This is a genomic window from Nitrincola sp. (genome assembly GCF_048264025.1).
Classification (GTDB): domain Bacteria; phylum Pseudomonadota; class Gammaproteobacteria; order Pseudomonadales; family Balneatricaceae; genus Nitrincola.
On the sequence record NZ_JBLXDN010000014.1, the window covers coordinates 57672 to 108124 of the forward strand.

The window sequence follows — 50453 nt, forward strand, 5'->3', positions numbered from 1 at the left end:
GCTTGGGTGCTTAAATGGAAGCACTGGTTGGATAGCACATTTATCAGGGAATTTAATGAATAAGCCTGCCGATATTTCGATTATTGTGCCTATCCTGAATGAGTCAGAGACGATTGGGCGTGAGCTGCCACGGCTACAGCAGTTGAGTCAGCAAGGCTGTGAATTGATCTTTGTCGATGGTGGCAGTCGGGATGATTCAGTAGCACAGCTAAGTGCCACAGGAATGCGTGTAGTGCACTCAGCCCCTGGGCGGGCCAAACAAATGAATCTGGGAGCCGGTCTGGCGACTACCGAGCGGTTGTTATTCTTACATGTCGATACCCGTCTGCCGGATCAGGCTCCGGCCCTGATCTGTACCGCGTTGAGCAAAGATCAGAGCGGTCAATGGGGACGATTTGATGTCAGCATTGAAGGTCAGCACCCAATGCTCAAGTGTGTGAGCTGGATGATGAATCTACGCTCCCGGCTGACCGGAATGGCTACCGGGGATCAGGCAGTGTTTATCCGCCGTGACCTGTTTAATCGGGTAGGTGGTTTTCCACAGCAACCCTTAATGGAAGACATTGAGATCAGTCGGCGCTTGAAGCAACAGGCTCGTCCTGTCTGTCTCAAAGCCAAGGTGCAGACGTCCGGGCGGCGCTGGGAACAGCAGGGCGTTTGGCGCACAATACTGCTGATGTGGCGGCTACGCTTTGCCTACTGGCGCGGTGTGCCCGCCGAGCAACTGGCCAGGTTATATCGATGAACACACGTATCGTGATTTTTGCCAAAGCCCCACGGCCAGGTCAGGTCAAAACCCGTTTGATTCCAGCGCTGGGGGCTGAAGGCGCCGCCCGGCTAGCGGGTTATCTGCTCAACTCGACTGTTAAAGAAGCCTTACAAAGTCAGGCGGATAGCGTGGAACTCTGTGCATCCCCCAGTGTTAACGATCCTGCCTGGGATGGGGTTAGTCTTCCCGAGGGTGTCAGATTGAGTGCACAAGGAAGCGGTGATCTGGGTGAGCGTATGGCAGGGGCCGTTCAACGTGTATTGCATCAGGGGGAGCAGGTCATTCTGATTGGTACGGACTGTCCGGGTTTAACCCACCAGCGCTTGAACCAGGCGATAGCAGCGTTACAGACCCAGCGTGCAGTGATGTTTGAAGCACTGGATGGCGGTTATACCCTGCTGGGGTTGCAGGCGTTTGATCCTTCATTGTTTCGGCAGATTGATTGGAGTACCGAAAAAGTCAGTGCGCAAACCCAGCTGGCTTTTTCCAAGTTAGGCTGGCAATGTAAGGTTTTGGGACAGCTAGCGGATATTGACCGGCCAGAGGATCTGCGCTGGTTACCATCTGCCTGGCTGGCTGAAGTCAAAGCGCCTATAAATAAGTGATCTTCAAGCTATGTCTGAGCCAGACACACACAGCCCGACGGCTGAAGCCAATGGGGTAAATACACAGGATACGGCCGACCTGAATCGACGTTTGGGTAATTTGCGGCCCAGACTACTGGCGTTTGCCCGTTTACAGCTGAGTGATCGGGACATGGCTGAAGATGTGACTCAGGAAGCTATCACCGCCGCATGGCAGGGGCTGGCAGAGTTTCGTGGCGAATCGCAATTTGAAACCTGGGTATTTGGCATACTGCGCTTCAAAATTATTGATGAGATTCGCCGTAAGAAAGCCTTCAAGCCGATGAGTTTTGATGAGGCAAGTCTTGCGGATATTGATGGCTTTTTTAAAACCAGTGAAACCTGGAGCAAGGCCAGTGCACCTGCAAGCTGGAGTGAGCCTGATCAAGTGCTGGAGCAGGATCAGTTCTGGCAGGTGTTTGATATTTGTGTGTTTCATTTGCCGGAAAATACCGCCAGGGTGTATTCCCTGCGCGAGATGATCGGTCTGGATACACAGGAAATCTGTGATTTGTTGCAGATCAGTGAACAGAACTGCTGGGTGATTCTGCATCGGGCCCGCCTGAAGCTGCGTGCCTGCCTGGAGAATGGCTGGTTCCTGAAAACGAGGTAATGAACCAATGAAATCGATGCGCTCCTGTAAGCACGCAACTGAGTTGATGTCCCAGCAATATGATCGCAGCCTGAAAAGACCTGAGCGTTTCTGGTTAGCCGCGCATTTGATGCTGTGTTATCACTGCCGGCGTTGCCATCAGCAATTCAGCCTGCTGGAACAATCCTGCCAGGCGCGGCGTGAGCAGATGGAACAGAGCCCTAAAGGCAAACAGGATGCGTGATCTATGCGTAACCGCCTGAAAACCCTGATTCCACCACCCGTCTATCTGCTGAGCTTTGCCGCGTTGATGTGGCTGATGAGTACTTACGTCCCACTCTATCATTGGCTGGATATGCCCTGGCGCTATGCCGGTCTGTTGTTGATTTTTCTGGCTGGACTTTCCGATCTCTGGTCACTGAGTTTGTTTCTGAAGCTCCATACCACCCCCAACCCCATGCGACCTGGTGCGGCGACACACCTGGTGACCACCGGGTTGTATCGCTACTCACGTAATCCTATGTACTTAGGCATGCTGGTGATGCTGATCGGCTGGTGGATCTGGCTGGGCAGCCTGACTCCAGTATTGCTGCTACCGGTGTTTATCTATCTGCTGGTAAAAATGCAGGTTGAACCGGAAGAGGAAGCACTTGAAGCTCACTTTGGTGATCGCTATCGGGAATATAAGAGCAGCGTTCGTCGCTGGCTTTAAATGCCTGTAATCGCAAATGTCAGGACGCCGCCGCTATACGCTCTTCCAGGCGGCTGCGAATATAGGCGACATGCAAGCGCAGGTTGTAGAACTCTTCCATGTAGGATAGTGGCACTACGGTATCGGCGACGTCATTTTCAAAGTTTCGCACCAGTTCCAGATCACTTTGCAATAGCGTCAGGGGGACGTCCGGCTTGGCCAGATCGTCATCAATAATGCGCAGTTTCTTATACCAGCGGTAGATGCGGCGGCGAATACGCCAGCGGAAAGCTGGGGGTGCCATACGCATCAGTGGAATCATGATCGCGAGTAGCGGAATGATCAGAATCGCCAGTCGGTCGACGAGTGACGCGAGCCAGAAGGGCAGATGACGTTGGAGTATATTGGGGCCGCGATCCAGGTAGTATTCGGCATCTGATGAGATGGTGAGATCAGTTTGCTCCAGTGATGGGAAACGATTGTTATCAGCAATCAGATTGATACGACTCTGGTCCTGTTTGGCAGCTTCAATCAGCAGTTGCACCATCGAGCGATGCACATCATTGCGGATGGCGATATAGGTGGCTGGCGCGATGAGTTGGATATCAGTTGCAGGTAGATTGGCGTTTAGATCGACAACACCCTGATACAGGGTGACGCCCGTCAGGTAGGGTAGGCGACGCGCCAGTGCCTGAGCGCGAGAAAAATTCATCACTTGCAGTGATGGATCAGAGAGTAACTCCATCATTAACGGCGCGTCGGGTGCCATAACAAAGGCAGCGGCATCAATTTCCCCTGCTTGTAATAGCGCCATCGCTTGTTGTCCGCCGTGCTCCAGTAACAAGTCATTATCGAGTGCTATATCCAGCAGTCCCGCTTCGTCTAGCAGGGCTGTAACCAGTTTGCGGGTGCCGCTACCTTCACCGCCTATGGCTACCTTCAGACCGCTGAGTTGGTCCAGGCGCGCGAGTTCTTGTGTATCTGACAGATTGACCGCATCCGGTCGGTAAAATACAAACAGCGGTTCCAGCGCCACGCTGACCACCGCTTGAAGTGGCAGGTCTTCGTCTTCAGGCAGCGTGCCACTCTGCACCAGCGCCGCATCCACTTCACCACTGAGCAGACGTTGCCAGTTATCTACCGAACCGGCGGTGTTGACCAGTTCCAGCTCAAAGCCACTGTCAGCAAAGGATTCGGCGTAGCGCTGCCCGGTTTGTTCGTAAGCACCGCCACTGCCACCAGTGGCTAGACTGAAACGGCTCGGCGGAGCAGGTTCAACGAATTGCCAGGCGATATAGAAAAACACCGCACCCAGCAGAATGAAGGGAATCAGTACGCGGATCGAGTCACTGATCAGGGCAAAGAACAGACGCAGGTTTCTGGGCATTGGTTCGCTTTCCTTGTGGCTAACCCTTGAACTTTACCATGCTCAGTGATCAGCGCAATCGCTAGCGTACTTCAGCCCAGTATCAATAACCTGTGGTCAGTCTCAGCGCAACAAGAGTACAGGGATCTGGCTGTTCTGCAGCAGCTTGGTGGTGGTACTGCCAACCAGAAACTGACGTATGCGGGAGTGGCCGTAAGCACCCATCACCAGCAGGTCAATATTCAGTTCTTTCACGGTAGCATTGATCACCTTGTCGACATCACCGGCACGAATTTCCTGAGTCACGTCAAATCCGGCTTTTTCCAGTTTGCTGGCGGCGGCTTTGAGTTCTTCGCGCAGGGTGTTGGTGTCCGCGCCTATGGTCAGCAGCGTACAGGGAATGCCTTTGAATAAGGGGCTGCTGGCGACCATGTCGACAACTTTTTTGGTGGTGGCGCTGCCGTCATAGGCGATCAGGAAGCGTTCCGGTACCCTGAAGTCACCCATGGTGATCAGCATCGGACGGTGCATTGTCCGGATAACGCTTTCCAGGTGGGTGCCAATATGTGATGCACTGTTTTCGTGGCTACCTTCACGGCCCATGACCAGCAGGCGAATATCACCTTCTTGATCAGACAAACTCTCAATCAGGTCGCCATGCAGTTGCAGGGTTTCGGCTGTGTTTATGCCAGCGTCAGTGACGCGTTGCTTGGCGTCCTGCAGCATCAGGCGACCTTGCTCCTTGATGATTTTTGAACGCTGTTCATCCAGTTGCGAAAGTTCATCCAGCAGGTGTTCCCGCGTTCCCAGGCCGATATTGCCGCTCAGGTTAGCCTTGGCTGGTTTATCTGCTTTTTCAAGGATATGCAGGATCACCAGAGGCGCCTGCATTTGCTGGCTGGACCAGGCGGCATAATCGCAAACGGTTTCAGCCGTATGGTTAAAAGTGTCGATACACGCGATTACTTTGCTCATTATGTCTTCCTTATTAGTGGCTCATCAGCTTATCGACAGCATCGGGCTTATCATGCACACCAAAGCGGTCAACGATGGTGGCGCTGGCTTCATTCATACCGATGATTTCCACTTCTATGCCTTCGCGACGAAACTTAATCACGACCTTATCCAGTGCGGCAACGCCGGTAATGTCCCAAAAATGTGCGCGGCTGAGATCAATCACCACCTTATCAAGATCCTCTTTGAAGTTAAAGGATTCGGTGAACTGGTCAGATGAGCTGAAGAATACCTGTCCCACCACGGTGTAAACGCGAGTGGTTTGTTCTTTAAGTTCTGATCCAACATACATAAACTTGCCCACTTTGTTGGCAAAGTTGATCGCGGCAATCAGTACCCCGACGAACACCCCATAGGCCAGGTTATGTGTGGCAACGACGACAACGACTGTGGCAACCATAACAACATTGGTCGACATAGGGTGTTTTTTCAGATCTTTGATCGACGTCCAGCTAAAAGTACCTATAGATACCATGATCATTACCGCCACCAGTGCGGCCATGGGGATCTGGCCGATCCAGTCACTCAGGAATACCACCATAAACAGCAGGAAAACACCGGCGGTCATTGTTGATAGCCGTCCGCGACCGCCTGATTTAATGTTGATAATAGATTGGCCAATCATCGCACAGCCGGCCATACCACCCATCAGACCCGCACCAATGTTGGCAATCCCTTGGCCTTTGCATTCACGGTTCTTGTCACTTTTAGTATCGGTCAGATCATCGACAATGGTTGCGGTCATCAGTGATTCGAGCAGACCCACTACAGCAAGCGCTGCGGAGTAGGGGAGGATGATCCACAGGGTTTCCAGATTCAGGGGCACATCGGGCCAGAGGAAGATCGGCAGGGTATCAGGTAGCTCGCCCATGTCGCTGACAGTACGGATATCCAGATCGAGTAGTAAATAAAGGCCTGTCAGCACCAGAATGCAGACCAGCGGCGAAGGGATGGTTTTATTGATGTAAGGGAAGAGATAAATAATGGCCAGGCCGCCCGCTGTCATGGCATAGACATGCCAGCTGACATTGGTCAGTTCGGGTAACTGCGCCATAAAGATCAGAATTGCCAGCGCGTTTACAAAGCCGGTAACTACTGAACGGGAAACAAAGCGCATCAGACTGCCGAGTTTTATGTAACCGGCAATAATTTGTAATACACCGGTCAGCAGGGTGGCGGCCAACAGGTACTCCAGACCATGATCACGTACCAGTGTGACCATCAGCAACGCCATGGCGCCGGTCGCGGCAGAGATCATACCGGGACGGCCGCCTACAATAGCGATAATCACGGCAATGCAGAAGGAAGCATACAGGCCCACACGCGGGTCAACGCCAGCGATAATGGAGAAAGCGATAGCTTCGGGGATCAGGGCCAGGGCAACCACTATGCCTGCCAGCAGGTCACCACGAATATTACCAAGCCAGTCTTGGCGCGTCGAAGAAAAAAGCATAGAACATTCCGTTTAGTCAGTTAACGTAGTGGCTGAAATCCTGGCGGAGTCAGCGTCATTATAAGAATAGGTTGATCAGATCAATGCAAAGGCCATGCCCGGCTGTGCTGCTGCAGGATGGCTAAATGGGGGGGCAGACTAACATGGCATTGTTACAGCACTGGGTAGTGCAGGTGTTAGTCGCGCGGTGAGCGCTAGGGCGGACTCATGATCAGAAACAAAATGGTATCCCGATAGGTGTGGGTTACTTGAAGGGCGAAAATTGTACAGAAATCTTCCCGCTAAGTAAATTTAGCCTGGAGAAAGGTGGTGCAAATCATTGCAGTATCACTGTAATTTGTAGGTAAACAGGCTAAAATGCGCGCTTTCCACAGTAAGGTTGTTGGTATTATCCATGAGCGAACAGAATCAGAACGCTGATCCGTTTCAGTCGATTCGCCCCTATCGAGACACTGAAGTTGCAGAAGTCCTGAGCCGCATGATCCGGGATAATGAGTTGGTCGATGTGATTACTCACTACCAATTTCCCCGCGTGCCCCGTTTTGTTCGGCGTTTGCTAAGACCCGCGGTCCGCATTGGCCTGGCGGCCAAGGTGGGTGATATAGAGAATATCACCAGCTTTCAGAAGTTGATCGCTAATTATATGACCAAGATGATTCATCGCTCGACCAGTAAGCTGAGTTGCAGTGGTATTGAACGACTGGACCCGCAAGAATCCTATCTGTTTGTGTCCAATCATCGTGATATTGCTATGGACCCGGCTTTCGTGAACTGGGCGTTGTATCAGTACGGCTTGAACACGGTGCGTATTGCTATCGGTGATAACCTGCTGCGCAAACCCTATATTGCGGATTTGATGCGGCTGAACAAGAGTTTTATCGTCAAGCGCTCGATCAAGGCTCCGCGCGAAATGATGGCGGCGATGACCTTGCTGTCAGGCTATATCGATCACAGCATCGTTACCGGTCATTCTGTCTGGATTGCGCAACGTGAAGGGCGCTCCAAAGATGGCAATGATCGCACTGACCCGACGCTGCTGAAAATGTTCTATATGTCACACCGAAAGCAGCGTAGTTTTGCTGAAATGGTTGAGCGTCTTAATATCGTGCCTGTATCTATCTCTTATGAATTTGATCCTTGTGATGCCTTAAAAGCCAAAGAGCTAGCGGCGAAAGCTACCGAGGGCTCGTATCAGAAATCCGAGTTTGAAGATATCGACAGTATTGTGAAAGGCATTACTGGCGCAAAAGGGCACGTGCACGTTGATTTTGGTGAGCCAATCAAGGGCAATTTCGAAACCCCAGAGTCGCTTGCAGCTGAAATCGATCGGCAGATACTCAGTGGTTACTATCTGCACCCAACTCACCTGGCCGCTGCCGAGCGCACCGAATCGGCTGCGGCCAAGCAGTCACTGCAAGAGCGCCTGGTGCAGGTGGACGAGCTGGCACAACCCTATTTGAAAAATATGTATGCTAATCCGGTATTCAATCGTGAACGGATTGAGCAAGCCGTCAAGGGAGAAGAGCGTGCTTAAACTTCGTGCCTTATTGTTTGCTGCGGGTTTTTATCCCTTAACCATGATTTACGCCATACCCTGTTTGCTGATCGGTCCATTGCTACCGTTTCGGGCAAGGTTTATCTTCCTGACAGGGATCAACTACTTTTACATCTGGTGGCTGAGGGTGACCTGTGGTGTTAAAACCCAGGTGACAGGTCTGGAAAATCTACCTAAAGACCGACCCTATGTGGCCTTGTCAAACCACCAAAGCGAGTGGGAAACCCTGTATTTCCAGTTGGTTTTTCGGCCTCAGTCGGTCGTGCTTAAGCGCGAGCTGTTGAAAATCCCTTTGTTTGGCTGGGCGCTGGCGCTACTGAAGCCGATTGCACTGGATCGCTCACAGCGCCGTGAAGCACTCAAACAACTGCTTCGACAGGGTAAAGAGCGGCTGAGTGATGGTATTCCGGTGGTTATTTTTCCGCAAGGCACGCGTGTGCCAGTTGGAAAAGAGGGGCGTTTTAACAAGGGTGGCACTATGTTAGCGGTGAGCCAGGGTGTACCTGTTGTTCCCGTGGTGCATAATGCCGGCATCTGCTGGCCGGGCAAGTCCTTCGTAAAATACCCAGGTACAGTACAACTGGTCATCGGTGAGCCGATTGAAACTCAGGGACGCAGTGTTGATGAGGTGCAGCAGGAAGTGATGGCCTGGATGATGGCGCAGATGAAAGCGATCGGGGCCGCCTGACAGGTCTAGCGGAAAAAACGCAGGAAGGCGGCTTCCTGCTGTTGTGCTTGCTCAAGACTGATAGCGCGTAACTGCACTGTCTGGCCAGGACGAACTTGTGCCAGCTGGTCCAGACTGCGCAAGGTGACAAAACCGGGTTTAGGATAGCCACCAATGCTTTGGCGCTCATTCAATAGAATAATGGGTTGGCCTGAGGGCGGTAGTTGTACTGTGCCTGCAGCGACACCTTCTGATATTAAGGCGCAGGCTGCTGTTTCCAGCTTTGGACCTTCCAGTAATGCCGCCATGCGGTTCGAATTGCTGGATAGGGCCCAGTTGCTGTTCAGTAGTGACTGAGTGATGTCAGCACTGACTTGGCTGTGTGGATTAGAGTAAAAATCCAATGGCACCGGCGGACTATAATCCGGGATAAACTGGTTGGGAACGGCTGTCAGTGCACAGCGATGCTCTGCTTGGGTCGGCTGATAGGCGAGACGATCACCGATTTTCAGGGCTGAACCCTGTCCGTCCAGTCCGCCGAGTTGCTCACGTAATATACAGGAGCGGCTTTCTCCCAGCCCTTTGGGTGTTTTCCAGCCGCCACGAATGCATAAGTAAGCGCGCATACCGCTGACAGCATAACCGGTTTCCAGCAAGTCACCCGGCTTAACGGACTGGGTTTGCCAAGGAGCGATGGCTTGGCCATTCAGGCGGGCTTTCAGGTCCGATCCGGTCAGCGCAATCTGTGTGGCCTGAGTAAAACGGCCCTTCAGACCGCCGATGGTGATTTCCACCGCGGCCGCTCCCCAACGATTACCAACCAAACGGTTGCCCCAGGCCCAGGCATGGCGATCCATCACGCCGCCGGTGGTTAAGCCGATATGTGCACACTGCTGGCGACCGGCATCCTCAATCAGGCTAAGCACACCAGTGGCGGTAATTTCCAGATAGTGAGATTGATCAGTCATGGGATGATTTTCCACTGAACTGATCATCCAGTTCGCCGCCTAGTTGAATAAAGGTTTCTCTATCCACTGGATGAAAGCGCACCCGTTGACCGGGTTGCAGCAAGGCGGGTGGGTCAGCTTGCACATTGAAGAGTTTCATCGGCGTGCGACCCAAAAGCCGCCAGCCGCCTGGTGAGTCGATCGGATAGATGGCGGTCTGGTTGTCGGCAATGGCTACGCTACCAGCCGGTACCCGTACTCTGGGTGTTTCCAGGCGCGTGATTCGGAGGTCAGGGTGGGTTTCTCCCATATAGGCAAATCCGGGAGCGAACCCTAGTGCATAGACTCGGTATTCCTGATCACAGTGACGCTGAATAATGTCTTCGACAGTGCAGTTTTTCTGTTCGGCCAGTGCGGTCAGGTCAGGTCCTGTGGTGTGTGGATCGTAATAGACCGGTATGTTGATTGGATCAGTGTCTGCCAGCGGAGTGTCAGGGGACAGGTTATTCAGTAAAGGCGTAATGAGAGTCAGTAACGAGGTCTGGGTGTCCTGCAGCAGGTCGTATTCAATCAGTAGCGTGGTGTAGGCGGGTGTCAGATTCAATATCCGATCACCTAGCGAGTTTTGTAGTCGCAGGCTGACCTGGTGAATTCTGGCGCTGAGTTCAGGACTCATCGCATCGCCGAAACGCAGCAATAGCGCATTAACGCCTGCGGTTTCAGCCGACCAGTGCATCTTAGTTCTGCCTCAGTGCCTGGTGGATGGCTCTCACAGTAGCGATAGATTCTTCATTGTCACCATGTACGCAGAGGCTGTCAGCTTTGAGCGTTAAGGGGCCAGATGGGGTTGTGACGCAATGTTGTCTTGCCAGGCTAATCGCCTGCGTCAATATCAGCTCGCGGTCCTGGTGTACGGCGCCAGCTTTGCTGCGCGGCATTAGCGAGCCGTCAGGGGTATAAGCGCGGTCTGCAAAGGCTTCAAAAATCAGTGGCAGTTGATACTGCTTGGCGAGGGCTTGCACCGCGGTATTATCTGCTCGACCTAGCAGCATCAAACTCAAAGGTGTCTGGCCGGATTGATTGAGCGCGGCAATCGCTTCCATCACGTTCTGCAGTAGGGTGGGGTCCGACATCATGTCGTTATAGAGCGCACCATGGGGTTTGACATAATCCACCTGGCCACCTTCGGCCCGAGTGATGGCCTGCAAGGCACCGACCTGGTAGCGAATTAACGCACGTAACTCATCACCACTAACCTTAAGGCTACGTCGACCAAAGCCGATAAGATCTGGATAGGCTGGATGAGCACCGATACTGACCTGATGCGTTAGCGCCAGGGCAACAGTTTTTTGCATGGTAAGCGGATCTGAGGCGTGAAAGCCACAGGCGATGTTGGCTTGATCCAGCCAGGGAATGACTTCGGCATCTCGACCCAGGGTCCAGATGCCGAAGCTTTCACCTACGTCCGCATTAAGCAGCATAGGTTGGTGTGCTTCAGTCGTTGTACTTCTGCAGTACCAGCGTTGCGTTGGTACCACCGAAGCCAAAGCTGTTGGACATGACGCGTTGCAGATCGACATCATCCTTGCGCTCGGTCACGATCGGCAGGCCTTTCGCTTCCGGATCCAGCTCATCAATGTTGGCCGATGCGCAGATAAAGTTATTTTGCTGCATCAACAGACAGTAGATAGCTTCCTGAACACCGGTGGCACCCAGTGAATGACCGGTCAGTGATTTGGTGGAGCTAACCGGTGGCATTTTGTCAGCAAAGAAGGTCTGCATGGCCTTCAGTTCCTGGATGTCGCCAGCTGGCGTTGAAGTGCCGTGCGAGTTGATGTAATCCACCGGGCCGTCAACGGTTGACAGGGCTTGCTGCATACAGCGCACAGCACCTTCACCTGAAGGCGCAACCATGTCGTAACCATCGGAAGTTGCACCATAACCGACGATTTCAGCGTAAATTTTCGCGCCGCGGGCTTTGGCGTGTTCCAGTTCTTCCATGACCAGCATGCCACCGCCACCGGCGATAACAAAACCATCGCGGTTGGCATCATAGGCACGTGAGGCTTTTTCTGGTGTGTCGTTGTACTTGCTGGACAGGGCGCCCATGGCGTCAAACATGACGCTCAATGACCAGTGAAGTTCTTCACCGCCGCCGGCAAAAATCACATCCTGCTTACCCAGCTGGATCAGTTCCATAGCATTACCGATGCAGTGGGCGCTGGTGGCGCAAGCGGAAGTGATGGAGTAGTTAACCCCTTTAATTTTAAAAGGTGTCGCCAGGCAGGCGGATACTGTGGAGCCCATGGTGCGTGTCACACGGTAAGGGCCTACACGACGCACGCCCTTGTCACGCAGAATATCGGCGCTTTCAACAATATCAGCTGAGGATGCACCACCAGAGCCCGCAATCAGGCCGGTACGGACATTGGAGACCTGGTCTTCTGTCAGCCCTGAGTCTTCAATGGCCTGCTTCATTGACAGGTAAGCATAAGCCGAGGCATTGCCCATAAAGCGACGTAGCTTGCGGTCAATCAGGCTTTCAAGGTCAATGTTTACTTGGCCTGCTACCTGGCTACGGAACCCCATTTCTTTGTATTCCGGCTGGAAGCTTATGCCAGAGCGTCCTTGTTTCAGTGAATCAAGGACTGTTTCTTTATCATTTCCAAGACAGGAAATGATGCCCATTCCGGTAATCACAACGCGTCGCATGTGCTGACTCTCTCTGCTTTTAACGTAACGTTACGTGTTTGTTATAATTGATTCGACAGTGATCTGGTTTAGAAGTTGTCAGTAGAGGTGAACAAACCCACCCGCAGATCTTTGGCTGTGTAGATTTCACGGCCATCTACCGACATGCTGGCATCTGCAATGCCCATCACCAGCTTGCGCTCAATCACGCGTTTCAACTGGATGTGATAGGTAACCTTGCTAGCTGTTGGCAGTACCTGTCCGAAAAACTTCACTTCACCGGCGCCGAGCGCTCTGCCGCGCCCTTTGTTACCTTTCCAGCCAAGGAAAAAACCTACGATCTGCCACATGGCATCCAGACCCAGACAGCCCGGCATTACTGGATCGGTCGGAAAATGACAATCAAAAAACCATAAGTCGGGACGGATATCCAGTTCAGCAATGATTTCGCCCTTGCCGTGTTCGCCACCGTCAGCGGAAATGGTGGTAATCCGGTCCATCATCAGCATATTGCCGACTGGCAGTCTGGCGTTGCCGGGTCCGAACATTTCGCCGTAACCGCATTTCAGAAGGTCTTCGCGTTCAAAAGATGAGGGTCTAGTCATGAATTAATATCTGTCCAAAAAACAATGAGATTTAATTTAATCTTGGGATTATACCGTTAGAGTGTAGCAGAGGCACGACCTGTTGCTGATTATTTGCACAGCTATTTGCCTGGCGTTATTTTTTACGCGCAACGGCGAGGCCTGCCAGCTCAATCAAAGTTGTTTTGAATGAAGAGTCTGCTAACTCGTTGATGGCGTTGATAGCCTTATCAGCTTCCTGCTGTGCAGTGGCTTGCGCATAGTCGATAGCCCCGGTATTTCTGACAATATCCAGTACTGGCTGCAGATCTTCCAGGCCGCCTTGGCGTATGGCATTACGGATGAGGGTGCGCTCCGCCTCGGTGCCACACTGCATGGCTCGAATCAGCGGCAGAGTGGCTTTGCCTTCGGCCAGATCATCGCCAACGTTTTTGCCCATCTCTTCAGCGGTGGACAGGTAATCCATCACATCGTCGGTAATCTGGAAAGCAATGCCAATGTGACGACCGAACAAGCGCAAGGCTTCACGATCAGCGGCTGATGCGTCGGCCAGAATGGCACCGCACTCAGTGGCGGCTTCAAACAGCATGGCCGTTTTACCCAGAATCACCTGCATATAACTGTCTTCGGTGGTGTCGGGGTTGCGCTGGTTGAGCAGTTGCAGAACCTCGCCTTCGGCGATCACTGTGGTGGCATTAGAGATAACCTGCATGATCTCCATGCGGCCTATCTCCACCATAATCTGAAAAGAACGCGAATAGAGAAAGTCGCCGACCAAAACGCTGGGGGCGTTGCCCCATTTGGCATTGGCGGTGGCATTGCCGCGGCGCAGTTCGGAATTATCGACTACGTCATCATGCAGTAATGTGGCGGTATGAATAAATTCAATCACAGCAGCCAGACGGATATGTAGCTCACCCTGATAACCACACGCATTTGCACTTAGCAGTGCTAAGAGTGGGCGTATGCGTTTACCGCCACTCTCGACAATGTAATGGCCCATCTTCTCAACCAGCGGTACGTTAGAGCCCAGGTTGTTGAGGATGAAATCTGTTACAGCGTCGAACTGGGGTTCGATAAGTGGGTTTAGCTGATGTGGCTGCATGTATTCGGATGGCTGGAAATTAATGATGGCTGAATGCTAGGGAGTGCAGTGCCCGATGTCAAGAAAGTGCGGTATATTCCATAACCAGGCAGTTTACTGCGACTTGTATAATAGAAGGAGACGGGGTGTGAAGAAACGTTGTGGCTGGTGTAGCGATGATCCGCTCTATATTAAGTATCACGATCAGGAATGGGGTGTGCCGGCGCATGATGATCGCCACCTGTTCGAAATGTTGATACTGGAAGGTGCGCAAGCAGGGCTGAGCTGGATTACGATTCTGAAAAAGCGCGAGAGCTACCGTCAGGCTTTTGATCAGTTTGATGCTGTGAAGGTCGCCGCTTATACGGATGAGGATGTGCAGCGTTTACTGAGTAATGCTGGCATCGTACGCAATCGTCTGAAAATCGCCGCGGCGATTAAAAATGCCCGAGGCGTTTTACAGATTCAGCAAGAATTCGGCTCACTGGATCGTTATCTCTGGGGGTTTGTTGACCACCAGCCAGTGCAGAATAACTGGGAGAGTTTGCGAGAGGTGCCGGTGCAAACGGATGCGTCGGTGCGCATGAGTAAAGACCTGAAAAAGCGTGGTTTTGGCTTTGTCGGCCCGACTATTTGTTATGCGTTTATGCAGGCTGTCGGCATGGTCAATGACCATGAACAAGGGTGCTTTCGTCATGCGGAAGTTAAAGTGTTGTCCTGCGCGTAATTAACAGGTGTCGTGCTCTATATGGGTGAGTACAAACTAAGCTGTTTATTGCTTGATCTGTAGTAAGTGTGTCTGTATAATTGCGCGCCCTGAGCTTGTCCAAATCATCGCTCCCTGTTATAGGGTTTTATCGCTTGAAGAAGCAACCCTTAGAAGCAGGTTTCGTTTCAGTAGCCGGACAAGCGTAACCTGGAGAAATTTATGTTTGCAGTGATTGTGAGTGGCGGTAAGCAGTACCGTGTGCAAGAAGGTCAGACGCTGAAGCTGGAAAAGCTGGTAGCTGAGCAAGGTGCTAAAGTTGAATTCGATCGCGTATTGCTGGTAAGCAATGGCGATAACGTAACTGTCGGTGCGCCGGTAGTTGAAGGTGCTAAGGTCTCTGCTGAGGTTGTTAGCCACGGTCGTGGTGATAAAGTGACTATCATCAAATTCCGTCGTCGTAAGCACCACATGAAGCGTCAGGGCCACCGTCAGTGGTTTACTGAAGTTAAGATTACCGGTATCAGCGCTTAATTACGCTGCCGAAAAACGTATAGGAGAGATACAATGGCTCATAAGAAAGCAGGCGGTTCCACACGCAACGGCCGCGATTCGCAATCCAAACGTCTGGGTGTAAAGCGTTTCGGTGGTGAGGCAGTGATTGCCGGCAATATCCTGGTTCGTCAGCGCGGCACTAAGTTCCATGCTGGTACCAACGTAGGTCTGGGTAAAGACCACACACTGTTTGCAACAGCAGACGGAGTTGTTAAGTTTGTTGTGAAAGGTGCTCAGAAACGCAAGTACGTAACTATCGTACCTGCCTGAGAAACCTGCAGCTAAGCATAAAAAAAGCTCCGCCTGGCGGAGCTTTTTTTATGGATTAAAATAGAAAGGTACTACCTTTCGGGAGAGTTAAGATGAAATTTGTCGATGAAGCATCCATTACCGTAGAAGCGGGTAAAGGCGGAAACGGCTGTATGAGCTTTCGGCGGGAAAAATTCATCCCGAAAGGTGGTCCAGACGGTGGTGATGGCGGTGACGGTGGTTCGGTTTGGGTTGAGGCTGATGAGAGCCTGAATACCCTGATCGATTACCGTTTTACCCGTCACTACAAGGCACCCAGTGGACAGCAGGGTCGTGGTTCTAACTGCACCGGTGCCAAGGGCGATGACTTAACCTTGAAGGTACCAGTAGGTACCACCATCGTTGATGTCGATACTGACGAGGTGCTGGCTGACCTGACACAGATAGGTCAGCGGGAAAAAATTGCTCAGGGTGGTTTTCACGGCCTGGGTAACACCCGTTACAAGAGCAGTGTGAATCGCTCGCCGCGTCAGACAACCAAAGGCTCGCCTGGCGAGTTGCGTAACCTGCGTCTGGAGCTGAAAGTGCTGGCCGATGTGGGCTTGCTGGGCTTGCCGAATGCAGGTAAATCCACCTTTATTCGCGGTGTATCGGCGGCCACGCCTAAAGTGGCGGATTATCCGTTTACCACGCTGATTCCGAATCTGGGTGTGGTCAGAACCGATGCGTTTCGTAGTTTCGTGGTAGCTGATATCCCCGGTATTATCGAAGGGGCGGCTGAAGGTGCAGGTTTAGGGATTCGATTCCTCAAGCATCTGGCGCGTAACCGTGTGCTGTTGCATATCGTTGATATGGCACCCTGGGATGATACCACTCCTGCCCAAGCGGCGATCACCGCAACCAAAGAGCTGAAGCGTTTCAGTCAGACCTTGGCGCAGCAGCCTCGCTGGTTGGTATTGAATAAGCTGGACCTGCTGCCTGAAGATGAGCAGGAAGCGGCTTGTCAGGCTGTGGTGGATGCGTTGGAGTGGCAAGGGCCGCTGTATCGTATCTCGGCGTTGAATAAAACCGGCCTGAAGCCATTAACGCATGATCTGCAAAACTTCCTGGATGCGCGTAAAGAAGCGATTGCTGAAAATCCTGAGTTGCTGGATCAAGAGCACGAAACCCGTCGTATTATCGATCTTGAAGCGCGCGAGAATCTGGCCAGATTGCGCGAAGAGCTGCGTGCCAAGCGTGAAGATGATGACTGGGATGATGATTTTGATGACGACGATTACGATGTCGAAGTCGAGTATGTTCGCTGACGGAGAGAGAAAAGCATGACGGGTCGTGAGCGGCTGGTTCGTCGAGGGCGTTGGGTTGTCAAAATTGGCAGCTCATTGTTAACCAATGATGGTCAGGGTTTGGATCAGCAGGCGATTGCCCGCTGGGTCGAGCAACTGGTGTCGTTGCGTGAACAGGGTATCGAAGTCATTCTGGTGTCGTCCGGCGCAGTGGCTGAGGGCTTGAGCCGTCTGGGTTGGAAATCCCGGCCGAGTGAAGTGTTTCGTCTGCAAGCGGCGGCGGCTGTCGGTCAGATGGGCCTGGTACAGACCTGGGAAGCCTGCTTCTGGAAACATGGCGTGCATACCGCTCAGGTGTTGCTGACTCATGATGACCTGTCTAACCGTAAACGCTATCTGAATGCCCGTTCTACCCTGCGTACCTTGATTGAGCTGGGTGTGGTAGCGGTAGTTAATGAAAACGATACCGTGGTCACCAGCGAAATCCGTTTCGGTGACAATGATACTCTGGGTGCCCTGGTTGCCAATGCTGTTGAAGCCGATGCGTTGATCCTGCTGACGGATCAATCGGGTCTGTTCAGTGCCGATCCACGTCAGGACCCAACGGCTGAGTTAATTGGTGAGGCGCGGGCTGAAGATGAGCGCGTGCTGGCTGTAGCCGGTGATGGCGGTGCACTAGGTCGCGGTGGCATGATTACCAAGGTGCGTGCAGCACGCCTGGCAGCGCGTTCCGGTGCGGTAACGGTGATTGCCAGTGGTCGTGAAGAAAACGTCCTCAGGCGTCTGTTTGAGGGTGAGGCGTTGGGAACCCTGTTGACCCCAGATCGTGAGCCGATGGCAGCCCGCAAACAATGGATTGCCGGGCATCTGCAAGCGCGTGGCACCTTGATGGTGGATGCAGGTGCGGTGAAAGCCTTGACCGCAAGTGGGCGTAGTCTGTTGCCAGCCGGAGTGCTCAGAGTTACCGGTGACTTCTCGCGTGGTGAGATGGTGATGATTATTGACGAGGTCGGACGCGTGATTGCCCGCGGTTTGGCAAATTACGGCGCTGAAGATGCCAGTCGCATACTCGGTCACCCAACACGCGCGATAGAGTCGATTCTGGGCTTTATGGGCGAGGAAGAGCTGGTGCATCGCGATAATATGGTATTGGCTTAGGGGTTGTGTATAGGGTTCTCTAGGCAATAGGCACAAAAAAACCGGCGAATGAGCCGGTTTTTTTTGGATATAAGACTTATAGTCTTAAGCCAGTGCTTTGATCTTCGTAGACAAGCGGCTCTTGTAGCGAGCAATCTTGTTTTTGTGGAAGATGCCTTTGTTGACGGAGCTGTCCAGAACTGGTTGAGCAGTTTTGAATGCAGCTTCAGCAGCGGCTTTGTCGCCGGTTTCAATAGCGGCGATGATTTTTTTCATGTAAGTGCGTGCTGTGGAGCGCAGGCTAGCGTTTTGCTGACGACGCTTCTCCGACTGGCGAGCACGTTTACGGGATCCTGCGGAATTAGCCACAGTCTGGCTCCTTTAAACTTGGGTTGATCAAAATACGGCGGTAGTAGTGCCGAAAAACAGACGCGAGATTATTCATGTTAGCGAACAATATGTCAACTGTTTATGCCATTCTTCTCGCGATTCTATGCTATGAGTGGCGCAAAAAGAAAGCTATTATTTGCGCCTCTTGCCGATCGCGGTAAAGGATAACACAGAACGGGTGGAGTAAAGCGGAATTGGAAAAGGTGGAGGCTAAAAAAGCTGGGTTGCTGAGATCCAGTGGCACTGTTGGGATCATGACCCTGTTTTCACGCGTATTGGGGCTGGTTCGAGATGTCACTATCGCATCGATTTTCGGTGCCGGTGGGCATGCGGATGCGTTTTTCGTGGCCTTTAAAATTCCCAATTTTTTGCGTCGTCTGTTTGCAGAAGGGGCATTTTCGCAGGCGTTTGTGCCGGTTCTTTCGGAATATCGTACTCAGCGCGACTTGCAAGCGGTGCAGTTACTGGTCAATCGGGTGGCTGGCACCCTTGGCATGACGCTGCTGCTGTTGACCCTGGTGGCGATGATGGCGGCGCCAGTATTGGCAGCGATCTTTGCTCCCGGATTCTATCTGGCCGGTGATGAGCGCTTTGCGCTGGCCTCGGAGATGTTGCGCATCACCTTTCCCTACCTGTTACTGATCTCGCTGACAGCCTTTTGTGGGGCGATTCTTAACAGTTACGAGCGCTTTGCTATTCCCGCCTTTACCCCGGTGTTGCTGAATCTGTGTCTTATCGGCGCGGCGTTGTGGATCAGTCCGTTGATGGATCCACCGATCATGGGTCTGGCCTGGGGTGTGTTTCTGGCTGGGGTGATGCAGTTGCTGTTCCAGTTGCCCTTCCTGGCACGTTTGCGTCTGTTGCCACGACCGACGATGGGGTGGCGTGATGAAGGGGTGCGGCGGATCATGAAGTTGATGGTGCCGGCCCTGTTTGGCGTGTCGGTGGCGCAGATCAACCTGTTGCTCGATACCGTGTTGGCGTCCTTTCTGCAAGATGGCAGTGTGTCCTGGTTGTATTACTCTGACCGGCTGGTGGAATTGCCTCTGGGGGTGTTTGGTATTGCGATCGCTACGGTGATTCTGCCTGCCCTGTCACGTAATCATGCAGACAAGAGCGATAAGGTGTTTTCGGCGACACTGGATTGGGCGCTGCGGATGATTTTGTTGATCGGCTTGCCTGCCGCCCTGGCGTTGGTGGTGCTGGCCGAGCCGATGATTGCCACGCTGTTTCACTATGGTGAGATGCAGGATAGGGATGTGATGATGGCTGGCATGAGCCTGAAAGCTTATGCACTGGGCTTGCTGGCCTTTATGCTGATCAAGGTACTGGCAACCGGTTACTTTTCCCGCCAGGATATGAAAACGCCGGTGAAAATCGCGATCTGGGCAATGGCAGCGAACATGCTGTTCAACCTGATTCTGGTTTGGCCGCTGGATCACGTGGGACTGGCGCTGGCGACTTCGCTGTCGGCCTTTTTGAATGCCGGTATGTTGTTATACGGTTTGCTCAAGGTTGGCGTATTGCGCTGGCAGCCAGGCTGGGGGCGTGTGTGGCTGCGTAATCTGTTCGCCAATGCACTGCTGCTGACCTATCTGCTGAGCCTGAGTGCCAGCACCGATGACTGGTTAAATGCCGGTTTGTGGCAGCGGGTTGAGTGGTTGTCGTTGCTGGTGATCGGGGGTGGGTTGGTCTATCTGGCGGCACAGTGGCTCGCCGGGTTGCGCTTACGACATCTGCGGGCCTGACAAAAGCCTTAGCGGGGCTGATAATGGTGCGCTTTTTCGACTATAATGCGCGGTTTAGATTCTGACCCAAGATGATGGCATGGAACTGATCCGAGGCTTACATAATCTGCGCGACAAACACCGAGGCTGTGTGGCCACCATTGGTAATTTCGATGGCGTACACCTGGGTCACCAGAAAGTACTGACGCAGGTGAAGCAGAAAGCGGCTGAAATGGGCCTGCCGAGCGTAGTGATTATCTTTGAACCTCAGCCGCGTGAGTTCTTTGCTGGTAGTGATGCACCACCGCGGCTGACGCGCTTTGATGAAAAGGTTCGGCTATTGCGGGATCAGGGCATAGACCGCGTGCTGTGTCTGACATTTAACGCCCGTTTGCGCAGTATGTCGGCGCAGGCGTTTGTCGATGAATTACTGCTCAATGGCCTGAATGTGCGGCACTTTGTCGTCGGTGATGATTTTCGCTTCGGTTGTGACCGCACCGGTGATTATGCCATGCTGGAAGCGACTGGAGCCGCGCATGATTTCTCGGTAGAGCATACGCATACGCACCTGATTAACGACCAACGGGTCAGCAGTACGCTAATCAGAGAAACGCTGATGCGCGGTGACTTTGAATTGGCCGAACAGCTGCTGGGTCGTCCCTACCGTGTGACCGGGCGGGTGCAGCATGGTAATAAACTCGGTCGTGAGCTGGGTGTGCCTACCGCCAATGTGCGCATGCACCGCTTTCGTTGTCCGTTACAGGGGGTCTATACGGTAACGGCTCGCGTTGGTCAGCATGAGCGTGAGGCCATTTGCAATGTTGGCGTCAGGCCGACGATTAATGGCCGCTTGCCGGTATTGGAAGTGCACCTGTTCGACTGGGATCAGGACCTGTATGGGCAGTTGATGCAGGTCGAGTTTCTGCACTTTTTGCGTCCCGAAAAGCGCTTTGACGGACTTGATGCGTTAAAAACACAGATTTTTTCAGATATTGAAACGGCCCGTCTCTGGTTTGCTAACAGCACCGGGCAGAATTCACTTGCGGAAGTTAACTGATATGACCGATTACAAACACACTCTGAATCTGCCGGAAACCGAGTTTCCGATGCGCGGTAATCTGCCCCAGCGAGAGCCTGCCCGTTTGGCTCGTTGGGATGAGATTGATCTTTACGCTCGCCTGCGTGAAGAAGGGCAGGGTCGTCGCAAATTTATTTTGCACGATGGCCCTCCTTACGCCAACGGCAGTATTCATATTGGCCATGCGGTTAACAAAGTGATCAAGGACATGATCGTCAAGGCGAAAACCCTGAGTGGTTTTGATGCGCCCTATATTCCGGGCTGGGACTGCCATGGTTTGCCGATTGAGCACAAGGTCGAAACCACCATCGGTCGTGCCGGTGACAAGGTGCCCTTCCGTGAATTTCGTCAGCAGTGCCGTGACTATGCCACCAAGCAGATCGAAGGGCAGAAAGCTGACTTTATCCGCCTGGGCGTGATCGGTGACTGGGATAAACCTTACCTGACCATGAATGCCGAAACTGAAGCCAATATCGTGCGCTCCCTGGGCAAGATCATTGAAAACGGTCATCTGGTGAAGGGCTACAAGCCTGTCTACTGGAGCGTGGTCGGTCAGTCGGCTCTGGCGGAAGCTGAAGTCGAGTATCAGGAAAAAACCTCTATCGCCATCGATGTGCGCATGACCGTAGCGGATGAAAGCGCCGTGCTGGCTCTGTTCAATACCACAGCGGGCGAAGGTCCTGTGTCCATTGTGATCTGGACCACCACCCCTTGGACCATCCCGGCCAATCAGGCGGTATCGCTGCATGCCGAGTTGAATTACGCCCTGGTTGAAACGGCGATCAATCATGGCAAAGAGCGCCTGATCGTTGCGGCTGAGATGGTTGACACTATCATGGCACGCTGGGGTATCCAGCAGTACCAGGTACTGGCAGAGTGCAGTGGTAAAGCGCTGGAAGGTCAGCTGTTGCAGCATCCGGTGTTTGACCGTCAGGTGCCGGTGATCCTGGGTGATCACGTGACCACTGAAGCGGGTACGGGTGCGGTGCACACCGCGCCAGATCACGGTATGGAAGACTTTGTCGTGGGTCAGGAATATGGCCTGGATACACTGAACCTGGTTCAGGCCAACGGCACCTACAGTGATGCGGCTGGCGAATTTGCTGGCGTGCATGTTTACAAGGCTGATGAGCCTGTCTGTGATGCACTGGAGCGTGAACACAAACTGGTGCACATGAAAAAATTCCAGCATAGCTACCCGCACTGCTGGCGCACCAAAACCCCGCTGATTTACCGTGCCACCCCGCAGTGGTTTATCTCTATGGATGATAAAAATCTGCGTGCCGATGCGCTTGACGCAATCAAGGGTGTGCAGTGGTTCCCTGGTTGGGGTCAGGCACGTATCGAAGCCATGTTTGAGCAAAGCCCGGACTGGTGTATCTCACGTCAGCGCACCTGGGGTGTACCGATAACGCTGTTCACTCACAAGCAGACTGGTGAGTTGCATCCACGCACTCAGGAACTGATTGAAGCCGTAGCGTTACGTATCGAAAAAGACGGCATCGATGCCTGGTTTGAGCTGGATGCTGCCGAACTCCTGGGTGATGAAGCCGCCGATTACGATAAAGTCACCGACACCCTGGATGTCTGGTTTGATTCAGGCACCACACACAATTCTGTGCTGCGCACTCGTGAAGAGCTGCAGTTCCCGGCTGATATGTATCTGGAAGGCTCAGATCAGCACCGTGGCTGGTTCCAGTCATCGCTGAAAACTTCTATCGCCATCAACGGTGTGGCCCCTTACAAGCAGGTGCTGACACACGGTTTTGTGGTGGATGAGAAGGGCTATAAAATGTCCAAGTCCCTGGGCAATGTAATCGGGCCGCAGGAAGTGACCGATAGCATGGGTGCTGATATTCTGCGTCTGTGGGTGTCAGCCACTGACTACTCAGGTGAGATGGCGGTATCTAAGCAGATACTGCAGCGTACTGCCGATGCCTATCGACGTATCCGCAATACCTCACGCTTCCTGTTGGCAAACCTGAACGGTTTCAATCCGGCCACTGATCTGGTTGAACCGGAGCAGATGTTGGCACTGGATCGTTGGGCCGTAGATGCCGCCTGGCGTCTGCAGCAAAAAATCATTGCCGCCTATGATGACTACCGCTTCCTGGATGTCTATCAGGCTGTGCACAACTTCTGTGTACAGGAGCTGGGTGGTTTCTATCTGGATATCATCAAAGATCGCCAGTACACCACCCAGGCGGATAGCCTGGCACGACGCTCTTGCCAGAGCGCGCTGTACCATATTGCCGAAGCGCTGACCCGCTGGATCGCACCGATCCTGACCTTCACCGCTGAAGAAATCTATGAAGTGCTGCCGGGCAGCCGTCGTGACAGTGTGTTGCTGAGCAACTGGTATGAAGGCTTGTTTACCCTGTCTGCTGATGATGAACTGGGCGATGCCTACTGGCGCCGTATCATGTCGATCAAAGATGCGGTGAATAAGTGTCTGGAAGATGCCCGTGGCGAAAAACTGGTCAAGGCTTCTCTGGCAGCTGAAGCGATACTCTATGTCAGTGATAGCATTCAAACCGATCTGGAACGTCTGGGTGATGAGCTACGCTTTGTCCTGATTACCTCCGCGGTCACGCTCAAGCCCCTGGCTGAAGGTGCTGAGGCAAGAGAAACCTCTGTGGACGGTTTGAAAGTCACAGTTGCGGCTTCTGAGCATCCCAAGTGTGCGCGTTGCTGGCATCACCGTGCCGATGTGGGTGAACATGTGGAGCATGAAGAGATTTGCGGTCGTTGTGTAGACAACGTCAGCGGCAGTGGTGAACAACGCTACTATGCCTGATCAGCAGATAAATACTCCAGTCAGTGCCTGGCGCTGGCTGTTGCTCACACTGCTGGTCGTGGTGCTGGATCTGGGTAGCAAGTGGCTGGCTACGGAGATGTTGGTGTATGCCCGTCCCGTCCCGCTGCTGCCGTTTTTTGACCTCACCCTGCTGCACAATCCCGGTGCCGCCTTCAGCTTTCTTGCCGGAGCCGGTGGCTGGCAACGCTGGTTCTTTGTGGGTGTTTCTCTGATTGTCAGTATCGTGCTGTTAGTCTGGCTAACGCGTACACCGGCACAGCAGTGGTGGATGCGCCTGGCATTGGCGTTAATTTTGGGAGGTGCACTAGGTAACCTCTATGACCGTATCCTGCATGGGTATGTAGTTGATTTTATTTCATTGCATTATGGCGGTTGGTATTTTCCGGCATTTAATCTGGCTGACAGTGCCATTAGTGTCGGCGCGGCCATATTGATTATCGACATGCTGTTTATCTCTGGTCGCGCTGATAAGCCGGCCCGATAGTCCGAGGGCATTATATGAACGAAAAAATTCTGGGTGTAGGCACGGCAATAACCATGCACTTCGCCCTAAAACTCGAAAATGGTACGGTGATCGATTCCAACTTTGATGCCGAGCCAGTACAGTTTGTATTTGGTGATGGCAATATTCCTGAAGGCTTCGAGCAGGCACTGATTGGCCTGAAAGTGGGTGACCATCTGGATCTTACCATTGCCCCTGAGCGTGGCTTCGGTATGCACAACCCTAGCAATGTCCAGGTCATGCCGCGCAGTCAGTTCACCAATATGGATCTGGAACCGGGTTTGGTCGTCTCGTTTAAAGAGCCTGGTGGCGAAGTTCCAGGCGTGGTGACTGAATTCAGTGATGAGCGTGTCACCGTGGATTTCAATCATCCGCTGGCAGGGAAAACCGTGTTGTTTGAAGTGAAGATTGTTGATCTGGCGGATGCCGTAACTGTAAAAAACTAGTCGTAATGGCTGTTATTGGTGCCGCTGTCGGACTTGACGCCGATAGCGGGGCGTACTAGTCTAAAAATTCGCTGAAGCTAAGGATAGCTTCATTAACTCACACTTTTTCAGGGACGGAAAAGCCATGCGATCATTTACCCTCTCTTGCCACCACCAACGCGGTGTTGGCCTTCCCGAAGTTATGATCACACTGTTACTGCTCAGTAGTGGCAGTCTGGCGCTAACTCAACTGCAACTACGCAATCTGCAAACGGCCTACCAGAGTCAGCTACTCACGCAACAAACGCTGGCACATACCGAAGCCGTTGAGCACCTCTGGCAACAACGCTGCTACCTGGCCGCATTGAATAGTGAAGCACGTCAGAATTATCTGCTACAAGGCTACTCGACCTTGTTCAGTGCCTCACCCGATGATCCGACGTCACCGGGACAACTCTGGCAAACCCACCGACCTGTAACAGCCGACTGCTAAGATGCGCGCCCAACAAGGCTTCAGCTTAACGGAGCTGCTGGTAGCATTGGTGATCAGCACGATATTATTGCTCGCCGCCTCAACACTGCTAGTCGCTGGCAAGGAAAGCTGGCGCTCTCAGCAGCGGCTGAACTCGGCGCAGGAGATCGAGCGTTACACTGTGTTACAACTGCGCCGTGCTATACGCCAGGCACAGCAGGTTAATCTGGACAGTGATGAACAACAGGCCAATCTGACATACCTGGCGCAGGACGGCAGTCGCAATTGTCTGGGTCAGGAGCAAACAGCGGGTACCGAGTTCATAGATCAGTTTCGGGTTAATGATGACCAGCTGCGTTGTAACGGACAGGCCTTAATTGCTGGCGTGGCCTCGCTGACCTTTGCCTATGGTGCCGATCTCAATGGTGATGGACGTATCCTTGAGGATGAGCACCTGCCTGAACCTCACTGCTGCATTCCGGTACGCAGCCTGCGCTTTCGACTGGCCTTCTCGGGTATTAATGCTGATCGAGCTCCGGTGGAATACAGCGCTGCACTGAGGCGCAACTGAACAGGGTACAAGGAGGTATCCCATGCAATTACAACTGAAATCCATGCAGGGTAACAGCTTGTTAGTGACGCTGATTTTCCTGTCGGTCATCGCTATGCTGACCTTCAGCGCCGCGGTTAACTCGCAATTGCAGCAGCGTATGAGCCACAACCTGCATCTCAAGGCTCAGACCGATGAAGCCGCCGATGCTGGGGTGATGGCGTTCTATACCTGGCTATGCGCCGATCCGGATCACTGGGAGAGTGAGGATTGGGATAGTCTTATTAATGGCGAAATTGCTGCACATAGCTACTACGAGATTCTGGCCGATCAACTGGATTGGGACGGTGATTATGTCACTGTGACCGTACGGGGAGCGGTGAAGAGTGATCTGGATGATTTAAGCAACAGTTTGTTGCGGGTGGAGTTTTATCGCTCAGAGGAAGATGGCCGGGTTTATTTGCATAACTGGACTGAGTTGCTGTGAAAAGTCTAAGCCAATATCCGCAAGCGCATCAGCTTGGGTTGAGCTTGCTGGAACTCCTTGTCGCCATGGTGCTAGTGGTCGTGTTAACCACGGTAGCCGTACCCTCTTTCTCCGCTCTGCTGGAAACAACACGTCAGGAGAGTGCCGCCGAGCGCTTGAAAACACACCTGGCATTAGCCCGAATCGAAGCGGTCAGCCGACAAGCCTGGATTACGTTGTGTCGCACAGAGGATGGCGAACAATGTGTCAGCGATTCCTTAAGCGGCACAACCCAGTGGCAAGCGGCGTTGATGTTTATCGATACCGAACGCAATCGCATGGTTCCTGATAGTGACGCGCTACTGCGGGTGGATCGCTTTGCTCAGCCTATTAGTGTGCACTGGAATCGCGGCGATAGCCTGACGTATCAGCCGGATGGCAGTGTCACCGGCTTTTCCAATGGCACGTTTCGTATTAAGGCCGGGCAGTCGGAATCGGAGCATCGGCTGGTGATATCTATGGCAGGGCGGGTGCGAGAGGAGGTGGATTGATAGAGATATCTGGATTGGTTGATCATGTAATGTTTTAACCATGTAAACGAGTACTGTTGCGGCTCACTAGATCGACAAGGAAATTGGCCACGGCTCGCGTGCGGCGTGACTGTGCCAGATCAGATTGGATGACCAGATAAAGTGGCTGGCTGACGTCTATATTCGAGTCGATGCAGGTCAGTCCAGCATCTAGAGCGATAAAATGCGGTAGCACTGCAAGCCCTATCCCTGCTTTAGCTGCCACAACCTGAGTTGAGATCGAGGTGGTGGTCAGTACTGGCTCACGTCCCTGCAGTATTCGCTCAACCCATTGTGCGGCAGGGAGGTGTGCTTGCATGTCGCTCCAAGTAATGAAGTCATCGTTGTCATAGCATCCCGGAATCGGGTTGATTGCACGCTGGGTTGCGTAGTCTGGGCTGCAGTAAAGTCCATACCCTAAGATGCCGAGGCGGCGTAATGTGACATTGCCACGCTCAGGTTTGACCATTCGTAAAGCAAGATCCGCATCACGGCGATGCAAATTGACGGTTGCAATGTCAGTCACGAGTTCAATCGTGAGATCAGGATACTTTTTGCAGAACTCTGGAAGTGCTGGAAGGATGAGTCCTGTCGCCAGACCCTCAGCTGTCGCCAGACGCACCTTGCCTGTCATCTGCGCCTGGGCAGCGGCGTTGAAAGAGAAAGCCAGCGCCGCCGCTTCCAAAACTTCGGCCTTTTCGACCAGGGCGGCTCCATCCTCTGTTAGTTGATAACCTGATTGCTGGCGTACAAAGAGCGGTAACTTCAGCGCTTTCTCGAGACGCTCGATGCGCCGCGAAAGCGTTGCAATCCCCAGATTAAGTTCTGATGCTGCACCACTCAGCGTGCCATGCCGACCGACGGCCAGAAACGCGCGCGTATCATCCCAGACCCAGCCTCGTGGCATCTGTTTTTCAAATTCGGAAAACTCTTTATCTAAATAGTTCATTTTTTTCATTTTCAAATAGTGCCACGATGTGTCTTCAAGATTCAAGGAGAACTATGATGAACAACCGAACATCCCGGCAACATCAATCATCAAACCGGTTAGAGGGTGATATTCAAATTCGCATAAAGGCACCCGGAGGGCCGGAAGTACTCGAGGTAATGGAGTCCTTCCCGCAAGAACCTGGACCGGGAGAAATCCGTATTCGCCAGCATGCCATTGGCATCAATTTCATTGATATATACCATCGAGCCGGGCTCTATCCGTTGACAGAGCCCCATGTTCCGGGTGTTGAGGGGGCTGGGGTCGTTGAAGCCGTTGGTGCTGACGTCGAGGGCATTCAGGTTAGTGATAGAGTGGCCTATGCTGGAGTTCCAGGTGCTTATGCATCGACTCGGATTTTGCCAGCCTGGCGGGCGATTCGACTGCCTGAAAACATTCCTTTTGAAATCGCGGCGACATCAATGCTGCGTGGACTAACCGCCCATATGCTGCTAACGGTCAGTTATCCGGTTAGCTCTGGATCAGTCCTGCTGGTTCATGCCGCGGCGGGTGGTCTTGGTGTAATGCTAACGCGTTGGGCCAAGCATATGGGAGCCACTGTGATTGGAACTGCCAGCACCAAAGAAAAGGCGGCTTACGCCATTGCCAAGGGTGCAGATCACGTCATTGTTGGCCGGAATGCCGATGTAGTCCGAGAAGTATCCGATCTGACGAACGCAAGCGGTGTCGACTTCGCGATTGATGGTATCGGTGGGGATATGCTAAGAAAATCACTCGGGTCTGTCCGTCCCTTTGGTGCCGTTGCCAGTATTGGTTGGGTGTTGGGACCGGTCTCTCCGATCAGCATCGAAGAGCTGGGTACTGCCTCATTAGCTAAACCGAGTGTCATGGCCTATTCAGCCGATCGGGAGCGTTACACACAGGCCGCTGAAGAAGTTATCAAAGTTTTCGGCGTTGGTATCGTTGCTGATGTCGGCGGAGAATACAGGCTGGCGGATGCTGCAAAAGCACATATGGAGCTCGAACTTGGCCGCACAACCGGCAGTCTGGTCCTTTTGCCCTGATGTAACTTTAAGACTCAAGGAGATCTACCATGAAAATGCGAACGCTTGGTGCCAATCTGTCCATTTCTGCTATTGGACTGGGTTGTATGGGTATGAGTGAGTTCTATGGTCCTCGGGATGACAACGAATCACTGCGAGTGCTCGCGCGTGCCGTCGAGCTTGGCATTAATTTTTTCGATACGGCTGATATGTATGGACCACATCACAACGAGCAACTGATTGGTCGCTTTCTGGCCCATAATAAGCAGCCAGTTCATATTGCGACCAAATTCGGTATTGTGCGTAACCCAGGTGAATATAGTCGCAGTCTGGAAAATAGTGCTGACTATGCGCGAAAAGCCTGCGAAGGTTCACTGCGCCGACTCGGCGTGGAACAAATTGATCTCTATTACGTTCATCGCATCAACCGTGAGCAGCCGATCGAAGAGACAATCGATGGACTTGCTCGGTTGGTTCAGGCCGGAAAAATCGCTCGTATCGGACTCTGTGAAGTCAGTGCTGAAACGCTGCGCCGGGCGCATGCCGTTCACCCAATCACGGCAGTACAGACCGAATACTCACTTTGGACACGTGAAGTGGAGCGAGAAGTGTTACCCACCTGCCGTGAGTTAGGCGTCGGTTTCGTACCTTATTCTCCCCTGGGCCGAGGGTTTCTGACTGGGCGCTTTCAGCATGCTGCAGAGTTTGGAGAAGGCGACTTTCGTACCAACCTGCCACGCTTTGCTGAAGGAGCGATTGATATAAACCGTCAGGTCGCTGATGAGATTGCTGTAATAGCCAAGCAGAAGGGCTGCAGTCCGGCGCAACTTTCGCTCGCTTGGCTCTTGTCAAAAGGGCCCGATATCGTGCCTATCCCTGGTACAAAGCAACTGCGCTATATTGAGGATAATGCCGCTGCGGCGCAGATCACGCTTAGCATCGAGGAACAACAACAGCTAGAAATGGCTACTGCCCGTTTGCCGGTGGTAGGTGAACGCTACACCTCAGAGGGAATGAAAGGAGTGAATGCATGAATGCCATCACGGCGGCAAAATCTGCTTTCACATCCAGTTGATCCGACAGAATCGGTCTGCTGGACAGGGTTCTAGATAAGGTTGACTTCATGGCATTCGAAATGTAGGGTTATTGTTGCTAAAGGAAGTTATAGCATTGTAGTTAGATAATACATATCGGTTTATATCAAGGAGAGATGCCATGACAACCAGTCTTTGTCCTGAAGAGCTACGCAGCTCAGCCACCAGTTTATTTCCCACCGTTGATGTATGCCAAACGCTGAAAGCGGAGTATGGCATTAGTATTGTTGCAGCAGCAGATCAAAAGTATTTAGTCACTCGAGTTGCTGCCTCTGGCAAACCTCCTTTTCGCTATCTTGTCGCTAGAGAAGTCGGTCATTTTATTGGGCCAATGGTAGGGTTGCTGGAACCGTCTGGGGCGAGAGGGGTGATGCTTATAAATATTCGTTTAGAGGTTGAGAATTGTTACGCCAATCATGGGGATATACATTGGAAGTCTGATACATTGAGGTTGATTCCTCAGGACCCCTTACAGGCAGTTTTGAGGGTGGCTGAACATGATAGTTGTAAATTTGAAGACCTATGGAATAAGATTAAACATCTATAAACGGAGTTATAATGAGCAAGTTTCGTTGGTCTTTTATTATCATCGGTTTATTTGGCAGCTTTTTAAGCACTTCAGTGATTTCTGAGACACAAGCTTTAGAATATGAGCAATACAAAGAGATTAAGTCAGAATATAATGCATATATAAAGCTGAAAGTTGATGAAATCCAAGAAATTTTTGATCAATATGCCGATCAAAAATCATCTTTGGCTGTAGCAAACTATAACTATACAGAAACAATAGAATACCCGCTAATATTCGAAGTAGTTATGTTTGGTACACCAGAGCAGTTGGATACAATGATTACTGCTGGTGCTGATGTAAACGCCTTATTTCCTGGTAGGCACCCTGGAATACCACCTATAACGCCTATTTATTTTGCAAATAATGGTTACCATCCGTACCGAGCTACTGCGTGGTTTGAATGTAGACCGGATCAAGCCAGGCGGCTGTTAGCCGCGGGCGCCAGAATAGAGCAGCCATCATTTAATAGTTACAGTCTTCTTGGACGATATACTGCCCCCAGTATGTTCAAGGGGTGTGCTGAAACTCTTTCTTTGTTAATTGAGGAGGGCGCAGATGTGAATGCTCAGGATATCCTCGGAAGAACTGCACTTTCAGATGCTCTACAAGTTAATGACATAAATGGTGTCGAATTATTGCTGGCTGCTGGTGCCGACCCTAATCTTCAGGACATCACCGGGCTAAGTGTTTTTGAACACGCGCTACAAATGACTTTAAGTTATCTTCCAATGGAAGATTCAAAGGATTCACAGCCTAATACCCTTCGCCGCTTTATAGAACTGGCTGTCGATAAGAAGTACGAAGAAAACATCGACATGCTGCGTCAGCAGCGAGATGAATAGAATAACCGGTCACACTAGCATCCTGCTGATAAGTCAGGCTAGAACTGGCTCTTATCCCACAAACATTGCAAAATAGACGCTTCGGGGGTGCTGCTGTAACAGTTGGCCCTTTTCTTCAGACAGAGCAGACGAGTTTACTCACGCAATGACCGATACCTTACGGGTCGCTATGGCCCAGTTGAACTTCCTGGTGGGAGATATTCCCGGTAATACCGACAAGATACTGGCGGCGGCGGTGACGGCGCGTGATCAGCATCAGGCGGATGTGCTGCTGTGTTCTGAGTTGGCGATTACTGGCTATCCGCCGGAAGATCTGTTGCTGCGGCCGAGTCTGGAGCCGCGGATCGAGAAGGCGTTGCAGCGGCTATGTCAGGAGTTGCAGGGGATCACGCTGGTGGTGGGCTACCCGCGTTATAACGAGGGTCGGCTCTACAATATGGCGGGTGTGATTCACCAGGGTGAGTTGATCTTCGAATACGCCAAGCAGTGTCTACCTAATTTTCAGGTCTTTGATGAGCAGCGTTATTTTGTCGCGGGTCATCAGTCAGGTACCTTCAGCTTGAAGGGTTGTCGTATTGGTCTGACTATCTGTGAGGATATCTGGCACAGCGCGCCGGTTGAGCAGTTAAAAGCCCAGGGTGCTGAGCTGATTCTGAACCTGAATGCCTCGCCATTTCATGCCGGTAAAACTGGTTTGCGTTTGCAGGTGCTGGCGCAGCGTGCGCAGGAGTGCGGGGCGCCGATTATCTATGTGAATCAGTTTGGTGCTCAGGATGAGTTGGTGTTTGATGGCGGCTCGCTGGTGGTGAGTGCCGAGGGTGAGCTGGTGTTCAGTGCTGCGCACTTCAGTGAATCGCTGGACTGTGTCGACTATCAGGTTAGCACGGGCAAGATTAACCCGCTGCAACCCTCTCATCCGTTTCCGGATTATGAAGCGTCTGTGTATCAGGCGCTGGTCACGGGTGTGCGTGACTATGTTGAAAAAAACCACTTTCCCAAGGTAGTGCTGGGGTTGTCCGGTGGTATCGACTCGGCGGTCACCGCGGCTATAGCGGTAGATGCTCTGGGGCCGGAACGTGTGGAAGTGGTGATGATGCCGTTCCGTTATACCGCTTCCATGAGCGTAGAAGATGCCGAAGGGCAAGCCAAAATGCTGGGGATGCGATATAGCGCCATCTCCATTGAACCCCTGTATGACAGTTTTATGCAGCAACTGGCCCCCGCTTTTGCCGGACTGAAGCCAGATACCACGGAAGAGAACCTGCAAGCGCGTTGTCGAGGTGTGCTGCTGATGGCTATCTCGAATAAAACCGGTGCCTTGGTACTGACCACGGGCAACAAGAGTGAAGTGGCGGTGGGTTATTCGACCTTGTATGGCGATATGGCTGGCGGTTTCGATGTGTTGAAAGATGTACCGAAAACGCTGGTGTACCGTCTGGCGAATTATCGTAACAGCCTGTCACCAGCAATTCCGCAGCGGGTGATTGATAGACCGCCTTCGGCTGAATTGGCACCAGGGCAGCAGGATCAGGATTCGCTGCCGGACTATGACGATCTGGATCGGATACTGGAACTCTATGTTGAGTGTGATTTTAGTGCCCATGCCATTATTGCCGAAGGGTTTGATGAGGCGGTGGTGCAGCGGGTGATTCGACTGGTTGATGTGAACGAATACAAACGGCGCCAGGCACCGATAGGACCGCGTATCACTCAGCGTGGTTTTGGTCGTGACCGGCGTTATCCGATCACCTCTGGCTGGCGGGCAGGCGAGTAATCCTTTACTCTTTAAAACTGACTTACCACTCACCCTCTTCGGCTTCATCCCAGTCGTAGGGGGTGATCTGAAAGGCTTCCAGTCGATAACCGGCTGTACCCATATCGTGCCTGTAGGTCACCGTGGTTAGACGTCCGGTTATCCATACCGCATCCCAAAGGTTTTCCACTTCTGTGCCGGGCTCAAAATGCACATCGATAATCTGGTTTGATGGCGGTGGCGGTACATGGATACAGGCGCCAAAGTAAGGGACCAGGAAAAAGCGGAATACTTTGGTTTGTTCAGCTTCCAAGGGCACCACGAATCCGGGAATGCTGATCATCAAGCCATCCAGTTCGCCGCGAACCGGTGCTGAGGCCAATACCTGCAGCATGTTGTCCATCATCCGTTCCGCTTCCGGGCTGTAGTCATCAATCATGTCGAAGTTGTAGGGATCGAAATTCGAATCGCCGATCAGGTCACTGAGCGACAGGGTATAGTCTTCCGGCATCAGCTCATCCCAGGTAAATACCCTGGGCTCTTCAGTTTCTTCGGCCTGCAGCGGCAACGCTATCAATAGTGCCAGCAGCAAAGCAGTAATTAGTTTCAGCATAGGTATCCTGTATCTGTATCAGGGTTTCAGAGTCTTGGTGTCAGACCATCCGCCAAAGTATAGCGGTAGGCGCGCCAAGCGGGAATCAGACCGGTCAACAGTCCGGCCAGTTGTACGGCACCCAGGAATAACCACTGGCTCTTGTCCGGCCAGCCAGGGTTGAGAAAAATACCGTATTCCAGTGCCAGCCAATCCTGAATACCGAAGGTTAGCAAGGTCAGCAGCAACATTCCCAGCAGAATTCCCAGGAAGGTTAATAGCGTGGCCTCGAACAACAGCAGTGCGACAATACGCAGTGGGCCTGCTCCTACAGCACGTAGCACCGCCAGTTCACGCCGACGCTCGTTGAGGCTGGTTAACAGCATGCCTAGCATGCCAGTAAAGCCTGCAAACACCACAAAGCCGGAAATGACCAGCAGGGTGCGCTCGGCAACCGCCATCACCTGCCACAGCTCCTGTATGGCAACGCCTGGCAGGATAGCCTGCAGAGGTTCGGCACGAAAGGTATTGATTGAGCGCTGCAGATGAAAGGTGCTGATAGGGGATTCCAGACCCAACAGAAAGGCGGTGATCTGTTTCGGAGTCAGATCCATTTCACGGGCTTCATCCTGACTGGCACTCAGGCCTGGAATACGGGTGCCCGCCCGCCAGCCAAGGTGAATTGCCTCCCAAGCCTCAAGTTTGATCAGCACGTTACGGTCCACCGGTGTGCCGGTAGATTGGAGAATGCCGGATACAGTAAATGGCATATCGTCATGGTTGGCGAAGCTGCCTTGTCCCAGTCCATGTGCAATCACCAGCTTGTCACCCAGGCTGTAGTTCAGTGCACGTGCCACTTCGGCACCGATAACCACATCAAACAGGTCATCAAAGGCGTCACCTTGACTAAAACTCAAGGGCTGCTGTTTACCAAAGCGGTAATAGCGGAAGTAGTCCTCAGTGGTGCCCACTACCCGAAAGCCGCGGTGTGAGTCGCCCAGGGTGATGGGAATGCTCCAGGCCACCTGATCCTGCGCGGCTATCTGCTCGTAGCTGCTCCAGCGGATATTGTTGGTGGGCTGGCCGATATTGAATACAGAGTAGAGCAGCAGCGGCAGCGAACCGCTACGTGCGCCCACGATCAGGTCGGTGCCGGCGACGGTATTAAAAAATCCCTGGCGAGCATCCTGACGCAGTTTCTCTACCCCTGTGAGCAGCAGCACGCTGATCGCCAGGGTGAGTAGGGTCAGTGCCGCAGTGCCACGACGATTCCAAAGACTGCGCAGTGCCAGAGCCAGCATCAGTTAGTCCCTTTGCAGCGGTTGATATCGCCCAGATTAATGACCCGGTCAAAGTGTTGGCTGAGGCTAAGATCATGGCTGACAAACACCAGGGTGGTGTTATTCAGGCGACTTTGTGTTGAAAGCAGATCCAGAAACTGGTCACGGGTGTCGCTGTCGAGTGCTGAGGTGGGCTCATCGGCAAGCAACACCTCTGGTTGGCCGATCAGTGCCCTGGCGGCGGCAACACGCTGTTGCTGTCCTATAGACAGCTCAGCGGTCGGTACCGGGCGATCAATAAAGGCGCCAAGTCCCAGTGCTTCCAGTAACGTCCTTGCGGCGGTAACCGGATCACCGGCTTTGCGCTTGCGCTCGGCTGAAAAACGGCAGGGCAGCACGACATTATCGATCAGGCTGAGATAGGGCAGCAGGTTGAATTGCTGAAACAATACGCCGATATGATCAGCACGAAAGCGATCACGCTGGCGTTGTGACAGTGTATTGAGCGATTGATCCAGCAACTCGATTTCACCCTGCTGGGGTTTCATTAACCCCCCTAGCAGGTTCAGCAGGGTGCTTTTACCACTACCGGATGCGCCGCGCAGAAACACCTGCTCACCCCGGGGGATGGTTAAGGTGTCGATCTGCAAAACCGGCCGGTGTGGTTTCCAGCCGAAGCTCAGTTGGTTCAGTTTGATAGCGCTTGTTGGCGTCATTCTTTTAGTCTGAGAATATTTTGTCCTGCATTCAGGGTGAGGCCCTGTTGACCGTCTGGGGTGATCAACTGTACCTGTAGTTCCTGCAGAGATGGATAGGTATTGAACAGATTGACACGGATTTGTTCCAGTTGTTCCGGATGCTCGCAGCTATAGTAATAATCTACAATCACATCGCTGTGAGCCGCGTGGTGATCCTGCTCATCTTCATGGTCGTGGTCATGGTCGTGATCTTGTTCATCTTCATCTTCCAGCAGATGGTGCTCAACATGAATATCTTCAGCTTCACAGACTGCGGCTTCGGGCAAGCTCCAGAAGGTTTCAGGCAGATTCATGCGCCCGACCAGGTCGTACACCTGAATGATCTGGTCTTCATTCTCTGCGATATGCTCGAATCCTACCAGGTCGGCAGCGGGTGCTTTAAGGCTAGCCAGCAGCATAGCGCCCTCAAGCACGACATCCAGCTGTGCCATACCGTGTACATGGGAGTCAAGCTGGCTCTGGTCATGTTGATGATCGTCGTCGTGCTTATGATCATGGTCGTGGTCATGTGTGTCGGCAAAGCTGAGACTGCTGGCTACGAGTAACAGGGGAAGGGCGATCTTGCGCATGCTGTGCTCCTGATATGAACTGGTTGTTAATTTGTTATAACATAACAGATGCTGGGTTGATCAGAAAGTTCCCTGTAGGCCTTAACGCATTGAACCACCCGAAGGTGGTCCAAAAGACAAGCGACTTTCTGGTCGAGTATTATTGACGCTGCTCGATCAGTTCACCGCTTTCCTGTTCGTCGCTGCCATCACTGCCAAAGGTGCCGAAGGTGATGCGGTGCAGCAGTGAACGGTTGTCGCTGGAGCTGTCGGCACGTTGGCCTTGCTCTTCGGCTTCACGTATCCGATCGGGATTCACTGGCCGTGCCGGTGTGGCTGGCTCAATTTCACCCAGCAGACCAAAGCTGGCGGTGTAGAGCAGATCGAAGCGCTGTGGTGAGAAAGGACGAATCACGTAGTCTGGATAGTTCAGACGCAGGACTTCTAAGGCATTTTCAGCCAAATCATTCATGCCCATTTTGGTGTAAGACTCGGCCATGATCGCCAGGGCATCCGGCACGGCCGGGGTTTCCTGCAGATTCTCGACCACATAGCGACCACGGTTAGCCGCAGCCACCCAGGCTTCACGCTTCATGTAGTAGCTGGCCACATGAATTTCATAAGTTGCCAGGCGGTTTTTCAAATACTGCATACGACGCTGAGCATCCGGTGCAAACTCACTGTTGGGATAGCGGTTCAACAGAATGGAAAAACTCTCAAACGAGTCCATGGCTGCACCCGGATCACGCTGAGTTTCATCCAGCGGCAGGAAGCGCGCAAGAAAGTTGCGATCCTCTTCAAACGACGTCAGGCCTTTCAGATAGTAGGCATAATCAATATGGTCGTGATTGGGATGCAAACGAGCAAAGCGATCTGCGGCGGCACGGGCAGCGGCGGGCTCACTATTGCGATAGTAAGCATAGATCAGTTCCAGTTGCGACTGCTCAGAAAAGCGCCCAAACGGATAGCGCGCTTCAAGCAATTGCAGCTTCTCAATCGCCAGAGACCAGTTGCCAACATCCAGAGCGCTCATGGCCTCATCGTAGAGTACCTGCTCGGGAATATCGGGAATCGTTTTATCGCCACCAAACCACGAGCAGCCGGAAATCATGATCAAAAGGGTCAGAGCGCCAATCACTTTGACAAATTGCATATCGCTTTATCCTGAGATGTTGACCGAATCCGGCGTTTCAGATCGGTTTCGGTTATACTGGAAGTACGTTCATTCCGGCCTATTAAAACACAACCGGATGCCAAGCTAAAACATCCTAGAGTAAAGATTAGAATTCGATGTCAGAACAGGTTGATTTAAATGCCGACGTACCGGCCGAAATGTACGGTTTAAGGTTGGATCAGGCCGTGTCGCAGTTATTTCCTGAATACTCCCGCTCACGGCTGCAAAGCTGGATAAAAGAGGGAGCTCTTCAAGTCAATGGCGAAGCCCGCCGTCCTCGCGACAAACTTAATGGCGGTGAAAAAATTACCGTATCGGTCGAAATCGCTTCGATCGATCGCCATGCTGCTCAGGATATCCCCCTGGACATCGTCTATGAAGATGACGATATCCTGATTCTGAACAAACCCTCAGGCCTGGTAGTGCACCCGGCGGCTGGCCATGCCGATGGCACCTTGCTGAATGCGCTGCTGCATCATTGCCCCGCTATTGGGCATGTGCCGCGTGCCGGTATCGTGCACCGACTGGATCGGGATACAACCGGCCTGATGGTGGTAGCAAAAACCATCCAGGCGCAAACCGAGCTGGTGGCGCAGCTGCAAGATCGCAGCATGGGGCGTGAATACGAAGCCATCGTACATGGGGTGATGACCGGCGGTGGTTGCGTCGATGAGCCGATGGCGCGTCACTCTAAAAACCGCTTAAAGATGGCAGTAGTAGGGGTTGGCAAGGAAGCGATCACTCACTACCGTGTACTGGAGAAATTCCGTTCGCACACCCATATCCGTCTGAAACTGGAAACCGGTCGTACCCATCAGATCCGCGTGCACATGTCACATATCAACTACCCGCTGGTCGGCGATCCGCTTTACAGTGGCCGTGTCCGCTTGACCAAAGGCGCCAGTGAAGAGATGAGAGAGTTGCTGAAACACTTCCGTCGTCAGGCGCTGCATGCTAAAAAGCTGGAACTCTGGCATCCGCAAACCGGTCAACAGATGAGTTGGGAAATCGATCTGCCCGCTGATTTTGAAGCCCTGCGACGGGTGCTCAAAGAGGATGCCGATAACTGCGACTACGAGCTGTAAACTATGAAACTGATCAGGGCCAGCTGGCCGGTAAAACCAACTATTCATGCCCTGACCACCACCCGTATGGATGGTGTCAGTCAGCCGCCCTACGACGGGTTGAATTTTGCCTACCACGTGGGTGATGATCCGTTACTGGTTGAACAGAATCGTCAGATACTGCAACAGGCGATGGGCCTGAAAAAGCCGGTACAGTGGTTGGAACAGGTGCATGGCACGGCTGTGGTTAAAGCCAGTGATGATGACTGCCCTCTGGCCGCCGATGCCTGCTGGAGTGATGAACCCGGCATGGCCTGTGCGGTAATGACCGCTGACTGCCTGCCGGTGCTGTTTACTGACCGTGCCGGTACACGTGTAGCCGCCGCCCATGCCGGTTGGCGTGGACTGGCTAACGGCGTGTTGGAAAATACCCTGGCGGTGTTTGCCAACCCGGCCGATGTGATGGTCTGGCTGGGCCCTGCCATCGGTCCACTGGCCTTTGAAGTGGGTGATGATGTGTTTCTGGCCTTCTGTGAAGATAATCCGCTGGCCTCGGCCGCCTTTATCCAGGCACCGACTAATCCTGGCAAATGGCTGGCTGATATCTACCGGTTAGCACGTATTCGTCTGGCAGCGGCGGGTGTCACCGAAGTCTATGGCGGTGATTTCTGCACCTTCACCGATAGTGAGTACTTCTATTCCTACCGGCGCAACAACCAGACCGGCCGTATGGCCAGCCTGATCTGGATCGAAGGCGATTAAATAAGCTGATTAAAATTTAATCACTTGAATTGCTCAAAGCCCAGCCCCATTAATTCAGCAACAGTAACAGATACCGCCGTTGGCCTGATCAACCGCCGTATCTACGCAGAATTAAGGAGAAGGGCATGCGTCCTGATAAATTCACCTCGAAGTTGCAAGACGCCCTGACTGAAGCTCAGTCACTGGCGGTTGGCAAAGACCATAACTTTATCGAACCGATTCACCTGCTCGCCGCGTTCATCGAACAGCGCGATGGCTCTGTGCGCCCTTTGCTGGGCCAGGCTGGTGCACAAATGCCATTGCTGAGCCGCAAAGTCGGTGAAGCACTGGATCGTTTACCCCAGGTTAAAGACCCGGATGGTGAAATTCGTCTGTCGCAGAATATGGCACGGCTGTTTAATCTGACCGATAAACTGGCGCAGCAGCGCGGTGACCAGTATATCGCCAGCGAACTGATGCTGTTGTCGATGGTGGATGATAAAACCGATGCCGGACGGGTGCTCAAGGAAGTTGGCGTTACCCGTGAAAAACTGACCGAAGCGATCAACAATATGCGCGGCGGTGCCGCCGTGACTGATCCCAATGTCGAAGAGTCACGTCAGGCGCTGGATAAATACTGCGTAGACCTCACCGAACGTGCGGAAAACGGCAAGCTCGACCCGGTCATCGGCCGTGATGAAGAGATCCGCCGTACTATTCAGGTGCTACAGCGTCGCACCAAAAACAACCCGGTGCTGATCGGTGAACCCGGTGTAGGTAAAACTGCCATCGTCGAAGGGCTGGCGCAGCGTATTATCAACGGCGAAGTCCCTGAAGGGCTCAAACGCAAACGCGTGCTGTCGCTGGATATGGGCTCGCTGATTGCTGGTGCCAAATTCCGTGGCGAATTTGAAGAGCGCCTGAAAGCGGTATTGAACGAACTGTCGAAACAGGAAGGTCAGATCATTCTGTTTATCGACGAACTGCACACCATGGTCGGTGCCGGTAAAGGCGAAGGCGCCATGGATGCCGGTAATATGCTCAAACCCGCACTGGCCCGCGGCGAACTCCACTGTGTCGGTGCCACCACCCTGGATGAATACCGCCAGTATGTGGAAAAAGATGCCGCGCTGGAACGGCGTTTCCAGAAAGTCATCGTCGATGAGCCTACCGAAGAAGATACCATTGCCATCCTGCGTGGCCTAAAAGAGCGCTATGAGATTCACCACAGTGTCGATATCACCGACTCTGCCATCGTCGCTGCCGCCAAGCTGAGCCAGCGCTATATCACCGACCGTCAGCTACCGGACAAAGCCATCGACCTGATCGATGAAGCCGCGTCACGCATCCGTATGGAAATGGATTCCAAACCCGAATCCATGGACCGTCTGGAACGTCGCCTGATCCAGCTGAAAATGGAACGTGAAGCGCTGAAAAAAGAAACCGATGACGCTTCGCAGAAACGCTTAAACGAACTGCAGCAAACCATCAGCAAGCTGGAAAAAGAATACTCCGATCTGGATGAGATCTGGAAAGCGGAAAAAGCCAGCCTGCAGGGCTCACAGAACGTAAAAGAGAAACTCGACCAGGCCCGTGTGGAAATGGAGCAGGCTCGCCGTGCCGGTGATCTGACCAAAATGGCCGAGCTGCAGTATGGCCGTATCCCCGAGCTGGAAAAACAGCTGCAGGCTGCCGACTCCGCCGAACAGGGACCACAGGAAACCAAACTGCTGCGCAATAAAGTCACCGAAGAAGAGGTGGCCGAAGTCGTGTCGCGCTGGACCGGTATTCCGGTGACCAAAATGCTCGAAGGCGAGCGCGACAAACTGCTGCGCATGGAAGACGCCCTGCATCAGCGTGTGGTCGGACAGAGCGAAGCCGTTGTAGCAGTAGCCAACGCCGTGCGCCGCTCGCGTGCCGGTCTGGCTGACCCCGCCCGTCCCAGTGGCAGCTTCCTGTTCCTAGGCCCAACCGGTGTGGGTAAAACCGAACTCTGCAAAGCCCTGGCACACTTCCTGTTCGACACAGAAGAAGCCATGGTGCGCATAGATATGTCCGAGTTTATGGAGAAACACTCCGTCGCCCGACTGATCGGTGCCCCTCCGGGCTATGTCGGCTATGAAGAAGGCGGCTACCTCACCGAAGCCGTGCGGCGTAAACCCTACTCCGTACTGCTGTTGGACGAAGTGGAAAAAGCTCATCCAGACGTGTTCAACATCCTGTTGCAGGTACTGGAAGACGGCCGCCTGACCGATGGCCAGGGCCGCACCGTCGACTTCCGCAACACCATCATCGTCATGACCTCTAACCTGGGCTCCGACCTGATCCAGGGTTTCAGCGATGACGACGATTACGAGCTGATGAAAAAAGCCGTCATGGAAGTCGTCGGTATGCACTTCCGCCCCGAAGTGATCAACCGCATCGACGAAGTGGTGGTGTTCCACAGCCTGCGCAAAGACCAGGTCGCCGGTATCGCCAACATCCAGTTGGAACGCCTGCGCAAACGTCTGGCCGAATTCGACCTGCGCATGACCCTGACCCCCACCGCCCTGGAAAAACTGGTGGATGTCGGCTTCGAACCTATCTACGGCGCCCGCCCACTGAAACGCGCCATCCAACAGTGGATCGAAAACCCGCTGGCGCAAAAACTCCTCGCCGGCGACTACCCGCCGGGCAGTGAAATCGGCGTAGACGTCGAAGCCGGTGAATTCACCTTCCGCTAATCCGCGACTAAAGTCCCTCAATCAAAGGCTTGCTCATGCAAGTCTTTGTTGTTTTAATCAAATACCCACAATTTAAGTAGTCCCACACTGTGATAGTGCACGGTCTGGGCGGTAGCGTGCTTGAAGGGTAGGGTACAGAGTTGTTGTACCTTGTTCGCGCTGGATAAGTCGAGTCAAATGCCTTACTATTAAAGTGGTTTTTGGTTGGTATGATTAAGTATTTTAAAATCCAGTGGATATGTGTCAGCCTGGTTTTTGTTGTATGAATTTAAGGTATGCCTGCTAATAAATATTATTAGGTCGAAGACCTCAGTAACGGACTGTTAGGTTAGATTAATCAAGGAGATATGATATGAATCGGTGTTACAATTCAGGGGACTTTAAAAAATATTTTAATGAGAATATGCAAGCTCTGGGGCTTCCAGTGCCTTCGAACTTATTTGATAGTTACAATTCTGCCGTTGCTCATGCCGCGGTTATGGTGGAAGCCTTAAGAACCCTAGGAAAGGGGGCTACAATAGGTGAGCTCATTGGTGCAACTACGGGCCTTGAAAAATTGAAAGTTGCAGCTGCTTTTGGCGCATCAGCTTATATTGGAGCTGTGATTGGGAGTATTGCGGTCGCAAGTGGTCGCTCTTTGGGTTGTGGTTATAGAATATCTGACATGTTCGCATTTTTAGAACATAACAACCTGAAATTCGATAACTGGAATGCGTTTTATGTTCAAAATCCACAGGTGCTAGATAAACATCATAGTTTTAGAAATAGCTTCGGCCTTAGAGCGAAAACTTCATCTGTATCATCAGAATATGCGTGACTACTATGATTAAGAATCTGCTTATATTGGTTGGATGTATTTTTATTGCTGCATTGTCATGGGGTGGGTATTATATTTTTGGAAATTATATAATCTCCATTTTTCTGACAGTAGTCCTTGTTTTTGTTCTTGTAAGGCCTGTCAAGAGTAAGTTTTCGAGCAAATCTAAGCCAGGCAAATAGCTGTACTCGGACGCATACTGATATGATACAAGGCTACAATGGTGTCGCTGCTGTTGATAATAAACACCGATCATCGTCGATGCTCACCCCTATGGCGCTGGTCAAGAGCAGCACACCCCCCCTGGAACCCATCTAATGGGTATACAGCGCCAGTTCCGACAGATTCCTTTAAAGCATCAGTGCCTGCGCCGAGCCAATCAATAAAATGGACGGCAAGTTAGCTTAGCATTGGGTGAACGCAAACCCTGTCCAGCTTTATCGAGAAGATGAAGCAGAAGATCGATAGCCCGATGGGACGCCATATCTACAGCCAACGTTTGGGTACGGTAGAACCGGTGTTCGGCAACCTGGAAAGCAACAAAGGACTGAATCGGTTTACATTGAGGGGCAAGTCTAAGGTCAATGCCCAGTGGTCGATGCACTGCATGGTGCATAACCTTGAGAAGATTGCGACACAGGGACAACAAAGGCATTGAGCTAAATCATAATCCACTAAACGGTGGTTGTGATAGCCTGAACCAAAGAGTATTGGCTGTTTGAATGAGTGGCAAAGTTCACTGATTTGAGCAGGCCATAATTAACAGAATGATGAGGCGCTGTTGATGCTGGGGATTGTGATTTCAAAATGTCTAATCCGACAGGCTCGTTATATGACTCTTGAATTACGATATCACATCGGAGAGATGGAAAATAAACAATGGAAAAAAATACCAAGTTTTTATTAGCTCTACTTACGAAGATTTAAAGGAAGAGCGTGATCAGGCGATAAAAGCAGTTCTAGAAATGGGACATATCCCTGTTGGTATGGAAATGTTTAGCGCTGGAGACGAAGAACAATGGCAGCTAATCGCTAGGCAAATAGAATCCACAGATTACTACGTAATTATCGTAGGCCATCGTTATGGCTCTGAGACACCTGAAGGAATTAGCTACACAGAAAAGGAATATGACTATGCAAAGTCATTTGGTATTCCTACGTTAGGATTTATTATTGATGGCCAAGCATCTTGGCCAGCAGATAGAGTTGATAAGGATAGCAATAAGAAGAAAAAATTAGACAAGCTTAAAGGTAAGGTGAAGTCCAAGTTAGTTAATTTTTGGAGCAGTAAAGAAGATTTACACGGGAAAATATCCATATTGAATCACACCGGCTTTCGTGGAGGCCTATTTCTTTGAGAGAATAAGGCTATGAAAAACTCTAACAGATACTCCCCCGAAGTTCGTGAGCGTGCCGTGCGTATGGTTCAAGAACACCTGAATGATTATCCATCTGAGTGGGCCGCTATTGAGTCCATTGCACCTAAGATTGGCTGTGTACCTCAGACCCTCCACGGCTGGTTACGCCGCCATCAGACGGATACAGGTCAGCGCTCTGGTCAAACCACTGATGAGCGTGAACGCATGAAAGCGCTTGAGCGTGAGAATCGAGAGCTGCGCAAAGCCAATGAAATTCTTCGACTAGCTAGTGCTTATTTTGCCAAGGCGGAGCTCGACCGCCGTACCAAACATTGATTGCTTTTGTTGATGAGTATCGTGACCAATACGGAGTCGAGCCGATCTGTCGAATCCTGCAGATTGCTCCGTCGGGTTACTACAAGCAGGTCGCCAGAGCTCGTGATCCTGAGTTGCGCCCTGACCGCAGTAAACGGGATGACCAGCTCTGTGTTGAAATCCAGCGTGTCTGGGATGACAACATGCAATGTTACGGTGTAGTCAAGGTCTGGAAGCAGCTTCTACGGGAGCAGGTTGAGGTGGCTCGATGCACCGTGAGGCGCCTGATGCAGCGTCTTGGCTTACAGGGTGTGCGTCGAGGCCAAGCTGTCCGCACCACGGTACCGGATGATAAAGCCGCCTACCCACAAGACAGGGTTCAGCGCTATTTCCATGCTGATCAGCCCAACCAGTTGTGGGTATCGGACTTCACGTATGTCTCGACCTGGCAGGGTTGGCTCTATGTGGCTTTTGTGATCGATGTCTTTGCACGTCGCATTGTGGGCTGGCGGGTCAGCAACCGTATGCAGACTGATTTCGTTCTGGATGCACTGGAGCAGGCCTTGCATGAACGTCAACCACATCGGGCCGGAGGGCTGATCCATCACAGTGACCGAGGTAGCCAGTATGTTTCCATCCGATACACTGAGCGCCTAGCCGAGGCCAATATAGAGCCTTCTGTGGGCAGTAAAGGAGACAGCTACGACAATGCATTGGCTGAGACCCTCAATGGCTTGTACAAGGCTGAGGTGATCCACCGCCAATCATGGAAGAGCCGTGAAGCCGTTGAGATGGCCACTCTGAAATGGGTGCATTGGTATAACCATCAGCGGCTACTGGGTTCGATTGGGTATATACCTCCAGCGGAAGCTGAGGCAAACTACTATCAGCACCAAACTGGTCAGGCTATAGCGGCCTGACTTAAAGCAAACTGCCTCCACAAAACCCGGTACGATTCAACTTGATCCTTAATATCAACCGCAATTAAACGGGAAGTAATCAACTCATGTTGTTTAACTAAATACTGAAGGCGCTTTAATGAATTAACTTGATAGGTGGTTAAATGAACAGTGTTTGAATCATCAGATTTAGGTTTTTGCTGTTGACAAGAAATATAAAATTCAAAATTTCTAATGTGATGACGTATAAGCTCAAGGAGTTCAACACTATTTAAAGGATCACAAGCATGTTCATACATATCTAATTCATGAATTTTGTATGTTTCATTTAACTGATAGAACGGAAACTTACCACACATAGTGATCAACAAAGACAATTTTTCTTTTGGATCTAAAGAATTGGGCTCCAATTGAATCAATATTTTTTTATCTGGCATGTTAGAAGCTATTAAAAGCAGGTTTTCTGCAATATCCAGACATTTATTTTCTAATTCCTGCTGATAGTCCATCAGATTGACTCCTTTTCAGATAACTGCTTTGAAAGCAAAACCACATTCACAAGGCGGTGCTTACCGATTCGCTCAGTTGGCAAATAGCCGTTTTCAATCCAACCACGGACAATCGACTGATCCATGCGTATCCAGTCGGCAAATTCACGCCACTGCATAAGCGGAGGGATTGGAGTTGCGACCGGGATCAGTTGTTGTTCCATGGTTGTACCTCTATAATCGGTTGTTGTGTATTTGGTTATACAAAATACTTAGCTAGTACTATGTACCATTCATAGTACTAATATTATAGTATGCGATATTATTTGTATATAGTACTAGTGATTAAATGTGTAAATTATGAGCGATATAACTTATAGAGCTTTACTATTGATGGGAAAAGCCAGCCTAGACGAGCTAACCAGGGCTGGAGAAACCAATTACCCAAGATGGAGTAACATCAAAAGAGGTAAAGCACGTTGCGGAGCTGAAGAGATTGAAATACTTGGTCAGATGTTCCCTGAATACGCTCTATGGCTGATAAGCGGGAAAGTAGCGCCAGAAGCAGGACAGACAAGCCCTGAACTGGAAGAAGTTAGACACTCAGACTCAGGGAAACAGAGCGCGGGATAAGACTTGCGCAAGAGGTGCAAAAACGATGGATGAAAAGGGAAAGGGGAACGGTCTGAACCTGGATTTTAAAATAGATCCAGAAGACATTATCAACAGACCAGGTAGAAGAAGGGAATACGAAGTAGTCAATTCAGAAGTACCATTATGGGTACATATCATGTTAGGTATAGTGGCTGGTTCAATCTTAATAGCAGTCTTATGGACCGGTTACTGGAAATACCAGGCGTATCAACTACACCAACACATCAAGCGTGCAGATGAACGTCAACAAACTGAACTGATGATAATGCGAGAGCAAAGAAACCTTCGGCAGCAAGCAATCGTCCAGGAGCAACAAAGACAAGAAAGAACCAGGCAAATGGCAACCCCACAATGCCGGTTCTGGACAGACCACTACAGAAACAACCCTGATCAGAAATCATTAGAGAACATGAGGCGCTATTGCCCCTAATGTGTCGCAAAAGTGTCGAAAACAATGCGGAATATAGCGACTCAATGGGATTTTTGAAAACAGGGAATTCAATAAAATCAGTGTATTGTGTAACGTAGTGGTGTAACGAGAGGGTGAGGGCAAGGGTTCGATCCCCCTAGACTCCACCAATTCAATACACCTACCAAGTAAACGTCCACTGACCGGACAAAAAAAGGACAAAAATAAACGGACGAAACTCATCCGTTGAAATCGCCCCCGATTACTTCCTGTGTAAATTCAATCTCTACCGTTTCATACGGCAGTTCGTGTCTCTCCTGATAATGCTGCGTCATAGCCTCTGAGCTATGTGCCATGGCATGCTGTATTTTCTTAATGTCATACCCGGCATCGACATCCCTCATACCTGTCGCAAACTCACTGACACTGACTACGCCTGATTTACCTTACCACGTCGTTTTTACCCCGCTCATGACAGGCGTCTATTCTCAGTTAAGCCAGTTTCGTGTGTATTAATGCTATGCTCAAGAGACAAACTCAAGAAAGCTTGTTGCCTCTTTTTGGTTTGATATGCCTAAGGTTCACACAACTTAACTGAGTACAGGTGTCACATGAAGAAGAATTTTACAGCTCAAATTGTTGATTATAAATCGATCAATGAAATACCCGGTGCTTGGTCAACAGCTGATTATAAGGCACTGTTAGCTGAAATGGGCTTGGGTGAGGGCTTAGAGGATTTAAGCGAAAAAGACATAAAGGACATGTGTTATATGTCATTAAATGATCTTGAACATGCTGAGGCCGCGAATGTAGTGCTGAGTTTTCTATTCTCAGAGGAGAAACTCACTGAAGGAAAAATTGAGCAGTTGTCTCATGATTTAGCAGAGGAAAAAATGTGGGAGAGGTTTTCGGATGTACGTTTTCACCATCGTCTTTTTAATGCCTATGATTTATTACGATCAGCCTATAACGGCATTTTTCCGCAACCCACTGGCGTGCAACTCACACTCAAAGTTACTGCAAAAGAACGCGATGATTTAACCATCTTTGATGAGGCTCCAAAACCATCTATCGTCAGGTTATTAGCACAGGGTATGGACGAGAATGTCACGCTCAATCGACTCTATTCTGATCAGATTTGCGGTGCTGCATTCCCGGAAGCTGAAGGCATTATCTGGTTATTAGAAGCGTTATCGAAAACAGATGACTCCCGAACTTATCTGCTGACCAGTTCCAGCTTTTGGCTGGAAGACATAAAAGAGCTAGACCAATTTGAAGGAGAGGTTCACGTTGATGAGCAAGAGGGTGACGGGCAAGCTTAATCTACTGACAACCTTGGTTGGACTGGCATTAATACTGCCCGCTTATGCGACTGATTTTTCCGCCATGGATGAAACCGCGCAAAGCTTTAGTAATATAAAAACGGTGCAGATCGCCCACAAGGGCGAAGTTATTTGGGCAAAAGCTTACAACGGCGCTAATCTTGACTCGGAAACCAATATCAAATCGGCGTCAAAAACTCTCATGTCCACTATCGTCGGAATCGCTATTGAACGTGGCATTCTTGAAGGTGCGGACCAGCCCATTGCGCCATTATTATCTGATCAACTACCCGCCAACCCTGACCCGCGACTAAGCCAAATTACCATTGGTAACCTACTGTCAATGCAAGCCGGATTAGAGCGCACCTCTGGCCGTAACTATGGACGTTGGGTGATGAGCGATAACTGGGTAAAAACCGCATTGTCTTGGCCGTTTGACGAAGAGCCCGGCGGCAACATGCAATATTCAACCGGCAGTACACATATGCTTTCTGCCATCATTAAGCGAGAATCTGGCGAGCATACTTACCGGCTGGCAAACAGATGGTTAGCTGGCTCCGGCGTGCGAGTACTGAGCTGGGAAACCGATCCACAAGGCATTCCCATGGGTGGTAATCAGGTAGGCATGACGCCTGCTTCACTGCTAGCGCTGGGTGAATTATATCGTCGCGGCGGTGTTACCGAAGACGGCAAGCGCCTCATTAGTAAACGGTGGATTGATGAAAGCTGGACGCAGCGTACGCAATCGCGTTTCCATCGCGGCGGATATGGTTATGGCTGGTTTATTCAGACCTTTGCTGGCGTTGAGGGTTATTACGGCTGGGGTTATGGTGGGCAGATGATTTATGTATTGCCAGAACTAGAGCTAACTGTCGCCATTACCTCAGAAGAAAATTTACCATCTGGCCGAAGCGGCTATCGTGACCAGCTTCATCAGATGTTGAGTCGAGATATTATTCCAGCGATTCAATCAGATGTCTTTATACAAGGCTGAGGTGATCTGGCGTCAATCTCTGAAAGACCCTGAAGCCGTTGAAGTAGCAGCACTGAAATAGATACATGGGTAAAGCCATCAGCGGTTGCCGGGATCTATTGGGTTGAAAATCACCGTATACCTTCAGGGCCAGCTGAGGCACACTACAGGAGTAACAATCCGGTCAGGCCATAGCGGCCTTAAGTAAAGCGAACTGTCTCCACAAACCTGGTGTAAGTCAGTCTGTATAAGAGGGATTGAACGTGAATAACAATAAATATACAGATCCATCCGAACTGCCATTTGCTGCACCCTGCAGAAAACTCAGCGATGATGCTCCACTCCGTTGGCTTCAGAAAGGTGTTGATGATTTACGGGCAGCTCCTCGACAAAGTCTGGTGTATGGCGTTTTAACGGTTTTACTCAGTTGGGCAATGACTGTCGCTACTATGCAATTTGGTAATATTGGTCTTTATCTTGGGCTTGTGAGTGGCTTCGTTTTTGCTGGACCCTGGCTGGCTTTAACGCTTTACGCGATCAGCTTACGGTTGGAAAGAGGTGAGAAGGTATCCTTAAGGCTATCAATAAGAGATGCGGGGAGCGTAATAGGATCAGCTATGATCTTTGCAGTGGTATTAGTGATTGTATTACTGGTATGGGCGCGCGCGGCAAACACCATGTATATCTTTTTCCCGGAAGTTGCCAACCCAAGTTATAGTCAATTGGCCGTCTTTTTGATTGCAGGTATTTCAGTTGGCGCTCTTTTTTGTTTGGTCGTGTTCGCCGTCAGTGCCTTTTCATTGCCAATGTTGATTGACCGTAAGGCCGATGCGGTGACTGCCGTTGTCACGAGTGTGAATGCGGTCATGCGAAATAAATACCCACTTTTGCTTTGGGCTGTAATGATATCCTGCTTAATCATGATTGCTGCGCTAACAGCATGGGTTGCGCTTGTCGTGATTATGCCTGTTTTAGGCCATGCCTCATGGCATGCCTACAGAGAAACAATCGATGCAGAGCAGTGGCCGAGTAATGAATTAAAAAGTAAGCGCCAAAGAATCAGCACCTACAATTTAGAATGTAACCGCTTCAAACTAACTCCATCAAATTCAATGTATGG

57 protein-coding genes and 1 other annotated feature (1 of these 58 only partly in view) are annotated in these 50453 nt (G+C 51.6%); of the genes, 39 read left to right on the plus strand and 18 right to left on the minus strand.

Features of this window, described 5'->3' with window-relative positions; all coding sequences use genetic code 11:
- The 6 genes in view from ACN0R1_RS11865 to ACN0R1_RS11890 are tightly spaced (at most 10 nt apart) and all read left to right on the plus strand, a layout consistent with a single transcriptional unit that may run on beyond the window.
- Nucleotides 1-63 carry the 3' end of an FAD-dependent oxidoreductase gene (locus ACN0R1_RS11865; RefSeq protein WP_417583087.1) on the plus strand. It extends 1041 nt beyond the left edge of the window, so the window shows 63 of its 1104 coding nt (coding positions 1042-1104); its start codon lies off the left edge, out of view; its stop codon occupies nucleotides 61-63.
- Nucleotides 56-745: a TIGR04283 family arsenosugar biosynthesis glycosyltransferase gene (locus tag ACN0R1_RS11870; protein WP_417583089.1), complete on the plus strand. Its 690-nt coding sequence runs from the start codon at nucleotides 56-58 to the stop codon at nucleotides 743-745. Before ACN0R1_RS11865 ends, ACN0R1_RS11870 begins: the two co-directional genes overlap by 8 nt.
- Complete coding sequence (locus tag ACN0R1_RS11875; RefSeq protein WP_417583091.1) at nucleotides 742-1374, plus strand: TIGR04282 family arsenosugar biosynthesis glycosyltransferase; 633 nt, start codon at nucleotides 742-744, stop codon at nucleotides 1372-1374. Before ACN0R1_RS11870 ends, ACN0R1_RS11875 begins: the two co-directional genes overlap by 4 nt.
- Before the next feature lie 10 nt (nucleotides 1375-1384).
- Nucleotides 1385-2005: a sigma-70 family RNA polymerase sigma factor gene (locus tag ACN0R1_RS11880; RefSeq protein ID WP_417583093.1), complete on the plus strand. Its 621-nt coding sequence runs from the start codon at nucleotides 1385-1387 to the stop codon at nucleotides 2003-2005.
- A 7-nt stretch (nucleotides 2006-2012) separates the two neighbouring features.
- On the plus strand, nucleotides 2013-2228 hold the full coding sequence (locus ACN0R1_RS11885) for a zf-HC2 domain-containing protein (protein WP_417583095.1): 216 nt from the start codon (nucleotides 2013-2015) through the stop codon (nucleotides 2226-2228).
- Between the two features lie 3 nt (nucleotides 2229-2231).
- Nucleotides 2232-2696 carry a methyltransferase family protein gene (locus ACN0R1_RS11890; RefSeq protein ID WP_417583097.1) on the plus strand — a complete coding sequence of 155 codons (465 nt, stop codon included), beginning with the start codon at nucleotides 2232-2234 and terminating at the stop codon, nucleotides 2694-2696.
- A gap of 19 nt (nucleotides 2697-2715) precedes the next feature.
- Here the strand turns inward: ACN0R1_RS11890 and ACN0R1_RS11895 are convergent, their stop codons facing one another.
- The 3 genes from ACN0R1_RS11895 to ACN0R1_RS11905 form a co-directional block, all read right to left on the minus strand.
- Nucleotides 2716-4062: a TAXI family TRAP transporter solute-binding subunit gene (locus ACN0R1_RS11895; protein WP_417583099.1), complete on the minus strand. Its 1347-nt coding sequence runs from the start codon at nucleotides 4060-4062 to the stop codon at nucleotides 2716-2718.
- 102 nt (nucleotides 4063-4164) lie between these two features.
- Nucleotides 4165-5016 (minus strand): universal stress protein, encoded by an 852-nt coding sequence (locus ACN0R1_RS11900; RefSeq protein WP_417583101.1) that lies wholly within the window; start codon nucleotides 5014-5016, stop codon nucleotides 4165-4167.
- Nucleotides 5017-5029: 13 nt separating this feature from the next.
- The gene (locus ACN0R1_RS11905; RefSeq protein WP_417583103.1) at nucleotides 5030-6508 is read right to left on the minus strand and encodes a SulP family inorganic anion transporter; all 1479 of its coding nucleotides are present in this window, start codon (nucleotides 6506-6508) and stop codon (nucleotides 5030-5032) included.
- Nucleotides 6509-6902: 394 nt separating this feature from the next.
- Here ACN0R1_RS11905 and ACN0R1_RS11910 point away from each other — a divergent pair, with 394 nt between their 5' ends.
- Nucleotides 6903-8042, plus strand: a complete 1140-nt coding sequence (locus tag ACN0R1_RS11910; RefSeq protein ID WP_417583105.1) for a 1-acyl-sn-glycerol-3-phosphate acyltransferase — start codon at nucleotides 6903-6905, stop codon at nucleotides 8040-8042.
- Nucleotides 8035-8751, plus strand: a complete 717-nt coding sequence (locus ACN0R1_RS11915) for a lysophospholipid acyltransferase family protein (protein WP_417583107.1) — start codon at nucleotides 8035-8037, stop codon at nucleotides 8749-8751. The genes ACN0R1_RS11910 and ACN0R1_RS11915 overlap by 8 nt, the downstream gene beginning before the upstream one ends.
- 5 nt (nucleotides 8752-8756) lie before the next feature.
- On the opposite strand, the gene ACN0R1_RS11920 is transcribed toward ACN0R1_RS11915, so the two are convergent.
- The 6 genes from ACN0R1_RS11920 to ACN0R1_RS11945 all read right to left on the minus strand — a co-directional run bounded on the left by ACN0R1_RS11920 (nucleotide 8757) and on the right by ACN0R1_RS11945 (nucleotide 14057).
- Nucleotides 8757-9698, minus strand: coding sequence for a biotin-dependent carboxyltransferase family protein (locus ACN0R1_RS11920; protein WP_417583109.1), 942 nt, complete (start codon nucleotides 9696-9698; stop codon nucleotides 8757-8759).
- Entirely contained in the window at nucleotides 9691-10413 is a 723-nt protein-coding gene (gene pxpB / locus ACN0R1_RS11925; protein ID WP_417583111.1) for a 5-oxoprolinase subunit PxpB, read from the minus strand. Before pxpB ends, ACN0R1_RS11920 begins: the two co-directional genes overlap by 8 nt.
- Nucleotide 10414: 1 nt before the next feature.
- Nucleotides 10415-11158, minus strand: a complete 744-nt coding sequence (locus ACN0R1_RS11930) for a 5-oxoprolinase subunit PxpA (protein WP_417583113.1) — start codon at nucleotides 11156-11158, stop codon at nucleotides 10415-10417.
- 13 nt (nucleotides 11159-11171) lie between these two features.
- The gene (gene fabB, locus ACN0R1_RS11935; protein WP_417583115.1) at nucleotides 11172-12389 is read right to left on the minus strand and encodes a beta-ketoacyl-ACP synthase I; all 1218 of its coding nucleotides are present in this window, start codon (nucleotides 12387-12389) and stop codon (nucleotides 11172-11174) included.
- Nucleotides 12390-12457: 68 nt separating this feature from the next.
- Nucleotides 12458-12973, minus strand: a complete 516-nt coding sequence (fabA, locus tag ACN0R1_RS11940; RefSeq protein WP_417583117.1) for a 3-hydroxyacyl-[acyl-carrier-protein] dehydratase FabA — start codon at nucleotides 12971-12973, stop codon at nucleotides 12458-12460.
- Between the two features lie 115 nt (nucleotides 12974-13088).
- Nucleotides 13089-14057, minus strand: coding sequence for a polyprenyl synthetase family protein (locus tag ACN0R1_RS11945; protein ID WP_417583119.1), 969 nt, complete (start codon nucleotides 14055-14057; stop codon nucleotides 13089-13091).
- 127 nt (nucleotides 14058-14184) lie between these two features.
- On the opposite strand from ACN0R1_RS11945, the gene ACN0R1_RS11950 reads away from it, so the two are divergent.
- The 5 genes from ACN0R1_RS11950 to proB all read left to right on the plus strand — a co-directional run bounded on the left by ACN0R1_RS11950 (nucleotide 14185) and on the right by proB (nucleotide 17990).
- Entirely contained in the window at nucleotides 14185-14763 is a 579-nt protein-coding gene (locus tag ACN0R1_RS11950; protein WP_417583121.1) for a DNA-3-methyladenine glycosylase I, read from the plus strand.
- A gap of 201 nt (nucleotides 14764-14964) precedes the next feature.
- Nucleotides 14965-15276, plus strand: coding sequence for a 50S ribosomal protein L21 (gene rplU / locus ACN0R1_RS11955; protein WP_036523239.1), 312 nt, complete (start codon nucleotides 14965-14967; stop codon nucleotides 15274-15276).
- A 33-nt stretch (nucleotides 15277-15309) separates the two neighbouring features.
- On the plus strand, nucleotides 15310-15567 hold the full coding sequence (gene rpmA, locus ACN0R1_RS11960) for a 50S ribosomal protein L27 (RefSeq protein ID WP_417583123.1): 258 nt from the start codon (nucleotides 15310-15312) through the stop codon (nucleotides 15565-15567).
- Nucleotides 15568-15659: 92 nt separating this feature from the next.
- Nucleotides 15660-16853, plus strand: a complete 1194-nt coding sequence (gene cgtA, locus ACN0R1_RS11965; protein ID WP_417583125.1) for an Obg family GTPase CgtA — start codon at nucleotides 15660-15662, stop codon at nucleotides 16851-16853.
- A gap of 15 nt (nucleotides 16854-16868) precedes the next feature.
- A complete protein-coding gene (proB, locus tag ACN0R1_RS11970; protein WP_417583127.1) occupies nucleotides 16869-17990 on the plus strand; it encodes a glutamate 5-kinase in 1122 nt (373 codons plus the stop codon).
- Between the two features lie 84 nt (nucleotides 17991-18074).
- On the opposite strand, the gene rpsT is transcribed toward proB, so the two are convergent.
- A complete protein-coding gene (rpsT, locus tag ACN0R1_RS11975) occupies nucleotides 18075-18338 on the minus strand; it encodes a 30S ribosomal protein S20 (RefSeq protein WP_417583129.1) in 264 nt (87 codons plus the stop codon).
- A 275-nt stretch (nucleotides 18339-18613) separates the two neighbouring features.
- Here rpsT and murJ point away from each other — a divergent pair, with 275 nt between their 5' ends.
- The 9 genes from murJ to ACN0R1_RS12020 all read left to right on the plus strand — a co-directional run bounded on the left by murJ (nucleotide 18614) and on the right by ACN0R1_RS12020 (nucleotide 26948).
- On the plus strand, nucleotides 18614-20107 hold the full coding sequence (gene murJ / locus ACN0R1_RS11980) for a murein biosynthesis integral membrane protein MurJ (RefSeq protein WP_417583195.1): 1494 nt from the start codon (nucleotides 18614-18616) through the stop codon (nucleotides 20105-20107).
- Nucleotides 20108-20186: 79 nt separating this feature from the next.
- The gene (gene ribF / locus ACN0R1_RS11985) at nucleotides 20187-21143 is read left to right on the plus strand and encodes a bifunctional riboflavin kinase/FAD synthetase (RefSeq protein ID WP_417583131.1); all 957 of its coding nucleotides are present in this window, start codon (nucleotides 20187-20189) and stop codon (nucleotides 21141-21143) included.
- 1 nt (nucleotide 21144) lies between these two features.
- On the plus strand, nucleotides 21145-23961 hold the full coding sequence (gene ileS, locus ACN0R1_RS11990) for an isoleucine--tRNA ligase (RefSeq protein ID WP_417583133.1): 2817 nt from the start codon (nucleotides 21145-21147) through the stop codon (nucleotides 23959-23961).
- Entirely contained in the window at nucleotides 23954-24466 is a 513-nt protein-coding gene (gene lspA, locus ACN0R1_RS11995; protein WP_417583135.1) for a signal peptidase II, read from the plus strand. Before ileS ends, lspA begins: the two co-directional genes overlap by 8 nt.
- Before the next feature lie 14 nt (nucleotides 24467-24480).
- Nucleotides 24481-24930: an FKBP-type peptidyl-prolyl cis-trans isomerase gene (locus ACN0R1_RS12000; protein WP_417583137.1), complete on the plus strand. Its 450-nt coding sequence runs from the start codon at nucleotides 24481-24483 to the stop codon at nucleotides 24928-24930.
- 124 nt (nucleotides 24931-25054) lie between these two features.
- The gene (locus ACN0R1_RS12005; protein WP_417583139.1) at nucleotides 25055-25402 is read left to right on the plus strand and encodes a prepilin-type N-terminal cleavage/methylation domain-containing protein; all 348 of its coding nucleotides are present in this window, start codon (nucleotides 25055-25057) and stop codon (nucleotides 25400-25402) included.
- Between the two features lies 1 nt (nucleotide 25403).
- Nucleotides 25404-25952 carry a PilW family protein gene (locus tag ACN0R1_RS12010; protein ID WP_417583141.1) on the plus strand — a complete coding sequence of 183 codons (549 nt, stop codon included), beginning with the start codon at nucleotides 25404-25406 and terminating at the stop codon, nucleotides 25950-25952.
- A gap of 22 nt (nucleotides 25953-25974) precedes the next feature.
- Complete coding sequence (locus tag ACN0R1_RS12015) at nucleotides 25975-26418, plus strand: pilus assembly PilX family protein (protein ID WP_417583143.1); 444 nt, start codon at nucleotides 25975-25977, stop codon at nucleotides 26416-26418.
- A complete protein-coding gene (locus tag ACN0R1_RS12020) occupies nucleotides 26415-26948 on the plus strand; it encodes a GspH/FimT family protein (protein WP_417583145.1) in 534 nt (177 codons plus the stop codon). The genes ACN0R1_RS12015 and ACN0R1_RS12020 overlap by 4 nt, the downstream gene beginning before the upstream one ends.
- Nucleotides 26949-26982: 34 nt before the next feature.
- Here the strand turns inward: ACN0R1_RS12020 and ACN0R1_RS12025 are convergent, their stop codons facing one another.
- Complete coding sequence (locus ACN0R1_RS12025; RefSeq protein ID WP_417583147.1) at nucleotides 26983-27915, minus strand: LysR family transcriptional regulator; 933 nt, start codon at nucleotides 27913-27915, stop codon at nucleotides 26983-26985.
- A 56-nt stretch (nucleotides 27916-27971) separates the two neighbouring features.
- Between ACN0R1_RS12025 and ACN0R1_RS12030 the strand changes: the two genes are divergently transcribed.
- The 5 genes from ACN0R1_RS12030 (at nucleotide 27972) to ACN0R1_RS12050 (ending at nucleotide 33239) form a co-directional block, all read left to right on the plus strand.
- A complete protein-coding gene (locus ACN0R1_RS12030) occupies nucleotides 27972-28979 on the plus strand; it encodes a quinone oxidoreductase family protein (RefSeq protein ID WP_417583149.1) in 1008 nt (335 codons plus the stop codon).
- Nucleotides 28980-29008: 29 nt separating this feature from the next.
- Nucleotides 29009-29992, plus strand: a complete 984-nt coding sequence (locus ACN0R1_RS12035; protein ID WP_417583151.1) for an aldo/keto reductase — start codon at nucleotides 29009-29011, stop codon at nucleotides 29990-29992.
- Nucleotides 29993-30173: 181 nt separating this feature from the next.
- The gene (locus tag ACN0R1_RS12040) at nucleotides 30174-30599 is read left to right on the plus strand and encodes a hypothetical protein (protein ID WP_417583153.1); all 426 of its coding nucleotides are present in this window, start codon (nucleotides 30174-30176) and stop codon (nucleotides 30597-30599) included.
- 11 nt (nucleotides 30600-30610) lie between these two features.
- Nucleotides 30611-31465: an ankyrin repeat domain-containing protein gene (locus tag ACN0R1_RS12045; protein WP_417583155.1), complete on the plus strand. Its 855-nt coding sequence runs from the start codon at nucleotides 30611-30613 to the stop codon at nucleotides 31463-31465.
- A gap of 145 nt (nucleotides 31466-31610) precedes the next feature.
- Nucleotides 31611-33239 (plus strand): NAD+ synthase, encoded by a 1629-nt coding sequence (locus tag ACN0R1_RS12050; RefSeq protein WP_417583157.1) that lies wholly within the window; start codon nucleotides 31611-31613, stop codon nucleotides 33237-33239.
- 22 nt (nucleotides 33240-33261) lie between these two features.
- On the opposite strand, the gene ACN0R1_RS12055 is transcribed toward ACN0R1_RS12050, so the two are convergent.
- The 5 genes from ACN0R1_RS12055 to ACN0R1_RS12075 all read right to left on the minus strand — a co-directional run bounded on the left by ACN0R1_RS12055 (nucleotide 33262) and on the right by ACN0R1_RS12075 (nucleotide 37549).
- Nucleotides 33262-33831 carry a DUF3299 domain-containing protein gene (locus ACN0R1_RS12055; protein WP_417583159.1) on the minus strand — a complete coding sequence of 190 codons (570 nt, stop codon included), beginning with the start codon at nucleotides 33829-33831 and terminating at the stop codon, nucleotides 33262-33264.
- A gap of 26 nt (nucleotides 33832-33857) precedes the next feature.
- Nucleotides 33858-35111: an ABC transporter permease gene (locus tag ACN0R1_RS12060; protein WP_417583161.1), complete on the minus strand. Its 1254-nt coding sequence runs from the start codon at nucleotides 35109-35111 to the stop codon at nucleotides 33858-33860.
- A complete protein-coding gene (locus tag ACN0R1_RS12065; RefSeq protein ID WP_417583163.1) occupies nucleotides 35111-35806 on the minus strand; it encodes an ABC transporter ATP-binding protein in 696 nt (231 codons plus the stop codon). Before ACN0R1_RS12065 ends, ACN0R1_RS12060 begins: the two co-directional genes overlap by 1 nt.
- The gene (locus ACN0R1_RS12070) at nucleotides 35803-36417 is read right to left on the minus strand and encodes a DUF2796 domain-containing protein (RefSeq protein ID WP_417583165.1); all 615 of its coding nucleotides are present in this window, start codon (nucleotides 36415-36417) and stop codon (nucleotides 35803-35805) included. The genes ACN0R1_RS12065 and ACN0R1_RS12070 overlap by 4 nt, the downstream gene beginning before the upstream one ends.
- A 139-nt stretch (nucleotides 36418-36556) precedes the next feature.
- Nucleotides 36557-37549, minus strand: coding sequence for an outer membrane protein assembly factor BamD (locus tag ACN0R1_RS12075; RefSeq protein ID WP_417583167.1), 993 nt, complete (start codon nucleotides 37547-37549; stop codon nucleotides 36557-36559).
- 137 nt (nucleotides 37550-37686) lie between these two features.
- Here ACN0R1_RS12075 and rluD point away from each other — a divergent pair, with 137 nt between their 5' ends.
- From rluD to ACN0R1_RS12110, 7 genes are all read left to right on the plus strand, one after another.
- Complete coding sequence (gene rluD / locus ACN0R1_RS12080; protein ID WP_417583169.1) at nucleotides 37687-38655, plus strand: 23S rRNA pseudouridine(1911/1915/1917) synthase RluD; 969 nt, start codon at nucleotides 37687-37689, stop codon at nucleotides 38653-38655.
- 3 nt (nucleotides 38656-38658) lie between these two features.
- Nucleotides 38659-39396, plus strand: a complete 738-nt coding sequence (gene pgeF, locus ACN0R1_RS12085) for a peptidoglycan editing factor PgeF (RefSeq protein WP_417583171.1) — start codon at nucleotides 38659-38661, stop codon at nucleotides 39394-39396.
- Between the two features lie 125 nt (nucleotides 39397-39521).
- Complete coding sequence (gene clpB, locus ACN0R1_RS12090) at nucleotides 39522-42098, plus strand: ATP-dependent chaperone ClpB (protein ID WP_417583173.1); 2577 nt, start codon at nucleotides 39522-39524, stop codon at nucleotides 42096-42098.
- 352 nt (nucleotides 42099-42450) lie between these two features.
- Nucleotides 42451-42915, plus strand: coding sequence for a hypothetical protein (locus tag ACN0R1_RS12095; RefSeq protein WP_417583175.1), 465 nt, complete (start codon nucleotides 42451-42453; stop codon nucleotides 42913-42915).
- A 439-nt stretch (nucleotides 42916-43354) separates the two neighbouring features.
- The gene (locus ACN0R1_RS12100) at nucleotides 43355-43573 is read left to right on the plus strand and encodes a transposase (RefSeq protein WP_417583197.1); all 219 of its coding nucleotides are present in this window, start codon (nucleotides 43355-43357) and stop codon (nucleotides 43571-43573) included.
- Between the two features lie 181 nt (nucleotides 43574-43754).
- Complete coding sequence (locus ACN0R1_RS12105; protein ID WP_417583177.1) at nucleotides 43755-44273, plus strand: DUF4062 domain-containing protein; 519 nt, start codon at nucleotides 43755-43757, stop codon at nucleotides 44271-44273.
- Nucleotides 44274-44285: 12 nt separating this feature from the next.
- A protein-coding gene (locus tag ACN0R1_RS12110; protein ID WP_417579281.1) for an IS3 family transposase occupies nucleotides 44286-45508 on the plus strand; the annotation gives its coding sequence in 2 pieces (ribosomal slippage) (nucleotides 44286-44574 and nucleotides 44574-45508; 1224 coding nt in all).
- Nucleotides 44564-44680, plus strand: a sequence feature (AL1L pseudoknot). (Overlaps the previous gene by 117 nt.)
- On the opposite strand, the gene ACN0R1_RS12115 is transcribed toward ACN0R1_RS12110, so the two are convergent.
- Together ACN0R1_RS12115 and ACN0R1_RS12120 are read right to left on the minus strand one after the other, a co-directional pair.
- Complete coding sequence (locus tag ACN0R1_RS12115) at nucleotides 45490-45996, minus strand: hypothetical protein (protein WP_417583179.1); 507 nt, start codon at nucleotides 45994-45996, stop codon at nucleotides 45490-45492. The genes ACN0R1_RS12110 and ACN0R1_RS12115 overlap by 19 nt on opposite strands.
- The gene (locus ACN0R1_RS12120; protein WP_417583181.1) at nucleotides 45996-46199 is read right to left on the minus strand and encodes a DNA-binding protein; all 204 of its coding nucleotides are present in this window, start codon (nucleotides 46197-46199) and stop codon (nucleotides 45996-45998) included. Before ACN0R1_RS12120 ends, ACN0R1_RS12115 begins: the two co-directional genes overlap by 1 nt.
- A gap of 136 nt (nucleotides 46200-46335) precedes the next feature.
- On the opposite strand from ACN0R1_RS12120, the gene ACN0R1_RS12125 reads away from it, so the two are divergent.
- The 5 genes from ACN0R1_RS12125 to ACN0R1_RS12145 all read left to right on the plus strand — a co-directional run.
- A complete protein-coding gene (locus tag ACN0R1_RS12125) occupies nucleotides 46336-46608 on the plus strand; it encodes a hypothetical protein (RefSeq protein ID WP_417583183.1) in 273 nt (90 codons plus the stop codon).
- A gap of 25 nt (nucleotides 46609-46633) precedes the next feature.
- The gene (locus ACN0R1_RS12130; RefSeq protein WP_417583185.1) at nucleotides 46634-47059 is read left to right on the plus strand and encodes a hypothetical protein; all 426 of its coding nucleotides are present in this window, start codon (nucleotides 46634-46636) and stop codon (nucleotides 47057-47059) included.
- A gap of 590 nt (nucleotides 47060-47649) precedes the next feature.
- Nucleotides 47650-48360 carry a hypothetical protein gene (locus tag ACN0R1_RS12135; RefSeq protein WP_417583187.1) on the plus strand — a complete coding sequence of 237 codons (711 nt, stop codon included), beginning with the start codon at nucleotides 47650-47652 and terminating at the stop codon, nucleotides 48358-48360.
- Nucleotides 48332-49354, plus strand: coding sequence for a serine hydrolase domain-containing protein (locus ACN0R1_RS12140; RefSeq protein ID WP_417583189.1), 1023 nt, complete (start codon nucleotides 48332-48334; stop codon nucleotides 49352-49354). Before ACN0R1_RS12135 ends, ACN0R1_RS12140 begins: the two co-directional genes overlap by 29 nt.
- A 242-nt stretch (nucleotides 49355-49596) precedes the next feature.
- Nucleotides 49597-50453, plus strand: an 857-nt coding sequence (locus tag ACN0R1_RS12145) for a DUF2189 domain-containing protein (RefSeq protein WP_417583191.1), incomplete at its 3' end; no start/stop codon positions are given.

Bases quoted from the DNA above. Each gene is read 5' to 3' on its own strand.
- ACN0R1_RS11900 (WP_417583101.1), bottom strand. From the start codon at position 5,016: ATGAGCAAAGTAATCGCGTGTATCGACACTTTTAACCATACGGCTGAA.
- cgtA (WP_417583125.1), top strand. From the start codon at position 15,660: ATGAAATTTGTCGATGAAGCATCCATTACCGTAGAAGCGGGTAAAGGC.
- rpmA (WP_417583123.1), top strand. From the start codon at position 15,310: ATGGCTCATAAGAAAGCAGGCGGTTCCACACGCAACGGCCGCGATTCG.
- ACN0R1_RS11910 (WP_417583105.1), top strand. From the start codon at position 6,903: ATGAGCGAACAGAATCAGAACGCTGATCCGTTTCAGTCGATTCGCCCC.
- ACN0R1_RS12120 (WP_417583181.1), bottom strand. From the start codon at position 46,199: ATGGAACAACAACTGATCCCGGTCGCAACTCCAATCCCTCCGCTTATG.
- ACN0R1_RS12065 (WP_417583163.1), bottom strand. From the start codon at position 35,806: ATGACGCCAACAAGCGCTATCAAACTGAACCAACTGAGCTTCGGCTGG.
- ACN0R1_RS11875 (WP_417583091.1), top strand. From the start codon at position 742: ATGAACACACGTATCGTGATTTTTGCCAAAGCCCCACGGCCAGGTCAG.
- ACN0R1_RS12135 (WP_417583187.1), top strand. From the start codon at position 47,650: ATGAAGAAGAATTTTACAGCTCAAATTGTTGATTATAAATCGATCAAT.
- murJ (WP_417583195.1), top strand. From the start codon at position 18,614: ATGACCCTGTTTTCACGCGTATTGGGGCTGGTTCGAGATGTCACTATC.
- ACN0R1_RS11930 (WP_417583113.1), bottom strand. From the start codon at position 11,158: ATGCTGCTTAATGCGGACGTAGGTGAAAGCTTCGGCATCTGGACCCTG.
- ACN0R1_RS12000 (WP_417583137.1), top strand. From the start codon at position 24,481: ATGAACGAAAAAATTCTGGGTGTAGGCACGGCAATAACCATGCACTTC.
- ACN0R1_RS11880 (WP_417583093.1), top strand. From the start codon at position 1,385: ATGTCTGAGCCAGACACACACAGCCCGACGGCTGAAGCCAATGGGGTA.
- ACN0R1_RS12040 (WP_417583153.1), top strand. From the start codon at position 30,174: ATGACAACCAGTCTTTGTCCTGAAGAGCTACGCAGCTCAGCCACCAGT.
- pgeF (WP_417583171.1), top strand. From the start codon at position 38,659: ATGAAACTGATCAGGGCCAGCTGGCCGGTAAAACCAACTATTCATGCC.
- ACN0R1_RS11905 (WP_417583103.1), bottom strand. From the start codon at position 6,508: ATGCTTTTTTCTTCGACGCGCCAAGACTGGCTTGGTAATATTCGTGGT.
- ACN0R1_RS12005 (WP_417583139.1), top strand. From the start codon at position 25,055: ATGCGATCATTTACCCTCTCTTGCCACCACCAACGCGGTGTTGGCCTT.
- ACN0R1_RS11885 (WP_417583095.1), top strand. From the start codon at position 2,013: ATGAAATCGATGCGCTCCTGTAAGCACGCAACTGAGTTGATGTCCCAG.
- ACN0R1_RS11945 (WP_417583119.1), bottom strand. From the start codon at position 14,057: ATGCAGCCACATCAGCTAAACCCACTTATCGAACCCCAGTTCGACGCT.
- ACN0R1_RS12140 (WP_417583189.1), top strand. From the start codon at position 48,332: ATGAGCAAGAGGGTGACGGGCAAGCTTAATCTACTGACAACCTTGGTT.
- ACN0R1_RS11920 (WP_417583109.1), bottom strand. From the start codon at position 9,698: ATGACTGATCAATCTCACTATCTGGAAATTACCGCCACTGGTGTGCTT.
- fabA (WP_417583117.1), bottom strand. From the start codon at position 12,973: ATGACTAGACCCTCATCTTTTGAACGCGAAGACCTTCTGAAATGCGGT.
- ACN0R1_RS12015 (WP_417583143.1), top strand. From the start codon at position 25,975: ATGCAATTACAACTGAAATCCATGCAGGGTAACAGCTTGTTAGTGACG.
- rluD (WP_417583169.1), top strand. From the start codon at position 37,687: ATGTCAGAACAGGTTGATTTAAATGCCGACGTACCGGCCGAAATGTAC.
- fabB (WP_417583115.1), bottom strand. From the start codon at position 12,389: ATGCGACGCGTTGTGATTACCGGAATGGGCATCATTTCCTGTCTTGGA.
- ACN0R1_RS11890 (WP_417583097.1), top strand. From the start codon at position 2,232: ATGCGTAACCGCCTGAAAACCCTGATTCCACCACCCGTCTATCTGCTG.
- ACN0R1_RS12070 (WP_417583165.1), bottom strand. From the start codon at position 36,417: ATGCGCAAGATCGCCCTTCCCCTGTTACTCGTAGCCAGCAGTCTCAGC.
- clpB (WP_417583173.1), top strand. From the start codon at position 39,522: ATGCGTCCTGATAAATTCACCTCGAAGTTGCAAGACGCCCTGACTGAA.
- ACN0R1_RS11870 (WP_417583089.1), top strand. From the start codon at position 56: ATGAATAAGCCTGCCGATATTTCGATTATTGTGCCTATCCTGAATGAG.
- ACN0R1_RS12025 (WP_417583147.1), bottom strand. From the start codon at position 27,915: ATGAACTATTTAGATAAAGAGTTTTCCGAATTTGAAAAACAGATGCCA.
- ACN0R1_RS12130 (WP_417583185.1), top strand. From the start codon at position 46,634: ATGGATGAAAAGGGAAAGGGGAACGGTCTGAACCTGGATTTTAAAATA.
- ACN0R1_RS12075 (WP_417583167.1), bottom strand. From the start codon at position 37,549: ATGCAATTTGTCAAAGTGATTGGCGCTCTGACCCTTTTGATCATGATT.
- proB (WP_417583127.1), top strand. From the start codon at position 16,869: ATGACGGGTCGTGAGCGGCTGGTTCGTCGAGGGCGTTGGGTTGTCAAA.
- ACN0R1_RS12050 (WP_417583157.1), top strand. From the start codon at position 31,611: ATGACCGATACCTTACGGGTCGCTATGGCCCAGTTGAACTTCCTGGTG.
- ACN0R1_RS12125 (WP_417583183.1), top strand. From the start codon at position 46,336: ATGAGCGATATAACTTATAGAGCTTTACTATTGATGGGAAAAGCCAGC.
- ACN0R1_RS12095 (WP_417583175.1), top strand. From the start codon at position 42,451: ATGAATCGGTGTTACAATTCAGGGGACTTTAAAAAATATTTTAATGAG.
- rplU (WP_036523239.1), top strand. From the start codon at position 14,965: ATGTTTGCAGTGATTGTGAGTGGCGGTAAGCAGTACCGTGTGCAAGAA.
- lspA (WP_417583135.1), top strand. From the start codon at position 23,954: ATGCCTGATCAGCAGATAAATACTCCAGTCAGTGCCTGGCGCTGGCTG.
- ACN0R1_RS12115 (WP_417583179.1), bottom strand. From the start codon at position 45,996: ATGGACTATCAGCAGGAATTAGAAAATAAATGTCTGGATATTGCAGAA.
- pxpB (WP_417583111.1), bottom strand. From the start codon at position 10,413: ATGCACTGGTCGGCTGAAACCGCAGGCGTTAATGCGCTATTGCTGCGT.
- ribF (WP_417583131.1), top strand. From the start codon at position 20,187: ATGGAACTGATCCGAGGCTTACATAATCTGCGCGACAAACACCGAGGC.
- ACN0R1_RS12035 (WP_417583151.1), top strand. From the start codon at position 29,009: ATGAAAATGCGAACGCTTGGTGCCAATCTGTCCATTTCTGCTATTGGA.
- ACN0R1_RS12030 (WP_417583149.1), top strand. From the start codon at position 27,972: ATGAACAACCGAACATCCCGGCAACATCAATCATCAAACCGGTTAGAG.
- ileS (WP_417583133.1), top strand. From the start codon at position 21,145: ATGACCGATTACAAACACACTCTGAATCTGCCGGAAACCGAGTTTCCG.
- ACN0R1_RS12010 (WP_417583141.1), top strand. From the start codon at position 25,404: ATGCGCGCCCAACAAGGCTTCAGCTTAACGGAGCTGCTGGTAGCATTG.
- ACN0R1_RS11895 (WP_417583099.1), bottom strand. From the start codon at position 4,062: ATGCCCAGAAACCTGCGTCTGTTCTTTGCCCTGATCAGTGACTCGATC.
- ACN0R1_RS12045 (WP_417583155.1), top strand. From the start codon at position 30,611: ATGAGCAAGTTTCGTTGGTCTTTTATTATCATCGGTTTATTTGGCAGC.
- ACN0R1_RS12055 (WP_417583159.1), bottom strand. From the start codon at position 33,831: ATGCTGAAACTAATTACTGCTTTGCTGCTGGCACTATTGATAGCGTTG.
- ACN0R1_RS12060 (WP_417583161.1), bottom strand. From the start codon at position 35,111: ATGCTGGCTCTGGCACTGCGCAGTCTTTGGAATCGTCGTGGCACTGCG.